Consider the following 57,671-nt stretch of genomic DNA (forward strand, 5'->3'; position numbering starts at 1 on the left):
CCTCAAACAAGGAAAAAGAAAAAGGAGAGGAAGCGAACCCCCTTTCCTCCCCCGCCCCTGCTCATCCGGCCCTACCTGTCGGGCCCGACTCATCCGGTCCTTCCTGCGGCAGGTACCGCCGGATCGCATGGCTCGCCTGCGCGAGGGCGACCAGTTTCAGGATGAGCCGGTGATGCATGTGCATGCCGATGGCTGCCGTCAGGATCATGCCCTCCAGGTCGTCCTGCGCCGCGGTGAACGACAGCTGGGCACCGGCGATGCCATCCGCCGCGCGCCCGTACGCTGCCAGCACGTCGACGTCGGGGCCGAGACCCACGGCATCCATGGCGGCGACCTGCTCGTCGACGGCGAGACGGGCGTCGCTCTGTTCGTGCGGCCAGCCCATCGCGCGCACGAGGGCGTCGACCTTCGGTGATCGCTCGCCCCGCCGGCCGCCGAGGCCCAGGACCACCGACTGCACTGTTGAGAGCAGCGCCAGGCGCTGCGTGTCCGAGGCGCCCGCCCCGGCTGCGGCGCCCAGGATCCGCCGGATGTCCTCGAGCCCCAACCCGACCGTGGAGCGCAGCCCCTGGATCAGCTGCAGCCGGCGGACGTGCCTCTCCCCGTAGTCGGCCCGCGTGGGGTTGATGGCCTCTCCTGCCTCGAGGAGCCCCGACCGGAGGTAGAACTTGATGGTGGCGGGCATCAGCAGCTTCGGGATCGTGTCCGACGGGCACTTCAGCTGGCTGCACGGACTCTCCGCCTTCACCGCGGTAACGGTCAGCCTGGGCATCGCCGCGGCGGTGAGGGGCAACATCCTGGGGCACCTGCTGAACATGGTGGGCAGCTACTTCGACCTGCTCGTCGCGTTCGTCTTCGCGGCCACTGTCCCGTCCCGGGCGATCCCCCGCCTGCTGGTCGGCGATCCGTCGACCGCGTGGCTGGTCGCCGCGTTCGTGGCCGGCAGCGTGGCGGCCCTGTACCTCGCCGTGAGGCCGCGACGGCGTCGCCCCGCGCTCCGTGTCGGGCGCGTCCGTGTCCCGTCCTAGAACAGGCCGACGGCGTTCCCCTCGCCGTCCACGTCCATCCGCAGCGCGGCCGGCTCCCTCGGCAGCCCGGGCATGGTCATGACGGACCCCGTCAGGGCGACGATGAAGCCGGCTCCCGTCTTGGGGATGAGATCCCGGACATGCACGGTGAAGCCCTTCGGTGCTCCGAGGAGGCTCACGTCGTCGGAAAACGAGTACTGGGTCTTCGCCATACACACCGGCAGACCGGACCAGCCGTTGGCCTCGATCTCCTTGAGGCGCCGTAGCGCCGGGACCGAGAAATCGACGCCGTCGCCCCCGTAGATCTCCTGCACGATCGTGCGGATCTTGTCCTCGACGGAGAGTTCGAGGGGGTACAGGTGCGAGAAGCTCACGGGACGTCGGAGCGCATCGAGGACCTTGGCCGCGAGCTCGTCGCCGCCGGGCCCGCCGCCGCCCTGCCCCCACACGTCCGCGACGGCGGCCTCGATGCCCTCGCCCGCACACCATGCCAGCAGCCAGTCGAGCTCCTCCTGGGCGTCGGTGGCGAACCTGTTGACCGCCACGACGGGCGGGATGCCGAACTTCTCGATGTTGCGGACGTGCCGGAGGAGATTCGCGCTGCCCGCCTGGAGGGCATCCACGTCCGGCTCCCCGAGGTCCTCCTTCGCGACCCCGCCGTGCATCTTGAGCGCGCGGATCGTCGCGACGAGCACGACGGCGTCGGGGGCCAGGTCGGCCGCACGCGCCTTGATGTCCAGGAACTTCTCGGCGCCGAGATCGGCGCCGAAGCCGGCCTCCGTCACGACAATGTCCGCCAGGCGCCGGGCCGTCCGCGTGGCGATGACGGAATTGCAGCCGTGGGCTATGTTCGCGAACGGACCGCCGTGGACGAATGCGGGCGTTCCCGCGATGGTCTGGACGAGGTTCGGCTTGATGGCGTCCTTCAGCAGCAGCGCCAGCGCGCCCTCCACCTGCAGCTCGCGGACGGTCAGCGGCGTACGGTCGTAGGTGTAGCCGAAGGTGATGTTGCCGAGTCTCTCCTTCAGGTCCTCGAGGTCCCGGGCCAGGCAGAAGACGGCCATGATCTCCGAGGCCACCGTGATGTCGAAGCCGTCCTGACGCGGCGTGCCCTGGGCGGGCCCGCCGAGGCCGATGACCACCTCCCGGAGCGCCCTGTCGTTGACGTCCAGGACGCGCTTGAAGGTGATGCGCCGGGGATCGATGCCGAGTTCGTTGCCCTGGTGGATGTGGTTGTCGATCAGCGCGGCGAGCGCGTTGTTCGCCGAGGTGATCGCGTGGAAGTCGCCGGTGAAGTGCAGGTTGATCTCGTCCATCGGCAGCACCTGGGAGTACCCGCCTCCCGTGGCTCCGCCCTTCATGCCGAGCACCGGACCGAGGGACGGCTCCCGCAGGGCGATCATCACGCGCTGCCCGGCGCGGGCGAGGGAGTCCGCGAGGCCCACGGTACAGGTGGATTTGCCCTCGCCGGCAGGCGTGGGGCTCATGGCACTGACCAGGACCACCCTGCCGGGTGTACGACCGTCGTCCGGCAGCAGGCGCGGATCGATCTTGGCCTTGTAGCGGCCGTGGAATTCGAGCGCCTCCCGCGGGATCCCGGCGGCATCCGCGATGTCCTCGATGGGCCGGATCGAGGCAGCCCGGGCGATCTCAAGATCGGTCATGGGGAAAACCTATCAGCGGTTGCGGATCAGGCCCGGGGCAACCCGGCACGTTCCAGGACGTAGACGATGAGTGGTTCGTACAGCCCGGGCCATACGTTGTCGTCGAGCGGGACGGCGACCTCCACCTGGCCCTGGGCTTCCGAGACGAAGAGCCCGGGGTCGTTGCAGTCGGCGAATCCGATGGTCGGCAGCCCCGCACTGGCGGCGTGTCCCGCCCACCCGTGATCGGCCACCACGAGGTCCGGCGGCTCGAGCCCCTCCGTGGCGAGCGTATCGAGGCTCAGCCGCATGGGTTCCGGGAAGTGCGTGTGCATGAGTCCGCCGTGCTGATGCCAGACGAGGACGCCGAAGACCTGGCGGATGTCCCCGGCTCCGAAGCGTCGCCCCTCCGGTACGCGGACCACCGTGGCACCGGCCGCCGCGGCGGAACGGGCGAAGGCCGCGTGGACGGGCAGCAGTCCTGCGGGGTGGCCGGTGGCGAAGAGGATCCGTTCGCCGCGGTGCGCGGAGGAACCGAGGCGGTCCGCGAACCGGTCGAGCGCCGCGACGCATCTGGCGGCATCGATGGTGTCCTGGCCTTCGGTGTGGGCTGGATCCCCGCTCGTGCCGACGCGCTCGTGCATGAGGTCGAAGACCTCGTCGAACGACCAGGGCCGCGTGCGGGTGACGCCGAACTCGAGGTGCTCGTTCCCCTCGAGGAAGAGGCGCATGTGCTTCAGGTTGTCCTGCCGCGGAGTGGCCACCTTGCCGGTGATACGAACGGAATCGAGGTATTCGGCGAGTTCGGTGGGGTTCACCCGTCCATCCTAGGCGCCGCGGGAGGCGTGCTTCAGCGCGCGGTGGCCGCGGGGAAACGCTCGACGGCGGTGCGGTAGCTCTGTGCCGTCAGCAACGCCGTGCGCTGCCAGCCGAAGGCGAGGGCGTGCATGGCGGCTCCGCGTCCGAGCGTCGCGCGCAGCTCCGCGTCGTCGTGCAGGCGTTCCAGGGCGGCCGCCCACGCGGTCGCGGAGTGCCCGTCGACGAGGAGGCCGCTCCGGCCGTCGCTGACGGCCTGGGGCAGGCCGCCGACATTGGCGGCGACCACCGGGGTGCCGCACGCCTGGGCCTCGAGCGCCACGAGTCCGAAGGACTCGCTGAAGGACGGCATCACCACGGCATCCGCGGACCGGAACCACTGGGCGAGGTGGGCTGCCGTCACGGGCGGGTAGAGGCGGATGTCATCGGTGAGGCCGGCGCCGTCGATGAGGGGCTGGAGCTTGAGGGCTTCGGAGCCGCTGCCCGAGCCGAGGATGCTCACCGCCAGGGGGATGTCCGGCCGCCGACGGCGGAGTTCGGCGGCTGCCGCCACCAGGACCTGGGGTCCCTTGAGTTTCTGGATCCGCCCTGCGAAGACCACGTGGAACTGATCCGGCGGGAAGGCGAGGGCCGTGCGCGCAGCGTCCCGGTCGCCAGGGTGGAAGGTCGACAGGTCGACGCCGGGGGCGACGACGTCGACCCGGTCGCGGGTCGCGCCGTACAGGGAGACCAGTTCGGCGGCCTCGGTCCTCGTGTTGGCGATGAGCCGGGCGGCGCCGGTGACGATGTCCTGTTCCCCGGCGATCCGCTCGGCCGGCTCCGGTGAGCTGATCGCCTTCATGTGCAGGTTCTTGACCTTGGCCATGGTGTGCATGCTGTGCACGAGCGGCAGGTTCATCTCCCTGCTGAGCGTGAGTCCCACGGTTCCGGAGACCCAGTAGTGGGAGTGCAGGACGTCGAAGTGGCCGTCGGCGAGCAGCCCGGCGACATCCGTGATCGCATCGGCGAACGTGGTCTTCAGCCCTGGCAGTGCCTCCTTGGGGATGCGGTGGCGTGGACCGGCATCGAGGTGGTGCACCACCACGCCGTCTCCGAGGATCTCGCGGCGCGGCCGCCCCTCACCGGCTTCCCGCGTGAAGATCTCGACCTCGATGCCTACCCTGGCGAGTTCGAGCGCCGTGCTGCGGACATAGACGTTCATGCCGCCCGCGTCGCCCGCGCCGGGTTGCTCGAGCGGGGAGGTGTGCAGGGACAGCATGGCCACGCGCCGGACGCCGGACACACCCTCTCCTTTCCGACCGGCTGTGGGGAAGGACCGGTCGAGTGACCCTCACGACCCTATAACGCCCTGTCAGCGCGCCCCATTCCGCTCGCGCCGCCCTCCGGCACACTGCGGATACGGGATGGAGGAGGCGGAAGCCCACGCCGGACAGTGCGGGCTTCCGCCTCCGCTCGGGAGAGACACTCCGAAGGTCCTGTCTCCTCGGGACGGCAGGGTTCGGACGGCAGGGTTCGGACGGCAGGGTTCGGACGGCCGAGCACTGGCAGCACGCCGGGATCGCTGTGGTGACCGCCGGCAGGGCATCGCTTCCGACCGGCTGTCCACCGCCGGTCACTTGATGTACATGGTGTGCTGGGGCAGCGTGAGGCGGTGGGAGGAGTCCCAGGCTCCGCCCGACCGGTCCGGCCAGATCCGTCCCCAGAGCGAGGTCCTGTTCCGCCATCTCCTCAGCATGCGTCGCACCTCCTTCCTCCGCTGGAAGCCGGGCACGGGATCGGCAGTCGTACCCGGCAGCTCCGGACCGGCCAGCGGCGTCAGTGATCCGCTCAGAATGAATTCGCCCCGGCCGGGACGAATTGTTGCTCCGGGTCCGGGTATTGCGTTCGTATCGGGTGAATGGGCAGGGGGTAGCGGTGAATTGGGCATGACGGACCTTCGATAGGTGAAAGGGGCAGGGAATTGCCGATAAAGGGCGCTGCCGGGAAAGGAGACACGAGGAAGCCGCGCACGGGTGCGGGGATGATGCTGGACCAGCCGGCTACTGCAGGTGCGCCGACTTCCTAGTGCGTACGGCGAACGAAGGCGGGATTGGCGCTGCGGGCAAAGGCTCCGCTGAGCATGGTGTTCACAATCTCCACCTCCATTTCATCCAGTGCATTGACGGTCGCGTGGCCCGGGCGTCCCTCGTCGATCGAGTCGGGAAGGCCCAATGACACGTGAGTAAAGTTACCCCATGAAATGCACTGCGGCATAGACCTTTTCGTGAATTGATCGGACAATTCACGAAAAGGTGGGAGAAGGGGGCGTTCCGATGGCGTCCGCGGGTCGCTGGGGGCTAGAGATTCCAGTGCACGATCGCGGGTGTGCGCTTGTCCCAGCCGAGCGCACAGACCGCGGCGGTCCCCAGGACGAAGTGCCGTCCCTCGATACCGCCGAACTGCAGCCATCGGGCCGCGACGATCCGCAGGAAGTGACCGTGTGCCACGAGCAGCGCGTTCTCGACGGGCTTCGCCGCGGGCTCCCTGTCCGCCGGGGTCCCGCAGCCTGCCTGGACCCTGGCGATGACGCTGTCGGCCCGCTCGGACACCTGGTCGAGCGTCTCCCCGTTGGGGACGCCGTCGTTCCAGATCAGGTAGCCGGGGTTCTCCTCGCGGACCACCGCACTGTTCCGCCCCTCGTTGTCGCCGTAGTCCCACTCGTGGGCGAAGGGCAGGACTTCCGCGTCCGGGAAGCCGGCCAGCTCCGCCGTCCGGACGGCCCGTTGCAGGGGTGACGTCACCACGAGATCGAAGTCGATGCCCTGTAGGTGTTCGCGCGCGGCGAGCGCCTGTTCCTCGCCGTGCGGCGTCAGCGGGAGGTCGGTCAGGCCCGTGTACCGGCCGTCCCTGGACCACTCCGTCTCGCCGTGCCGCAGCAGCCACAACCTGGGGAGGGGGGTTCCCGCCGGAGTCAGGTCCGGTGCTGCCGCGCCTGTCATGGGCTTCATGCTTCGCTCTCCTGGGATTCGGGCTGCTCGCTCCACCACTGGCGGAGCTTGGCTTCGGCTGCTGCCGGGTCGTGGGGTCCGTGCTCCATGCGCTCCTCGAGGAGGAACCGGTAGGCGCGGCCCACGACGGGCCCCGGGCGGATACCCAGGAGTGTCATGATCTGTTCGCCGTCGAGGTCCGGCCTGATCGACGCCAGTTCCTCCTGCTCGGCGAGCGCGGCGATCCTGGTCTCGAGATCGTCGTAGGCGAACGCGAGCCGCTCGGCCTTGCGACGGTTCCGCGTGGTGACGTCGGAGCGGGTCAGGCGGTGCAACCGCTCGAGGAGGGGGCCGGCATCGCTCACGTACCGCCGTACAGCGGAGTCGCTCCAGCCCGCTTCCCCGTAGCCGTAGAAGCGCATGTGCAGCTCCACCAGGCGGGCGACGGCCTTGATCGTGTCATTGTCGAACCTCAGTGCTCTGAGCCTCTTGGAGGCGAGCTTCGCGCCGACGGCGTCGTGATGACGGAAACTCACCGCCCCTCCGGGTTCGAACTTCCGCGTCGCGGGCTTCCCGATGTCGTGGAGGAGCGCGGCGAAGCGCAGCACGACGTCCGGTGCCGGCACGGGCCCGTCGTCGCCCGTCTCGAGGGCGCAGGCCTGCCGCAGCACCGTCAGCGAGTGCTGGTAGACGTCCTTGTGGCGGTGGTGTTCGTCCGTCTCGAGGCGGAGCGCGGAGACCTCCGGCAGCACGTGGTCGGCAAGCCCCGAGTCCACCATCAGGTCGATCCCGGCGTCCGGCGTCTTGCCCTGCATGAGCTTGACCAGTTCATCGCGCACGCGCTCGGCGGAGATGATCGAGATCCGTTCGGCCATGGACCCCATCGCCTCGGACACCTCGGGGGCCACGCTGACGCCCAGCTGGGAGACGAAGCGCGCGGCGCGCATCATGCGCAGGGGATCGTCCGAGAACGACGACGACGGCGTGCCGGGAGTGCGCAGCAGGCCCGCGTGCAGGTCCCGGACGCCGCCGAACGGATCGACGAGCTCGAGGGACGGCAGCCTCAGGGCCATGGCATTGATCGTGAAGTCGCGGCGCAGCAGGTCGTCCTCGAGGCTCGTCCCGAAGGCCACCGACGGGTTCCGGGACGAGGGGTCGTAGGCCTCCGCGCGGTACGTGGTGATCTCGATCTGGTAGCCGCCCCTGCGCAGTCCGATCGTGCCGAAGCCGCGGCCGATCTCCCAGTAGGCGTCGGCCCACCGCTTGATCACGGCGAGGGTCTGGTCGGGGTCGGCGCTCGTGGTGAAGTCGAGGTCGGGCGACGCCCTCCCGAGGAACAGGTCCCGCACCGGGCCGCCGACCAGTGAGAGTTCATGGCCCGCGGCCTCGAAGAGTTCGCCGACCTCGAGGACCACGGGAGGGAGGGGTGCGGTGAGGGTCGAGGTGTCCAGCAGGTGCGCCATAGTCCCTTAAGGGTGCCAGATCAGCCCCCGTTTCCCACACCTCGCACCGACCCGTACCGATGCTGTACGGGCGGGCGCGCAACGCGTCGCGCCGTCATCGAGGCTCCTTAAAGATCGTTAGAGTGGTCTGCATGGACCGACCCGTTCCAAGTGCTCCCAAGCGCACCCCGCTGACTGTGTCAATGGGAACCACGGGTATGCCTGCCGTGCAGCACCAGCTGCCGACGGTGGAGGAGGTGTCCGCCGGCGGGATCGTCGTCGACACCACGAAGGAATCGCTCGACGTCGCCATCATCGCCCGGCTGAACCGCGGAGGCCGGCTCGAGTGGTGCCTCCCGAAGGGCCACCCGGAGGGCCTGGAGAACAGTGAAGAGGCCGCCGTGCGGGAGATCGCGGAGGAGACCGGCATCGAGGGCAGGATCGTCTCCGCCCTCGGGAGCATCGACTACTGGTTCACGGTCAGCGGGCACCGCGTGCACAAGACGGTCCACCACTTCCTGCTGATCGCCACGGGCGGCTACCTGACCATCGAGAACGACCCCGACCACGAGGCCGTCGACGTCGCGTGGGTCCCCCTGCAGGAGCTCGGCCGTCGCCTCTCCTTCCCGAACGAGCGGCGCATCGCCGACCTCGCCCGCGAGGTACTCCCCGAGCACCTCTGAGCGTCCGCTCTCCGCTGCGGCGCGCGCCGTCGTCCTCCCATCGGTGAGACGATGGGGAACGATGTCTGAAACGAACACAGCCTCGATCCCCCTGCAGGACGCCGGGCAGCCCGCCCGCGACGACCCCTCGGCCCCCCGGAGCGGCTCCATGGCCCGCTCGAGCGCGATCATGGCTGCCGGGACCCTCGTCTCGCGGATCCTCGGCCTCGTCCGCGTTGCGCTTCTCGCCACGGCGATCGGCGCGTCCGGCCAGGTGTCGGACCTCTTCACCTCGGCCAACAACCTGCCGAACTTCATCTACCTGATGCTCGCCGGCGGCGTGTTCAATGCCGTCCTGGTGCCGCAGATCATCCGTGCCAGCAGGCAGCCGGATCGGGGCGCGGACTACGTCAGCCGGCTGCTCACCCTCGCCGCGGCAGCGCTGCTCGTGCTCACGGTGCTCGTCACGCTCGCGGCACCGGTCATCGTCGGTCTGACGACGAGCGTCACGGGCGCCAATCTCGCCCTCACCACGGCCTTCGCCTACTGGTGCCTGCCGCAGATCTTCTTCTACGGCATGTACGCGGTGACCGGGCAGATCCTCAACGCCAACGGGTCCTTCGGTCCCTACATGTGGGCGCCCGTCGTCAACAATGTGGTCTCCATCGCCTTCCTCGCGGTCTTCATCGTGCTGATGGGGAGCGAGCAGTCGGAACGGCACAGCCCCGACACGTGGACCTCGACGCAGACGCTGCTGCTCGCCGGTGGGACGACGCTCGGCATCGTCATCCAGGCCCTCGTGCTCTTCCTGCCCCTGAAACGCCTTCGGCTCGGCCTGCGCCCGAAGTTCGGCATCCGCGGAACGGGTCTCGGCCGGACGGGCAGGCTCGCGTCGGTCACCATCATCACGATGCTCGTGGGGAACGGGCTCTACCTCGTGAACCAGCGCGTCGCGACCATCGCCTCCGAAGCACGCCCGCGGCTCCTCGCACAGGATCCACCCGTGCAGATCGCGGGCCTGACGAACCTCGAGTTCGGCGCGATGGTGTACCAGCTGCCGCACTCCGTCATCGCGCTGTCCCTGGCGACGGTCATGTTCAACCAGCTGTCCTCGGCGCATGCCGACAACAACCTGGCCGCCGTCCGCGCCACCCTGTCCCAGGGGCTGCGCATCATCGGCGTCGCGACCGTCTTCGGTGCCGCAGCACTGCTCGCGTTCGCAGGACCCCTCGGGATGCTGTTCAGCGAGTCGGCGGAGAGCGCCGCCACCAACGGCGTCATCATCGCGCTCCTCGCCGTGGGGGCCCCGTTCCTCAGCGCCAACTTCTTCCTCAACCGGGTGTTCTACGCGAGCGAGGACGTTCGGACGCCGCTCAAGATCCAGCTGATCCTGTCCGTCGTCGGCGTCGTGCTCGCCCTGGGGGCGGGCATGTTCGATCCCCGCCTCATCGTGCCCATGCTCGCCGTCGCCTACTCGCTCGGCAACGCGATCGCCGTCGTGGTCAGTCATGTCTTCCTGACCCGGGCGATCGGACCGTACGGCGCCGGACACGTCTTCGATGTGCACGTGCGCCTCGTGATCGCCGGGATCGCCGCCGCGCTGGCGGGCACGGCCGTGTCCTGGGCGTTCGGCGGGTACGACGCCGGCGGATTCGTCTGGCAGTCGAAACTGAACGCCGTCGTCGTGCTCGCGATGGGTGGGATCGTCCTGTCCGTGGTCTATCTGGCCATGCTCAGGCTGCTCCGGATCACCGAACTCAGCCAGATCCTGGGGCCGCTGCTGGCGCGGTTCCGCCGGAGCGGCGCCTGACGCGGCAGCCCGGGAATGGCCTGGCAGACCGGTAGCATGGTGAGAAATCAGCCAGGGTCTTGCCGGGAGGAACACGTGCCAGAAGCAGTCGACGTCGGTTCAGTGCTGGGCGGCCGCTACAAGGTGACGGCCTACGTGCTGGCATCCGCCGAGAAGGACCTCGTGCTCGACGGCGTCGACCAGGTGCTCAACCGACCGGTCAGCATCCTCGTCGCGTCGGCCGGCAACGCGTCCCAGGTCGCCACGAGTGCCCGTGAGCTGGCGTCCGGCGACAGGAACGACAACATCCAGGTGCTCGACCTCGGCATCACCGAGTCCGGCACCTACCTGGTGACGAACCGCGCCTCGGCGCCCGACATGCTGGACCTGATCGTGCAGCAGGACGCTCCCGCGCAGGAAGCACCCTACGTCGAGCCGTTCTTCACCGACACGCTCGGTTCGGAGATCTTCGGCGGGCCGCGGTCCAGCGAGCCGGAGACCGACGACGACGACGACCACTACGAGGACTACGACGACGTCCGGCAGCAACGGAAGTCGCGCCTCTCGGGGCTGACCCGGCGCTTCGGGCGGCAGGGCGCCGATGATGCGTTGTACGACGACGCATCGGACCAGCCTTCCGACGCCGCCGAACCTGCTCCTGAGCGGCAGGCCACCTCCCACCTCGTCCCTCCGCCGCCCACCCAGCGTCCTACGGGTGCGTCGGCAGCGACCTCCGGGGTCCGGGACGAGCCGCGCGATGATCGCGACGACACCGGCCCGCAGCGGGCGGGGGCTGCAGCCGGTGCCGCGGCCGGTGCCATAGGGGTCGGTGCAGCGGGGGCGGCCGCCGCTGCGGCGTCCCCGCAGTCCGGGCGGGCCGCGTCGCGCTTCCCGTTGTCCGCCTTCGACGACGACGACATCGACGGCCCCGAGGGGACCGACGGCGACGGAACCGATGACGACGACGACGGGGGCGGACGCAGGTTCACCCGCGTCCTCGTCGGGGTGGTCCTCGCGGTCGTCCTGGTGGTCGCTGTCGTCCTCGCGGTCACCCAGCTCGGATCGATCTCCGGCGGGACCGACGTCGCGGACGATCCGACCGACCAGGCGACGAGCGTCCCCGCCTCCGACGATCCCGTGGAGACGCCCACTGCCACCGCCGAACCCACGCAGGAGGCCGTCGCGCCCGTCATCACCGGCATCACCCGTGTGGTCCCGGACAACCAGGCACTCGATGCGGCGAACGACGCCACCCTGCCGTTGATCATCGACGATAATCCTGCGACCTTCTGGGGCAATCAGGTGTACGCGAGTGACACCTTCGGTGGCCTCGCCACGAGCCTCGCGCTGGTGGTGCAGCTCGAGCAGGAATCGACCATCTCCGAGGTGTCCATCGCACAGCTCAACGGAGCGGGTGGCAGTTTCTCCGTGCTCGTGAACGACCGGCCGACGCTGGATGGTGCCGAGCAGATCGCCCAGGGCAGCTTCACCGCGCCGACCGTGACCCTTCCGATCCCGGACGGTGCGGACGGACCACGGACGGCGAGCTACGCGATCATCAACTTCACCCGGCTGCCGAGGCTCTCCAACATCCAGGCGCAGTACCCCTTCGGACTGCGGATCGCGGAGATCAGCGTCCGCTGACTCGGGCCGGACCCGAATGCCCGGAGGGCGCTGTCGGCGGTGCCACACCGTGCTCCCGCGGTGGAATAATCGTCCGGAGGGTTCCGTTGAGGGAAGTGTCCGCAGATGAGGCCGGTCCGGCCGGATCAGCGCACGAGAAGACAGAAAGGTCTTTCGAGAACGTGACAATGCAAACCGATGTCCAGCTGGACACGCCCACCGCAGACAGCTCAGGCAGTGAGCCGAAGATCCACGACGTCATCATCGTCGGATCGGGTCCTTCGGGCTACACCGCAGCGGTCTACACCGCACGCGCCAACCTGAAGCCGGTCATGATCGCGAGTTCGGTCAAGGCCGGTGGTGAGCTGATGAACACCACCGACGTCGAGAACTTCCCGGGCTTCCCGGAGGGCGTCATGGGGCCGGAGCTGATGGAACAGTTCGAGAAGCAGGCACGCCGGTTCGGCACCGAGATCCTCTTCGAGGACGTCGTGTCCGCAGACCTCTCAGGTGACATCAAGAAGCTGACCATCGCGACGGGTGAGGAATTCCTCGCGCGTGCCGTCATCATCTCGACCGGTTCCGAATACCGCGAGATCGGGCTGGACGACGAGAAGCGCCTGTCCGGGCACGGCGTCAGCTGGTGTGCGACCTGCGACGGGTTCTTCTTCCGCGACCAGGACATCGCGGTCGTCGGCGGCGGCGACTCCGCCATGGAGGAGGCTCTCTTCCTCACGAAGTTCGCCCGGTCCGTCACCGTGATCCACCGCCGTGACACGTTGCGCGCGTCCAAGATCATGCAGGACCGCGCTTTCGCGCACGAGAAGATCGATTTTCTCTGGAACTCCGAGGTCGTCGGCATCCACGGTGCCGACAAGGTGACCGGCGTCAAGGTGGCCAGCACGCTCGACGGCACCACGAGCGATCTTGCTGTGACCGGCATCTTCGTCGCGATCGGTAACGATCCACGGGTGGACCTCGTGAAGGATCAGCTCGAACTGACCAGCGAGGGCACCATCGCCGTGCAGGGCCGGACGTCGAAGACCTCGCTCCCGGGCGTCTTCGCTGCGGGTGACGTCATCGACCCCACCTACCGCCAGGCCATCACGGCATCCGGCAGCGGCTGTGTTGCTGCCCTCGACGTCGAGCACTACCTGGCGGATACCGTCAGCATGGCGCAGACTGCCGCCCGGGTACCCACCCCGCCGGCAGAAGCAGTCTCCGAATCAGCTTCACTCTGATCGATCAATCACTAGGAGTATCGCAATGAGCAACGCAAAGGATGTGACCGACGCGTCATTCGACGCCGACGTCCTGCAGGCCAGCAAGCCGGTCATCGTCGATTTCTGGGCTGAATGGTGCGGCCCCTGCCGCATGCTCTCGCCCATCCTCGACGACATCGCTGCCGAGCATGCCGAGAAGGTCGACGTGGTGAAGGTGAACGTGGACGACAACCCGGCCATCGCCGCAAAGTACGGCATCACATCGATTCCCGCCGTGTACGTGTTCCAAGGCGGGGAGGTGGCCGCGACGTCGATCGGCGCGAAGCCGAAGCAGGTACTTGAGCAGGAATTCGCAGCCTTCATCAACTGATCGCGTTTTAGAAGAGGGCCCGTCGCATCTGCGCCGGGCCTTTTTCATTGGTACCTACCGTGTAGTCCACGTCCGACAAGGGAGGTACGGGGAACAGGTCCTCGATCAGAGGCTTGGATGTCTCGCAGGACCTGACTGTCCTTCCTCGGCCTCGATACTGAGCCGTCCGCCTCTCTCCGTCCGAGAACGCGTTTCACGTGAAACAGGGACAGGGCGAGCTGCAGCGGGTTCTCCTCGCAACAGAACACCGACACACCCACGCTGCGACCTGGCAGTCGGCCGGCGGCAGCTAGCTGGTACTTGTCCTCCGCCGACGTTTCGCATGCCACCATGCCCAGGCTCAGGATGATCCCTCGTACAGCATCCCGCTCCGAGCGGTCTCCACAGCGCGCCGCGTGGTCGAGGCCAGTGGGGAGGCAATGAGCCCCCGTCCGACAGTGCCGGAAGCGGCAGGAGAATGGGGGGCGGACGGAAACGGCTGCGAGCGGTTCGATCACCACCGCTGGTCCACATGTAGTGCGTCTGCTCCATCTCTTCCCACTGCTGCTGAACAACCGGAGCGTGAAGGTGCTTGGCGCGCTCATGGCCGATTCAGAAGCCATAGGTGCCCTATCGACAACTGCAATCGAACGCGACGGGAGAGATCGCAGGCCTATTCACGCATTCATCATCAGCCGCGGTTGTGACGCGAGGCCGAGATCCGGCATTGCTGCCTCCGGTCAGGGCGGCGGGATACCTGTTTGTTTCCCTCATTTCAGACCCTTTTCAGGACGCCCCGCACGAGCGCCCAGCACCACGCCACAGATGCCGTCGCCGGATGGAGATCGGCGGGCCGGCGACCATCGCTGAAGATGACCCCGCGTCCGAGCATCCACTGCCGTAAGCCGCCGAGGGCTGCTGCAGCTACTGGTCGACTCGCCAGAGTATTCGGAGACCGGGGTAGCCCTGGGCATCGGAGCTGGCAATGGTGTGCATTGAAGTGACACCCGCAGCAAAGGATGTCCTGTCGCGCCTGCGATGCCACCGCCAACCGGAAGAACCGGAACCCTCTGTTCTGCTGCTGGTCTCTGGGGGACATGCCGGTCAACGGCTTCTTCCGATCGTGGACCGTGCAGTGTCGCGAGCATCGTGCTGCCTACACAGGTGAGAGACACCTATGAGGGCGAGCAGGCAGCAGAAGCATCGCGATGTTCCACGTGAAACGAGGACAGGAAAGTGAGCCTCCCTCCTTCAATCGAGGTGCTGCAGTGTCCGCCGCAGCCGCGATCCGCGGCGAGGAACATTTGTTTGAGTGTAGAGACGACGAATTCCCAGTGTCCTCCACCGATATGAACTCACCGACCACAGAACCTGGGTACGACTGCGAGGTGAGGTCTGCTCGCACGGCGCATTTGTCCCGTCGAGCCGCTGATCGCGTCAATGCCGCAGACCTGCCGACCTCGGAGGATGCACTGGTGATCCCGGATCATCACAAAGCCATCGTGCTAGCAGAACGATGGATGGATGCGCGACGTTGCTAGGTCGTTTCAGTTGCCGTGCGCAGCGGGCACTCATCTGCTGAGAACAACTGGACCGCAACCAAACGGGGGTGCCAGCGGGAGCCGGTGTCTCACGTTTCACGTGAAACCAGATCGTCCCAAGCAGCCGCGCCCGCTCGTAACGCTTGCAAGCAGGGGATGCTCAGTCTCCCTTCAGGAGGCGCTGCGGCACTGGCGGAAGGCCGTTCGGGGTCAGCGCGCGCTCCACTCCGCGCTACTACCCTCGCGGAGCATCTTCGCCTCTGTGCGGCCCTGCGGTAGCGACGATGATGTGACACCACCTGAGCTCTCCCTGAGGTGGAGATCCGCACCCTCCCTCGCGCTGCCTTTTGCTGACCCGGCTTCCACACCCGACTAATGCACCCACCCGGTCGCTTCGCCGTTCACCGTCGCGGCACTCGTGACGCCACCTCGGATCCGCGTGCATGTGCTGATACAGCAGCCCACTAAGGACCCAGGGGCCCGGGCGCGTGATCTTCCGGGACATGTCACGCCGCTCCATGGAGGAGGGCCTTGGGTCGTCGTCGACCTCGGCGAATCGATCATGGCGTACATGAATGAGCTCTCCGCCGTCCCTGACCAGGGATACAGGACGCCTTGGACGGAAAAGTGCTGAGCGAGGGGTGCCCGGATCCATGCAGTCGATCGATATGCGCAATGTTCCACGTGAAACCCCTCATCGCAATCCACCCACGGAGCGAGCCGACCACCGTGTTCTGGCTCGCACTTGCAGGGCAGGTGAAGCCGGGCCGCCACCAGCGACGGCACGCAGGGTCCTTGCGTTCGCCTACGCACCGTTGAGCGTCTCGTAGTACGACTGCGCTTGCCTGGTAACGCCGCTCGAGCCCTTGCCGGTACACGCACACCGCTCGGGAGACCGGGCAGCCGACTCCATATCCTGCCCGGTACATCCACTGTGACCGATGTTTCACGTGAAACACGCTGGGCCGACACGCGTGCGATCTCCTTGTGAGCGTCCTCGAATCCTCACACTCGCGTACTGAGGAGCAGGCGCGAGCATGGGTTTTCTCCCCACCCGCCATCCTCACAGCGGACCGAACGCGGATCGGCCGTAACCGCTCTACCGAACGGCTACTTGGAACTGGAGCCAACTGACACGCGCTGTCGCGGGCTAGAACGTTCCCCGAAAGACAGACGACCCCTGTTTCACGTGAAACAGGGGTCGTCATGTCGAACGTCTTGTGATCCTACTCGGCCGGAGGCGAGAGCACACCGATAATCCGATTGAGATCGTCGACGCTCGCGAACTCGATGCTGACCCGCCCCTTCTTCGCTCCGAGCGTGATCTTCACATTCGTGTCCAGCCGATCGGACAGGGACGTCGCAAGGTAATCGAGACGCTCATGCCTGGCTCCGTCCCGGGGAGTGGAGGGTTTGGTCGCCCTGCGGAGGCCCCCACTGAGCGCGACGATCTCCTCGGTGGACCGGACCGAAAGGCCTTCCGCCACGATGCGCTGGGCGAGCTTCTCCATGTCGGCTGGATCTCCCAGGCCGAGGAGTGCCCGAGCATGCCCGGCCGACAGCACCCCCGCAGCTACTCGCCGCTGTACAAGCGGTGGCAGCTTCATCAGGCGCAGGGTGTTGGAGATCTGCGGTCGCGACCGACCCAAGCGCCCGGCCAGTTCATCGTGGGAACAACCGAAGTCATCCAGCAACTGCTGGTATGCAGCAGCTTCCTCCAGCGGGTTCAGCGCACTACGATGCAGATTCTCGAGCAGCGCATCCCTGAGCAGATCGTCATCCAACGTGGATCGAATGATCGCCGGAATGCTCTCCATGCCGGCTTCACGGGATGCGCGCCAACGACGCTCTCCCATGACCAGCTCGTACGAGGTGGTGCCGCCTTCCTGCGAAGGACGAACGACGACCGGCTGAAGGACCCCGATCTCGCGGATCGAGTGCACGAGTTCGGCCAGCTCGTCCTCATTGAACTCTACGCGGGGCTGCTTCCTGTTCGGATGGATGCTGTCGAGCGGGAGCTCGGCGAAGGTGGCACCGGGTACAGCAATCAGGGACGCGTCCGAATCGCCCTGGTCAGGTCGCACCATCGTCACGGTGGAAGAACTGGAACCGGTTTCACGTGGAACGGAACCTGGTGAGGCAGCTGATCTCGTCGGGGAGGCCGGCTCGAGATCTGGGGTCTCCATGTTCTGTGCGGCTCCCGCCGCGCCGTCAGCGGTTGAAGCGTCAGTCCGTGCTGACACGGTAGTGGGCTCTCCCGGTGGGCGCGCATCCTCCGCGCGAACATCAGTACCAGCACCGTTGTCTGCCGCGCCCGCAGAGCGCCTTGGTGACCGACCGGGCGCCTGTTCCTGTCCATCCGCGCTGACCGGACTCGGGACGTGTGCAGTGTCCTCATCAGACACCGCAGCCTGCGTCGACGCGGACGGCGACGGCTTCGCCGTGCCAGCGCCCCTTCCGGCCGCGCTCTTGCGCCCCGACGGTGACTTCGCAACGCGCTTCGATTGAGCCTCGAGCATGTTCTTGTTGATGCTACTTCGGAGGGCGGAAGAGTAGGACCGTGGCTGCTCCGCCACGTCCTCCTCGGTCACGCGCTCGAAGAAAAGATCCACGGGTCTGCCCGTTGCTTTGCGCGACCCTTCCGAGGCTGCAGTGTGCACTTCCCGCTCGACCGGAGCATCATGCTCAGGCTGTGCCGGCTCGGTGTCATCCTCGACCGGACCGCTGGGTATGAGCGCCCCGAGCCCTCGGCCCAGGCCACGCCGCTTTTCCGCCATGTCGTTCCTTCCGGACGATGGAGCCCTGCTTCACCGTCACATCGTCGTGGTCCAGTCGGACCGGTACTGCGAACTGCTAGGACCGAGAGGCTATCTCGGCCGCTGCTTCCTGGTAGGAGAGTGCACCACTTGATGAAGGGTCATACGTCATGACCGTCTGCTGATAGCTCGGTGCCTCGGAGATCCGTACCGAACGGGGTACCACGGCCTTGAGGACCTGCTGGGGGAAGTGTTCGCGCACCTCGGCCGCAACCTGCGCAGCGAGGTTCGTGCGTCCGTCGTACATCGTGAGCAGGATCGTCGAGACGGAGAGATCGGCGTTGAGATGCTTCTGGATCATCTCGATGTTCTTGAGCAGCTGGCTCAGACCCTCGAGCGCGTAGTACTCGCACTGGATCGGGATCAGCACCTCCTTCGCTGCGACGAAGGCGTTGACCGTGAGGAGACCGAGACTCGGAGGGCAATCGATGAAGACGAAGTCGAGGCGAGGCTCGCCCCTGCGTTCGCGCTCCTTCGCGTAGACATCGATCGCACGCCGGAGGCGCTGCTCCCGAGCCACGAGGGACACGAGTTCGATCTCGGCACCGGCAAGGTGGATCGTGGCAGGCGCACAGATCAGGTTCGGCACATCCGGGCAGGGCGCGACGACATCGGCGAGCGGGACATCGTCGATCAGGACGTCGTAAATGGAGTCCACATCAGCGTGATGGTCGATATTGAGGGCGGTCGAAGCATTGCCCTGCGGATCGATGTCGATCACGAGGACCTGCAGACCAGCGGTAGCAAGCGCCGCCGCGATATTGACTGTCGTCGTCGTCTTGCCCACACCGCCCTTCTGGTTGCTGATGGTCATGATGCGCGTGCTCTGCGGCTTGGGGAGCGTCTTGCCCAGCAGCTTCTCGCGACGCTTCGCCTCGCTGGCCAGCTCACGACCCAGGGGCGAGGAATCGTCCATCGACTCCAGGACGCTCTTACCCTTACCGGGCTTCTTCGTTTGCGTCGCATCGGACAACACGGCCGTGGTTTCACGTGGAACAACACCGGTGTTCGCGGGGACCGCAAACACTTCGGGTTGTATTTCACGTAGCCCACCAGCGAGTGCGAACCCGGACGGCAGGAGGGTTTCGGACTTCTTCGCGGGGGCGTCCTTGATGGTCACTCAGTAACTCACTTCCACATGCCAGACGTCGTTATCTACAAGGGTAGCCGGAAGCACGCGGCCCGACGCGACATCAGCACCGGGGCAGGCCTTCAGGGGATGCGGACGGGAATACGGACCACGGTCGTGGGCTCTGCGAGTACTTCGGCCCCTGCCACGAGTACCTCGGCCGGACCCCCGCCGAGCTTCCGGATGATCTTCCGGGCCTTCTCGATCTCCTCGCCGGCACTTCGGCCCTTGATCGCGAGGACTTCCCCTCCCGGCCTGGCCAGGGGGATGGTCCAGCCCGCGAGGGTGCTGAGGGCCGAGACCGCTCGTGCCGTCACATAGTCCCCCGACACCCGGCCCACCACCTGTTCCGCGCGAGCCCGATGGACGGTGACGTTCGGCAGGGAGAGATCCCCGACGACCTCGTTCAACCAGGTCACCCGGCGTTCCAGCGGCTCGACCAGGTGGAGCTCGAGGTCGGGCCGGGCGATGGCGATCGCGAGGCCTGGAAGACCGGCACCGCTACCGACGTCGACCACGGTGGCACCGGTATCCATCAGATCCGCGACCACCGCACAGTTGAGCACGTGCCGCCCCCAGAGTCGGGGAACCTCCCTGGGACCCAGCAGGCCACGTTCGATGCCCGAGGTGGAGAGGTGCCTGACGAACCCGCGGGCGAGACCGAGTTGCGCACCGAACACGATCGTCGCAGCCGCGAGTTCGTCGACGGACGGATCCGGGGCCCCGGCGACCGGAGTGGGGGAAGGATCAGTCATCACTGGGCGAAACGACGATGTGCCGGGCCTGACCCTCACCCTCGGATTCACTCACGAGACCGAGGTCGGCCACGACGTCGTGGACGATCTTCCGCTCGTAGGCCGACATGGGAGGCAGAGCGACGTCGTCGCCCGTCTCCTTGACCTTGTCCACCGCGTCCTGAGCGATGCGGGCCAGTTCGCCGCCGCGCTGGTTCCGGTAGCCGTCGACGTCCAGAACGAGCCGTGACCGCGAGTCCGTCGCCGTGAGGACACTCAGTCGGGTGAGTTCCTGCAGTGCCTCGAGCACTTCACCGTCACGACCGACGAGGCTGCTCAGCCCGGCGTCGGACTTGTCCTCCGACACGATCGAGATGTAGGTGCGGCCGTTCCGCACCTCGATGTCGATGTCGCCGTCGATGTCCGCGATATCGAGGAGTTCCTCGAGGTAGTCGGCCGCGACGTCGCCCTCTTCGTCCAGCCTGGACGCCTTCGTCCCGCCCGCTGCCTCGACGTCGTCGGCGGATGCCTCGACGTCATCACCCGACTCCGGGCCGCTCAGCTCGGGTGTCTGCTCTTCGTTGTCTACCGTCATCGCTTCTTCCTCTTCTTGCGCTGGGGCTGGACACGCTGCACCCGGGCCTCTGGCACCGCTTCGACTACTTCCTCGGTCTTCCGCTCACCGAGGAGGGGAACCATGGGCAGACCCTTCTTCGCCCGGCGGTCGGCAAGTGCCTTCGCCGCCGGCGATCCGGGGGTCGGCATCCTGCGGATGACGTAGAACTGCTGCGCCATGGTCCACACGTTCGTCGTGGTCCAGTAGACGAGGACGCCGAGCGGGAAGTTGATGCCGCCGACTCCGAACACCAGCGGGAGGATGTACAGCATGATCTTCTGCTGACGCATGAACGGGCTCTGCATGGCCTCTTCGGACATGTTCTTCGCCATGATCTGCTTCTGCGTGATGAACTGCGATGCCGTCATCGCGATGATCATGAGGAGCGACAGGATGATGACGCTGATGTTCCCGTCGGCGCCGAAACTGCCGAGGAACGTCGAGGAGAGGGGAGCACCGAAAATCGTCGCGTTGTCGAACTGGCGGACCGATTCGGGTGACAGGGCACCGATGGTCGTACCCTCGGCGCTTGCCCGGGAGATGCCGTTGAGCACCGTGAAGAGTGCGAAGAAGAAGGGCATCTGGATGAGGATCGGCAGGCACGCCGCGAACGGATTGGTCCCGTGCTTCTTGTACAGGGCCATCTGCTCCTGCGTCATCGCCTGACGCGAGAGCTGATCCGTCTTGCCCTTGTACTTCTGCTGCAGCTTCCGCAGGTCCGGCTGCAGGGCCTGCATGCCGCGCTGGGCCTTGATCTGCTTGACGAAGACGGGGATGAGCGCGGCGCGGATGACGACGACGAGGCCGACGATCGACAGGACCCAGGTCCAGCCGGAAGCAGGGTCCATCCCGAGGAACGTGAAGCCCTCGTGGAACATGAACATGATCCACGACACGAGCCACCTGAACGGCGCCAGGATCGTCTCAAAAAAACCCATAATCAGTTAGCTCCTCAAGCCGCGGAACGGCTTTCGTCATCGGCCGGGATCACCGGATGGTTCAACACAACAATCGAGGGGACCTTCCCTGGCGGGAAGGTCCTGGAACCTGCAGGGACGTGGTCGACCCCGCCGTCGTTCCAGGGGTGGCAATGCATCAGCCGTCGACCGGCGAGCCATGTACCGCGCATGAACCCGTGCACGGTCACGGCCTCCAGCGCATAGGCGGAGCAACTGGGATAGAACCGGCACACGGGGCCGTACAGCGGAGACACGACCTTCCGGTACGCGATCAGGAACCCGATCGCTGCCAGGCGCGGCATCCCGACGAGGAAGGCCAGCACGCGGACAGCGACCCTGATCACGATACTCTGCCTTCCTTCTCCGGTACCTCGGTGCGGTCGAGCCTGCGGACGACGGCTGCGAGGCAGCTCGTGAAGTCCTTCTGCAGGGTCGGCCAGTCACTCCCGGCTGCCGGCGGCAGCGCCCTGACGACGACGTCGTACCCGGCAGGGTGCGCTTCGACCCACTCCGCCGAAGCATGGCGCAGCCTCCGTTTAACGAGATTGCGTGTGACGGCGTTCCCTACGTTCTTGCCGACGATGAAACCGACCCTGGAAGGAGCGGAGCTCGACGTCCTCGACCCGTATAGCACGACGTTCCGGCGCCCAGACCGGGCACCGGAACGTACGGTACGTGCAAAATCCGCGGCCGTCCGCACCCTGTGGATCATCGGTAGCACTGGGGGTCCCTGTTTCCTGGGGAAGCGAGGAACACCGTGCCGGCGCGATCACCCGAAGGCTGCATGGCGTAGGAGGAACCGCTTATGCCGAGAGTTCGGTACGGCCCTTGCCGCGGCGCGCCGACAGGATGGCACGACCAGCACGGGTGCGCATGCGAAGACGGAAACCGTGCTTCTTGGCACGACGGCGGTTATTCGGCTGAAAAGTCCGCTTGCTCACTGTAGTTACTCCAGAACGATCTTGAGATGCGTCCGGCCCATTGCAACAAGGGGGAAGAACAGACTGACGCGATGAAGGTGTACATCCGACATTCGCGGAGGAGCTGTCACATCCCGAGGCCTCTTAGTACCCGGAAACATCTGTGATGGCATGCGAAATGCAGACATGTTGGACTACATAACGTTAGGGGACGCAGCTCACGGGCGTCAAACCAGCCGTCGCCGCCCTGTGGGCTACTTTTCCACGGACCTGTGGACAACCGCTGCTCGAGCCACACTACACGCATCCCGACGGCGCCCTGTGAGGGCCTTCACAGCCCCCGTCAGGACGCTCCAGTCCGCTATCTTCTGCACTTTTCATCCTCTAGTCTTGGCTCTGGTCCGTTTATCCACGACATGTGCACAACTCTGTGGAGAACGGACCTTTTCGAGCGGTTGTGCAGCCAAGAGGGGTTTTCGTGGGTACAGATGAGGTAAACGACGTCGGGAGTTCCTGGCGTAAAGTCATCCGGACCCTCGAGCAGGACGATCGCGTCACCCCTCGCCAGCGCGGCTTCATGGTGCTCGCCCAGGCCCAGGGGCTCATCGGCACCACCATGCTCATCGCCGTTCCGAACGAACTGACCCGTGAGGTCCTGCAGACCCAGCTCAAGGCCGCCCTCGACGAGGCGCTCCGCGACGTCTTCCGGGAAGACATCCAGTGCGCTTTCGTCATCGATCCCGAGCTGACCCCGGTCGCGGAGGAAGCGCCCGAGCAGGAACCCGAGGAAGTCTCGCCGGAACCCAAGGGTGAGGCCAAGCCCTCGCCGACCCCGCCCAGCAACTCCCACGAGTTCGGCAGGCTCAACCCCAAGTACATCTTCGACACGTTCGTCATCGGTTCCTCGAACCGGTTCGCCCACGCCGCTGCGGTCGCGGTGGCCGAGGCACCCGCGAAGGCGTACAACCCCCTCTTCATCTACGGGGACTCGGGGCTCGGCAAGACCCACCTGCTGCACGCCATCGGCCACTACGCCCGGCACCTCTACACGGGTATCCGGGTGCGCTACGTGAATTCCGAGGAGTTCACCAACGACTTCATCAACTCGATCCGCGACGACGAGGGCTCTAGCTTCAAACAGACGTACCGCAACGTGGACATCCTGCTGATCGACGACATCCAGTTCCTCTCCGGCAAGGACCGGACCATGGAGGAGTTCTTCCACACCTTCAATGCCCTGCACAACCACAACAAGCAGGTGGTCATCACCTCCGACATGCCACCCAAGCAGCTGATCGGGTTCGAGGAGCGCATGCGGTCCCGGTTCGAGTGGGGCCTCCTGACGGATATCCAGCCGCCCGAACTGGAGACCCGCATCGCGATCCTCCGCAAGAAGGCGATCAGCGACAGCCTGAGCGCGCCGGACGACGTCCTCGAGTACATCGCGTCGAAGATCGCGACCAACATCCGGGAACTGGAGGGGGCTCTGATCAGGGTCACTGCCTTCGCCAGCCTCAATCGCCAGACGGTCGACGTGAACCTGGCGGAGATCGTCCTGAAGGATTTGATCTCCGACGACGGAGCGCAGGAGATCACGTCGACCGTGATCATGGCGCAGACGGCGGACTACTTCCAGATCAGCATGGAGGAGCTGTGCAGCAAGTCCCGCACGAGGACCCTCGTCACCGCCCGCCAGATCGCCATGTACCTCTGCCGTGAGCTGACGGACATGTCGCTGCCGAAGATCGGACAGGAGCTCGGCGGGCGCGACCACACGACGGTCATCCACGCCGACCGCAAGATCCGCGAACTCATGGCCGAACGCCGTGCGATCTTCAACCAGGTCACCGAACTGACCAACCGGATCAAGCACAAGCAACGCGAGGCCTGACGCCGCCAAGGGAACGCCGTGGCGCACCCCGGTAATTAACAGGTGTGGACATACCTGTGGATAACCGGGGGAACATCGGCACCGAGCCTGAGGAAAAACCCCCTACCGCCTGTGGATCCGCGAAATGACAAGGATTCTGCCCACAAGCCCCTGCTGCGGCCCTTCCCCTGAACGCACACCTTGTCCACAGGGCAGATCCGCGCCGATGCCCGGTCCAGCGGACTTATCCACAGAATCCACAGCAGTTATTAACACTACGAACCTTAAACTTCAAAAGTTCGTCAAATAACATTCCACGTTCCGCACGCCCCGTCCCAGCCCTCCTGGGCCCTGCTGAGCACCGCCGCTCTGCGGCTAAGCTGTTCCCCAGTAGGGTTGTAGTTCCCCGTGCCCGGACACCTCCGGAACCGGAACCCACCCACCATCCGCCGGCGATTGACCGGTGGCTGTTTTTTGATCTGGCGAAAGGCGGCACTGCTCCGTGAAATTCAGAGTCGAGCGGGATGTACTTGCGGAGGCTGTGTCCTGGACCGCCCGTTCCCTGTCGCCACGCCCTCCGGTCCCCGTCCTCGCCGGACTCCTGATCAAGGCCGAAGGTGGCTCACTGAGCCTCGCCAGCTTCGACTACGAGATCTCGGCACGGCTCGAGATCGCCGCCGACGTCCTCGAGGAAGGCACGATCCTCGTGTCCGGCCGGCTGCTCGCCGACATCTGCCGCAGCCTGCCCTCGGCGCCCGTCGAGGTGGCCACCGATGGGTCGAAGGTGACCCTCACATGCCGCAACAGCCGGTTCAACCTCGCCACCATGCCGGAGGGCGAGTACCCGGAACTCCCCAAACTGCCGGACGTGAGCGGAGTGGTCGACGGTGAGGCCTTCGCCCAGGCCGTCTCCCAGGTGATCATCGCCGCGAGCCGCGACGACACACTGCCGATCCTCACAGGTGTCCGCATGGAGATCGAGGACGACCTCATCACCCTCCTCGCGACGGACCGATACCGGCTCGCCCTCCGGGAAGTGTCCTGGAAGCCGACGACTCCCGGGATCTCCACCAGTGCACTCGTGAAGGCGAAGACCCTCAACGAGGTCGCCAAGACCCTCGGCGGAGCCGGTGACCTGAACATCGCCTTCTCCGAAGACTCCGAGCTGATCGGTTTCGAGTCCGGCGGACGCCGGACGACATCCCTGCTCGTGGACGGCGACTACCCGAAGATCCGTTCGCTGTTCCCCGAGAACACGCCGATCCACGCCACCGTGCAGACCAGCACCCTGGTGGAAGCCGTCCGTCGCGTCTCGCTCGTGGCAGAGCGCAACACCCCCGTCCGCCTCGCTTTCACCGAGGGCCAGGTGACCCTCGACGCCGGTACCGGCGAGGACGCACAGGCCTCGGAGGCCATCGAGGCCACCCTCGACGGCGACGACATCACCGTCGCGTTCAACCCGCACTACCTGAGCGAGGGCCTCGGCGCGTTCAGCAGCCCGTACGTCCGGTTCTCCTTTACCTCACCACCCAAGCCTGCGGTGATCTCCGCGCAGGATGACGCCTCCGGTGAGGACAGGGAAGACTACAGGTACCTGCTGATGCCCGTGCGGTTGCCCAACCAGTAACCGCTCCGCAGGGACAGCGGCCGGGTGGAACGCCGGCCGGACACATCGTCAGAAAGAGAAGCTCATGCACATCGGCCTCATTGGACTCGGCAAAATGGGATTCAACATGAGGGAGCGGCTCCGCGAGAAGGGCATCGAGGTCACCGGCTTCGACCGCAATCCCGACCTCACCGATGTGTCGACCCTCGACGAGCTCGTCGAGGCGCTTCCCGCACCACGCATCGTCTGGGTGATGGTCCCCGCAGGCCAGATCACCGACGGTGTCGTCAAGGACCTCTCCGAGGTCCTGTCCGAGGGTGACCTCGTCATCGACGGCGGGAACTCGAAGTTCACCGACGATCAGATCCACGCCACGCTCCTCGCGCAGAAGGGCATCCGGTTCCTCGACTGCGGTGTCTCCGGCGGGGTGTGGGGGCTGGCGAACGGGTACGGCCTGATGGCCGGTGGCAGCCAGGCCGACGTGGAACTCGCCATGCCGGTCTTCGATGCCCTCCGCCCGGAGGGCGATCGCGCCGAGAGCTTCGTGCACGTGGGTGACGTCGGTGCGGGGCACTACGCCAAGATGGTCCACAACGGCATCGAGTACGGGCTCATGCAGTCCTACGCCGAAGGGTACGAACTCCTCGAGGCGAAGGACATCGTCAAGGACGTCCACGGGACCTTCGCCGCGTGGCAGAAGGGCACCGTCGTCCGCTCCTGGCTGCTGGACCTGCTCGTGAAGGCCCTCCAGGAGGACCCGGGGCTGTCGAAGATCGCCGGCTACGTCGAGGACTCCGGTGAGGGCCGCTGGACCGTCGAGGAAGCCATCGCGAATTCGGTCCCGGCCCCCGCCATCACAGCGGCTCTCTTCGCCCGTTTCACCTCGCGGCAGGACGACTCCCCGTCGATGAAGATGGTCGCAGCGCTCCGCAGCCAGTTCGGCGGCCATGCGGTGAAGCCGGCCCAGTCGAACCCCGAGTAGGTGCTCCCCGGTGTACGTTGAGCACCTCTCGCTCACCGGATTCCGGAGCTACAGGCAACTCGACACCGCCATAGAGCCCGGCATCACGGTCTTCGTCGGGCCGAACGGTGTCGGGAAGACGAACATCGTCGAGGCCATCGGGTATCTCGCGACACTCTCGTCGCACCGCGTGAGCACCGACAAACCGCTCATCGCCTTCGGCGAGGAACGCGCGATCATCCGTGGCCGATTCGTCCGCGGGACGCAACGCACCGGCGTCGAGGTGGAGATCAACGCCGTCGCCGCGAACCGGGCCCGGATCAACAGGTCCAATCCGGTGCGGGCCAGGGACGCCGCGGGAATCCTCAAGACCGTCCTCTTCGCTCCCGAGGACCTGGCACTGGTGAAGGGGGATCCCTCGGGAAGGCGCCGGTACCTGGACGAGGTCCTGGTCTCGCTCCTTCCCCATCAGTCGGCGCTGCGTGCCGAGTACGAGCGTGTCCTCAAGCAGCGCAACGCCCTCCTCAAGTCGGCACGTGCCGCCGGCAGGTTCTCCACGGCCCATGAGTCGACCCTCGACGTCTGGGACCAGCACCTCGCCGAAGCGGGGGCGAGACTGCTGTCCGCGCGGCTGCTCCTCGTGGACAAGCTGCGCCCGCACGTACAGCGCGCCTACAAGGAACTGACCGACGGTTCGAAAGGCGCCGACATCACCTACGTCTCCAGCGTCTCGTCGTCGTCGGACCTCGCGGGGGACTCCGACGGCGCGGGCACCGGAGGTGACGCGCCTCCGGAGGCGCTGCGGGATCTGGCACTGCCAGAACTGACCGCTCTGTTCGTGGGGAGCCTCCTCCGGCACCGCAGGAAGGAACTCGAGCGGGGCATCTCACTCGTGGGACCGCACCGGGACGAGCTCGACCTGCTCCTCGGCCAGGTCCCGGCCAAGGGCTATGCCTCGCACGGTGAGACCTGGTCGATGGCCCTCGCCCTGCGGCTGGCGTCGTACTACCTGCTGCTCGAGGAGGACCATACGCCCGGGGGCGATCCGGTGCTGATCCTCGACGACGTCTTCGCCGAACTCGACGCCCAACGGCGGACCCGCCTGGCGGCGATCGTCGCGCCGGCCGAGCAGGTGCTGGTGACGGCGGCCGTCGGGGACGACATACCGCAGGCCCTCCTGGGACGCCAGATCCGCGTCGTCCCGGGTGGGATCGAGGAGCCCGACGGTTCCACCGAGCAGCCGACCGATACCGGTGCGACCGCACGGGTGGAAACCGGGGAAACCGATGAGTGACGGACACCCGCCGGATGACGCCCCGTCCGACGGGGCGGATCCCGACATGCCGACGAGCCGGCACCGGGGCGGACGGGACGACGGCGCTGCGGGTGGGGACGGGACGGGGCAGCCCGGGCCGTTCCCCGAGCAGGATGCTCCCCAGGCGCTGCTCAACCGGCTGCGCAACGCTTCCCAGTCGCGGGGCACGCCCCGGGAGGCCGCAGCCTCACCCACCGCCAAGAAGACCCGCCGCCGGTACTCACCCGAACCCGTCTACGGCGGCAGGGACCCGGAGGGGGTCGGCAACGTCTTCTCGAGGATGCTGGCCGAACGAGGCTGGAAGTCGCCGGTGGCGATCGGATCGGTGCTGACCCGCTGGGACGAGATCGTCGGTGCCGACATCGCGGCGCACTGCGTACCCGAGAGCTTCGACGCCGACACGGTGCTCGTGCGGTGCGATTCCACGGCATGGGCGACACAGCTCCGCCTCATCACCCCGCAGGTGCTGCAGCGATTCGAGGCCGAACTCGGTGCCGGGGTGGTGACGCGCCTCGCCGTCGTCGGGCCGGCGGCGCCGAGCTGGCGCAAGGGCGGGCGCTCCGTCAAGGGGCGGGGGCCCCGCGACACGTACGGCTGAACCGAGCCGGTCCGCGCACCCGCTGGACGGCCTGTACGTCGATCGGGGGTCCGCCCGGCGTATACGTCCTCATGGAAGGACCCGCGATCGGCTCTGGTGGCTGTTTATTGGACAGTGAGGGCCTACTCGTGCGGGATTGTAGCCCTCCACAGGGTAGAATGGAGCGAGATTGTTTTGCCTATCCAGCTGAGGAGCCGTCTACGCCTGTGGCACACGAGAACGAGTTGAATGCAAGTGATGTGTTGATCGGCGAAGGCGAGTCCCCGATTCTGGAGGCGGCGACGGAACACGCATACGGTGCCAGCGAGATCACCGTCCTCGAGGGTCTGGAAGCGGTCCGGAAGCGCCCCGGAATGTACATCGGGTCCACCGGCCCCCGCGGTCTCCACCACCTCGTCTACGAAGTCGTGGACAACTCCGTCGACGAGGCGCTGGCCGGGTACTGCGACCACATCGAGATCACGCTCCAGACCGACGGCGGTGTCAAGGTCGTCGACAACGGACGCGGCATCCCCGTCGACATGCACCCCACCGAGGGACGTCCCACCGTGGAGGTCGTGATGACCATCCTCCATGCCGGCGGCAAGTTCGGCGGCGGAGGATACGCGGTATCGGGTGGCCTGCACGGCGTCGGTATCTCCGTCGTCAATGCCCTGTCCAAGCGCGTCGAGACCGAGGTCCGCCGCCAAGGACACGTCTGGCGCCAGTCCTTCAGGGACGGTGGCAAGCCGTTCGGTGAACTGAGGAAGGGTGAGGAGACCTCGGAGACCGGGACCACCCAGACGTTCTACCCCGACGAAGCGATCTTCGAGAGCACCGAGTTCGACTTCGAGACACTCCGCGCGCGCTTCCAGCAGATGGCGTTCCTCAACAAGGGGCTGCGCATCACACTGACCGACGAACGGGTCGACGCCGTGCAGACCGACGAGGTCACCGAGGTCGAGAACGCGCAGGAGTCCGACGGCGAGCCGAAGCACCGGGCCGTGGTGTATTTCTACGAGAACGGGTTGCTGGACTACGTCCGCCACCTCAACTCGTCCAAGCGCGTGGACGTCGTCCACCCCGACGTGATCGCCTTCGAGACCGAGGACACCGACCGGACCATGTCCGTCGAGATCGCGTTGCAGTGGACGTCGGCGTACTCCGAGAGCGTGCACACCTACGCGAACACGATCAACACGCACGAGGGTGGCACCCACGAAGAGGGCTTCCGTGCGGCCATGACCACGTTGATCAACAAGTACGCACGCGAGAAGAACATCATCAAGGAGAAGGACGACAACCTCACGGGTGACGACATCCGCGAGGGACTGACCGCCGTCATCTCCGTCAAGCTGTCGGAGCCGCAGTTCGAGGGCCAGACGAAGACGAAGCTCGGCAACTCCGAGGTCAAGGGCTTCGTCCAGCGTGTCGTCACCGATCAGCTGGGCGACTGGCTCGAGCGCAACCCCGGCCCGGCTCGCGATGTCATCCGCAAGTCGATCCAGGCGTCGCAGGCCCGCCTCGCGGCGCGCAAGGCGCGCGAGTCCACGCGGCGCAAGGGGCTGCTGGAGTCCGGTGGCATGCCGGGCAAGCTCAAGGACTGCCAGTCCAAGGACCCCGCCCGGTCCGAGATCTACATCGTGGAGGGCGACTCGGCCGGCGGTTCGGCCGTCCGAGGACGCAACCCCGAGACCCAGGCCATCCTCCCCCTCCGCGGGAAGATCCTGAACGTCGAACGCGCCCGCCTCGACCGCGCCCTCGGCAACAGCGAGGTCCAGGCCATGATCACCGCGTTCGGCGCGGGCATCGGCGAGGACTTCAACGTGGACAAGGCCCGCTACCACAAGATCGTGCTCATGGCCGACGCGGACGTGGACGGCCAGCACATCACCACGCTGCTGCTCACGCTGCTGTTCCGCTACATGCGTCCCCTGATCGAGAACGGCTTCGTCTACCTGGCCCAGCCGCCGCTGTACCGGATCAAGTGGTCCAACGCGAAGCACGACTACGTGTTCAGCGACCGCGAGCGTGACGAGGTGATCCGGATCGGGCTCGCCAACAACCAGCGGCTGCCCAAGGACAACGGCATCCAGCGCTACAAGGGCCTCGGCGAGATGGACTACACGGAACTGTGGGAGACCACCATGGATCCGGACCACCGCACGCTGCTCCAGGTGACCATGGACGACGCCGCCGCGGCGGACCAGGTGTTCTCGGTGCTGATGGGCGAGGACGTCGAGTCCCGCCGCAACTTCATCCAGCAGAACGCCAAGGACGTGCGTTTCCTCGATATCTGAGCCGACACCCGGCATCTTGCCGGCGCAAAGAAATCTGCTCGTTCCTCGCAGATATTAAAGCGCCTACACAAGATGTCGGGCATCGGCCGGCGACCGCGTCTCCTTTGTGGTCGAGAACCTTTCACGAACGGAACTGATTCATGAGTGACGACATCACCGGCAACGGACCGGACGAGCCCATCGAGGGTGAGGTCCTGACCGACCGCGTCGAGCAGGTCGACCTGCAGACCGAGATGCAGCGGTCCTACCTGGACTACGCGATGGCGGTTATCGTCGGCCGGGCCCTGCCCGACGTCCGCGACGGCCTCAAGCCCGTGCACCGCCGCGTGCTGTACGCCATGTTCGACGGCGGCTACCGGCCCGACCGCTCGTTCAACAAGTGTGCCCGCGTGGTCGGCGAGGTCATGGGCCAGTACCACCCGCACGGTGACTCCGCGATCTACGACGCCCTGGTCCGCCTGATCCAGGACTGGACCATGCGCTACCCGCTCGCGCTGGGCCAGGGGAACTTCGGCTCGCCCGGTAACGACGGCGCCGCGGCTCCGCGATACACCGAGACGAAGATGGCCCCGCTCGCCATGGAGATGGTGCGCGACATCGACGAGGAGACCGTCGACTTCCAGGACAACTACGACGGCAAGAACCAGGAGCCGACGATCCTGCCGTCGCGCTTCCCGAACCTGCTCGTCAACGGATCCTCGGGCATCGCGGTCGGCATGGCCACGAACATCCCGCCGCACAACCTGCGCGAGGTGGCCGACGGTGTCCAGTGGTACCTGGAGAACCCGGAGGCCTCGAAGGAAGAACTGCTCGAGGCGCTGATCGCCCGGATCAAGGGCCCCGACTTCCCGACCGGTGCCCAGATCCTGGGGCACAAGGGCATCGAGGACGCCTACCGCACCGGGCGCGGCTCGATCACCATGCGCGCCGTCGTCAATGTCGAGGAGATCCAGAACCGGACCTGCCTCGTCGTCACGGAGCTCCCGTACCAGGCCAACCCGGACAACCTCGCGATCAAGATCGCCGAACTGGTCAAGGACGGCAAGATCAGCGGCATCGCCGATCTGCGTGACGAGACGTCCGGACGGACCGGGCAGCGCCTGGTGATCGTGCTCAAGCGCGACGCCGTCGCCAAGGTGGTCCTCAACAACCTGTACAAGCACACGCAGCTCCAGGACAACTTCAGCGCGAACATGCTGGCGATCGTCGACGACGTGCCCCGCACGCTCAGCCTCGACGCCTTCATCCGGCACTGGGTGAACCACCAGCTCGAAGTCATCGTGCGGCGCACCCGCTACCGGCTGCGCAAGGCGGAAGAGGAGGCCCACATCCTCCGCGGCCTCCTGAAGGCGCTCGACGCGCTCGACGAGGTCATCGCGCTGATCCGCGCCTCCTCCACCACCGAGGAGGCCCGTGACGGGCTCATGGGGCTGCTCGCCATCGACGAGCTGCAGGCCACCGCCATCCTCAACATGCAGCTGCGCCGGCTCGCGGCGCTCGAGCGACAGAAGATCCAGGACCGGCACGCCGAACTCGAATCGATGATCACCGAGTTCAACCGCATCCTCGCCTCGGAGGACGTCCAGCGCGGCATCGTCAGCACGGAACTCGCGGAGATCGTGGCGAAGTTCGGCGACGACCGCCGCACCGACATCCTCATGGGTTACGACGGCGACATGAGCATGGAGGACCTCATCCCCGAGGAGGAGATGGTCGTCACCATCACCCGCGGGGGATACGTCAAGCGCACGCGCAGCGACAACTACCGGCAGCAGGCGCGCGGCGGCAAGGGCATCAAGGGGGCACAGCTGCGCGGCGACGACGTCGTTGAGCACTTCTTCGTCACCACCACGCACCACTGGCTCCTGTTCTTCACCAACCTGGGCCGGGTGTACCGGGCGAAGGCCTACGAGCTCGTCGAGGCCGCGCGTGATGCAAAGGGCCAGCACGTCGCGAATCTCCTGGCCTTCCAGCCGGACGAGACGATCGCCCAGGTGCTGGACCTGCGCGACTACCAGCAGTCCCCCTACCTGGTCCTGGCCACCAAGCGGGGGCTCGTCAAGAAGACCCGCCTCGAGGACTACGACACCAACCGGACGGCGGGTGTCATCGCGATCAACCTGCGCGACAACGACGAGCTCGTCTCCGCGCAGCTCGTCTCCGGCGAGGACGACATCATGCTCGTCTCGCGGAAGGGACAGTCGCTGCGCTTCACGGCCGACGACGACGCCCTGCGACCGATGGGACGCGCGACGTCGGGTGTGACCGGCATGAAGTTCCGCGACGACGACGAGCTGCTGGCCGCCAAGGTGGTCACCGACGACTCCTACGTCTTCATCGTCACCGAGGGCGGTTTCGCGAAGAGGACCAGGGTCGACGACTACCGTGTCCAGGGCCGTGGCGGCCTGGGTATCAAGGTCGCGAAGCTGGCCGAGGAGCGCGGGGACCTGGTGGGCGCCCTGGTGGTGCAGGAGGAGGACGAGGTGCTGGTCGTCATGGGCGGCGGCAAGGTCGTCCGGTCCGCCGTCGCCGGTGTCCCTGCCAAGGGCCGCGACACGATGGGCGTCATCTTCGCGAAGCCCGACAAGACCGACCGGATCATCGCCGTGGCCCGGAACAGCGAGCGTAGCGTCGCCGTGGAGGAGGGCCTCATCGAGGATCCCTCCGAGGGCAGCCCGGATGTCGACGTGATCGATACGGTCTCTCCGCAGGAGGATCCTGCGGAGTTCACAGCCGATGAAGTACGGTTGTCGACAGAGGAAACGGCTGAGCCTGACGCTGAGTCGCCGGAACACGGAGGTAGCGAGTGAGCTCGGCCAACACCAACCCGCGGTCGTCCAGCGGACAAGTGCGGACGCCCGGGGCTCCTCCGCGCGTGAACGCGCCTGCCCGCCCTGCCCAGCGTCCGGCATCCGCGGGTGCGCAGGCCGGCCGTCCGGGGCAGCGACCCAATCTCGTCAAGCCGGCACCGAAGGCGAAGGCCCGCAAGGCCCGCCTGCTCGTCAGCAAGGTCGATCCGTGGTCGGTCCTGAAGATGTCGTTCCTGCTGTCGGTCGCGCTGGGGATCGTCACGGTCGTCGCGTCCTTCGTCATCTGGACCGTCCTCGACCTGACCGGCATCTTCGACGGGGTCAACGAGCTCCTGCGGGAGATCGCCGGCTCCGAGAACGGTGGATTCGACCTCCGCCAGTTCGCGTCATTGCCGCAGGTGCTCTCGTTCGCCACGATCATCGCCGTGGTGAACGTGGTGCTCCTGACAGCCCTGGCCATGCTCTCGGCCGTGCTCTACAACATCTCGTCCACCCTGGTCGGCGGCATCGGCGTCACGCTGACGGACGACTAGGACACCTGCCCCTTCGGCGCCCGCGGGCGATTTGAGAAATGCCGAGACACTACTGTAAAGTCGTATCTCGGCCCGAAGAGGTATCGGGGCGTATAGCTCAGGCGGTTAGAGCGCTTCGCTGATAACGAAGAGGTCCCAGGTTCAAGTCCTGGTACGCCCACGGATCTGCCACCGGCAGGTAGTTGCAAGGAGACTGATGTGAAGAAGTTGCTCATCGCGGCAGCGGCTGCAGCCAGTGTCCTGATGTACAAGCGGTGGCAGGATTCCGAGAAGAGCAAGAACGTCTGGAGCAACGCCACGGACGATCTCGCATAGCACAGAGCATCATCCGGTGCATCTACACTGGACGAGTTCTGTTTCGGGGGCATGGCGCAATTGGTAGCGCACCTGCTTTGCAAGCAGGGGGTTCGGGGTTCGAGTCCCCGTGCCTCCACCGAAGGGAAGTCCCGGTCATCGACCGGGACTTCCCGCGTTAAGCGTCGTCCCGGGAGCACCGATGGAGTGCAATAGGGTTGCCGGGTGATTATCTTCCTCTCGATCCTGGGCGTGATCGGTGTGTCCGCATCCGGCCCGATCATGGCAGCGACGGCGGCGCCCGTCCTCGCCATAGCGTTCTGGCGGAACCTCCTGGGTGCGGTGCTCATGGGGGGGCCCGCCGCCGTCTCCAAGCGGGCCGAGTTCGCCGCCCTGCGCGGCGCGGACTACCGGCGGCTCGCCGTGGCGGCCGTGGCGCTGGCGCTGCACTTCGCATGCTTCATCACCGCGCTGAAGCTCACGTCCGTGGCAGCGGCCACCGCACTGGTCTGTCTCCAGGTGGCATGGATCGCACTGTTCAATGCGCTCCTGGGATCCCGGCCGCACGGTGCCGTGGTGGCGGGGCTCGCCGTCGCATTCGTGGGTGTGGTCATCATCACCGGGTTCGACCTCTCGCTCTCGGGCGAAGCGCTCCTCGGAGATCTGCTCGCGCTGGCCGGTGGGGCCCTGGCGGGTGTCTACCAGATGGCGGGAGCGGCGGCACGGCGGACGATGTCCACCGGCACCTACACGACCCTCTGCTACGGAGCCTGCGCCGGGATCCTGCTGGTCCTGTGCGCGATCACGGGGCAGCCGGTCATCGGCTTCTCCCCCGCGGCGTGGGCGGGGATCCTCGCGGTCACCCTGCTGGCGCAGATCATGGGCCACTCGGTGTTCAACCACCTGCTCGCGGTGATGAGTCCGCTCGTCGTGTCGATGATCATCCTGCTGGAGATCCCCGGCGCTGCACTCCTCGCGGCCGTGTTCCTCGGGGAGAAGCTTCCTGCCGGGACCTACGGGGGCCTGATCCTGATCCTTGTCGGCCTGGCTGTCGTCATCCGGGGCCAGCAGCGCAGGGACCGCCGGCGGATGCTGGAGCAGGCGACGGCCGGCCCCCCGCCCGCGCTCGGTGGGGACTGAAGCAGCGGGCGTAAACATTCCGAGAAAAGCATGCTTTTCCAGGAATAGAAAACCCCCGGCACCATGGTGCCGGGGGTCTCCTCCAGGAGTGGCGTCGTCAGGCCTTGGGCTCCTGCGGCTTGGCGGCGTGCTTCGCCGCTTCCGTCGCGTCCTTCGTCGACTCCGCGACCTTGGCGGCCGCATCCGCGGCTGTGGTCTTCACATCGCCGGCGGGCTCGGCCGACTCCTTCGTCGCTCGTTCGGCCGCTTCCTTGACGGAGGCGACGACGTCCTTCGCTTCCTGCGACGTGCCGCCGGAGGTGGAGGCAGGGGCGGACTTGATCGGAGCGGGGCTCTTCCAGGGATCCTCGACCGGCTTCGAGGCCCGCCATGCAGCGAGGCCGGCAATGATCGCGGACGCGATGATCCCGACGACGAGCCATCCCTTGCCCGACTTGCGTGCCTTGCTCTTCTTGAGATCCTTGGAGGCCTGCATGGTCGCGGCGACCAGGCGCTTCTGGGCGTTCTTCACGGCCTTCTTGTCGCCGGTCATCTTGATGACCGCCTTCTCGACGACCGGCGGCACGGTGGCCTCCGCGAGGGAGCGGGACGCCGTGTCGGCCGATTCCCCGAGCCGGGTGGACAGTGCCGGCAGGTACTCGTCCACGACCTTGCCCTTGGCGGAGGTCAGCGCGGGAGTGACCTTGTCGATCCGGTCCTGGATGAGGGGGGTGACGACGGCGATACCGCCGGATACCCCTTCCGTGGCCTTCCGGACGGTGTCCTGCAGTGCGGGGCCCGCGGTCTCGATGCCCTTCTCCAGCCGGGGCTTGGCCCAGCCGTAGGCGGCATCGACGTGCGGTGATGCCCAGGCCCGCGCTGCTGCGACTCCGGCAGCGAAAGCTGCTCCGATGGCGACGCTCTCCTCGAGATCGTGGGGGGCGCGTACGTTGTTCTTCACAAAAACCTCCAGGGGGTGGTTGCTCGTTGTGATCAGCCTACGTTGCATGGGCAGGGGGTTGCTATCCGTGGCCCTGCGGAAGACCGTGCGAACCGGTTGTTCCACTGTGGGCGGAATGGCACTACTCCAGCTTATTGTCAGGGGCCGCGTGAAAGAATGGCCGAATGACTGCTATCCCAACCGCAAAAGCGACCATCCACACCAACCAGGGCGATATCGAGGTGAACCTCTTCGGCAACCATGCGCCGAAGACCGTGAAGAACTTCGTGGGCCTCGCGACGGGCGAGATCGCCTGGACGCACCCCCAGACCGGGGAGGAGAGCAACGCTCCCCTCTACAACGGCACCATCTTCCACCGCATCATCAGGGACTTCATGATCCAGGGCGGCGATCCCCTGGGGCAGGGCATCGGGGGCCCCGGCTACAAGTTCGACGACGAGATCAACCCCGACCTGACGTTCACCGAGCCGTACAAGCTCGCCATGGCCAATGCCGGGCTGCAGGGAGGACGAGGGACCAACGGATCGCAGTTCTTCATCACGTCCGTCCCGACGACGTGGCTCCAGGGCAAGCACACCATCTTCGGAGACGTCACCGACGAGGAATCACGCAAGGTGGTCGACAAGCTGAACTCGATCGCAACGGACATGAGGGACAAGCCCCTCGACGACGTCGTCATCGAGAGCATCACCGTGGAACAGCTCTAACCGAATGTCCTACGGTGTCCCCGCGCCCGACGCCGGCAGCCAGGAGGCACCCGTCTGCCCGCGGCACCTCGATCGCGTCAGCTATGTGAGGTGCCAGCGGTGCGGCCGCCCGGCCTGCGCCGAATGCCAGCGGCCCGCCGCGGTCGGCTTCCAGTGCGTCGACTGCGTGCGTGAGCAGGCGGCGGGCGCGCCGGTCCGCAGGAACGCCTTCGGCGGCGTCGCGCGCGGGGGCACCCCCGTCGTCACCACCACGCTGATCGCCATCTGCGTGGGAGTGTTCCTGCTCCAGCTCGTGGTGCCGGGACTGACCCGGGCGTTCTCCTACGCACCGGTCTTCACCGCCGGCGCCGGCGGTGTCATACCGGCCGAGCCCTGGCGCATGCTCACCGCGGCCTTCCTCCACTCGCAGGGTTCCTTCCTGCACATCGCCTTCAACATGTATGCGCTGTACATCCTGGGAAAGGTCCTCGAGCCGTCGATGGGCCGGGCGCGGTTCCTGGCGCTGTACCTCGTCTCGGCGGTCGGCGGTTCCCTGGGCGTCCTCCTGCTGAGCGGGCCCCTGCAGTACGTGGTGGGCGCCTCGGGCGCCGTGTTCGGCCTTTTCGGGGCCCTGTTCATCATCCAGCGCAGGCGCGGTGGGGACGTACGCCAGATCGTCGTCCTGATCGCCATCAATGCCGTGATCGGGTTCGTGGTGCCGGGCATCGCGTGGCAGGCGCACCTCGGAGGACTCCTCGCCGGTGCTGCCTGCGCAGCCGTGATCGCCTACGCGCCGAAGGGAGCCCGCCAGTCGCGTCTGCAGTGGCTGGGGATCGGCGGCATCGTCGTGATCCTCGGTGGACTGACGTTCCTGGGCGTGACACTCCTCCCGATCTAGGAATCACACCGATGAAGGGCCGGCGCTCCTGCACCGGCCCTTCATCACGTTTTCCACACCCCTTATCCACACGGGGGATAACTTACACACATGTAATTCCACACCTGTGGATAAGCGGGGCCCGAGATTCCGGGCCGTTCCGTGAATCATCAACAATAATGTGCACACCTGTGGATAACTTTCTGCACACCGTGTGCACAGTGGGGACAAGGCCCGGCCGCGCTTCCCCCTCCCGGCCCCGAACCCCGCGCGGCACCTGCACCAGCGGTCCCTGCTCCCGCATCGGACCCCGAGGCGGGACCCGGTGGGGCCTCATCGAGCGCCGCCCGCCGGCACAGGGTACTTGGAGCGCGCAGTGCATCCGCGCCCTTCGGTAGAGGTCCCGCCGGCCGAGAGGCCCTTTGGGCAGCTCCACCCGCTCCGCCCCACCACACCGACGAAACCGCTCGTCCTCGACGGCCATGCCCTCCGGACCCGGGGGGCCGATCGGGCCTGCCTGTCGCGGAAGACGCGGTAGTTGCGGGGGTCGCGGGAGACGTGGGAGGTCGGTGATGTCGACGGCGAGCAGGGCAGCATCCTGGACGGGCCGCCGGAGGGTGCGACGCTGCGCCACCTGGTGCGGGACCATCCCGGGGAGGGTCCGGGGCGCGCCGATGGAATCGTCCTTCCGGCTGTGACCGGGGATCCGGCCATGGGCGGACCAGCGGACGTCCTCATCGGGTACCTGCCCGACGTCGACCGTGGCATCCGTGCACCGCTCACCGCGGCGGGCTACGGACCGGACGTGAACTCGACCCTCGGTGGATGTGGAACGGGTCCTACAGCTCCAGCGGTCAGCGCCAGCGCGTGGTCATCAGGAAACCGACGATGGCGATCCCGAAGCCCACCAGGATGTTCCATGACCCCCAGGCCGCGACCGGGAGGGTGGACATCGAGATGTAGAACGTGATGATCCACAGTAGGCCGATGATCATGAGCCCGAACATCACGGGCTTGTACCAGACCGGGTTCGGCTTGGGCTGCGAGGAATTCACGGTGGCCGCAGCGGAGCTGGCTCTCTTGCGGGGCTTGGACTCGGGCACGGATCCTCCTCGACAGGGCGCACCTGCGGATCAGGTACGCCGATGGTCTCGCCGGCCGCTCCGGCGCGTCGCGGTCCGCAGGCAACCCTGAGGGAACGACGACGTCCGGCGGCCCGGTTCTCCGAACGATTCTAGCCAAGAACCGCCGGCTACCGGTGCATCGAAGCGGCAGGGAGGGTTTCACCCGCGGGCCGCGCCGTCCGGACGGCATTACGGCGGGCTGCCATCGGCGGTTCCCAGCCCGGGAGCGTATCATTGCCTAGCCGGTGAGTGCTGGCATCCCCTGGATGCGCATCGTCCTCCCGGGGGTCCTCGCAGCCGCAGCACCGAGTGTCTGCGCGTTCCCCCTGGGTCTCCCGGTCCGACCCGCCTCCAGCTTCAACGATTGGTCCCCCTGAGCTCATGGCTGACACCACCCGTATCCTCGTCGTCGACAACTACGACAGCTTCGTCTACACGCTCGTCGGGTACCTGCAGGAACTCGGTGCCGAGACGACCGTGGTCCGGAACGACGACGTCACGCTCGCCGAGGCCGAGGAGATGGCCGCGTCCCGCGACGGCGTGCTGATCTCCCCCGGGCCCGGCACACCTGCCGAGGCCGGTGTCTGCGTCGATCTCATCCGGTGGTGCGGCGACCACGCGAAGCCGATGCTCGGAGTGTGCCTCGGGCACCAGGCACTGGCCGAAGCCTACGGCGGGACGGTCACGCATGCGCCCGAACTCATGCACGGCAAGACGTCACTCGTGGAACACGATTCTACGAGTGTCTTCGCCGGGCTCCCGTCGCCGGTCACCGCTACGCGCTACCACTCGCTCGCAGCGGTGAGTGACGACGTCCCGGCAGCCCTCACCGTCACCGCGCGGACGGCCAGCGGCATCATCATGGGACTCGAACACAGGACGGCTCCGCTGTGCGGCGTCCAGTTCCACCCCGAGTCGGTCCTGACCGAGGGCGGCTACCAGATGCTGGGGAACTGGCTCGAATCGCTGGGCCTCGAGGGCGCCGCGGCCACGGCGGCCGGACTCAGCCCCCTCATCGCGCGCTAGCTATCCGTCCTCGTCGGTGGGTTCCGACGAGGGCTCGTCGTCGGGACCCTCGGTCGGTCGTCCGTTCGATGTCTCGGACGGTTCGGGCGTGGGTGCCGGCGTCGGTTCGGGCGCCGGCTCGGCGGGTGCCGTCGCGACGGTGAGCACGATCTCCGTCCCCTGCTCCACCTCGGAGCGGGCAGGCGCCGACTGCGCCGTGACGATCCCCGGCGCGACGACGCTGTTCTCGACTTCTCGGACGGAGAACGGCAACCGGACCGCCGGATCCGCCAGCAGCGCCTCCGCCTGTGCGACGGTCAGGTCGGTGAGCAGCGGCACTGTCACCTTGCCGTTCGAGAGCACCAGGTCCACGGAACTCCCCACGGGGACGGACTGGCCGGCCTGGGGATTCGTGGTGATGACCCTGCCTTCGGGGACCTCGGCACTGGGTTCCTCCGTGATCCCACCGCCACGCAGGCCGAGCACCTCGAGCTGATCGCGCGCCGACGATTCCGTGAGCCCGGCGAGGGAGTCGGGCAGCACGACGTTGGCCGGCCCGAGGGAGACCGTCATGTTCACGCGTGACTCACGCTCCACCGATGCCCCCGGGGACGGATCGGATCCGATGACCTTCCCTGCCTCGACCGACGCGTTGTACTCCTCGTCGGTGGAGGGGACCAGACCGGCATCCACGATCACGTCCGTGGCGTCGGCCTCGGTCATCCCCGCGAGGTCGGGGACGACGACGGTCGCCACCTCCTGTGCCGGGGGGTCGCCCGCGACATTGGTGAGAAAGACATAGCCTCCGGCGAGGACGAGCAGGACCGCCACGAAGAACACCGTGATCCAGGCGGCGCGCGAGGATCTCCGCCGTCGGTCCTGCCGGTCCGCGGGCTCGTCGGCGCCCTGCAGGACGTCGAGACGGCCGTCGTCGGAACCGTCACCGTGCACGTCGGGGCGAGGGGGTCCGGCTGCCACGCGGTCCATGGCACGGGTCCGCGGATCCACCGAGGCTGCCGTCGCGCCGAACGCCGCAGCCCCGATCGTCTCCGCGCGCGTCCGTGTCCGGGGTGCCAGGACGTCCATCGCCTCGGTGGCCAGGCTCGGGGTGTCGGCCAGGACGATACCGCGGCGGGCGTCGAGCAGGGCACGCCGGAAGGAGGCCGCGTCCTGGAACCGGTGGTCACGGTCCTTCTGCAGGGCCCGGGCGAGGACGGAATCGAGCGCGGGCGTCACCGCCGGGTCGAGACTGCTGGCGAGGGGCGGTTCCTCCCGTACATGCTGGTAGGCGACCGACACGGGACTGTCACCGACGAACGGTGGACGCCCGGTGAGGAGTTCGAACAGCAGGCAGCCGGCCGAGTACAGGTCGCTGCGCGCGTCCACGGTCTCCCCACGCGCCTGTTCGGGTGAGAGGTACTGGGCCGTCCCGAGGACGGCCTGGGTCTGCGTCATGGTGGCCTGGGAGTCCGCCATGGCCCGCGCGATGCCGAAGTCCATGACCTTCACCGCGCCGTCCGGGGTGATCATGACGTTGGCCGGCTTGATGTCCCGGTGGACGATACCTGCTTTGTGACTGTATTCCAGGGCGTCCAGGACACCCTGGAGGTAGGTGACGCTGTCCTCGGGCGTGAGGTCGCCGGCCTTGACGTGGTCGCGGAGCGTGCGGCCCTCGACGTATTCCATGACGATGAAGGGGACACGGACCTCGTGCTGCGGCCGGTCCGGGATCTCCTCCTCGCCCGTGTCGTAGACGGCGACGATCGTCGGATTGTTGAGGCCGGCGACAGCCTGCGCCTCGCGCCTGAACCGCGACTGGAAGAGCGGGTCCCGGGCGAGGTCCTGTCGCAGCACCTTGATCGCGACGGAACGGCCGAGCCGGAGGTCACGACCGAGGTGCACGTCCGCCATACCGCCGCGGCCGATCAGTTCCCTGACCTCGTACCGCCCGTTCAGGACGCGCTCGGCGGTCATCACTCCGTGCCCTTCCGGCATCGGTCCCGACGCATCACCCGACGCATCATGGGCCGGAGGTCGCGGTCGCCGTCGCCGTCGGCGTGGAGGTCGGTGTCGACGGGGGCGTGGGTTCCTCGGTGACCGGCGGTCCCGTGGACACGACGTAGTTCACCTGGGTCCCCGGAGCCAGGACGGCGCCCGGTCCGGGATCGACGCGAAGCACGATCCCCGCGGGCTGATCCGACTCCTCGGATCCCACGTTCAGGGGCCGCAGGCCGAGGTCGACGAGGATCCTCTCCACCTCGGCGGCATCCTGCCCCTGCAAGCCGGCGGGTACGGTGACCTGCTCCGGGCCGGTCGACACGGTCAGCGTGATGGTCGTGCCGGGTGGCTGGGCTCCGCTGGGATTGATGTCGATGACCGTTCCCGCTGCTTCCTCGGAGGCCTGCTCCACGACGTTGACGCCGAAATCGAGCGCGATCAGGCTTGCCCTCACGTCCTCCACGGGCCGGCCGAGATACTCGGCGGGCGAGATGATGGTGCCTTCGTCGGCCTGCGTGGTGCTCGGGTCCGGACTCGGCGACGGCGGCGTGGAGGACGGCGACGGACTCGGGGTCCGTGAGCGGGAGGGGGTGGCGTCGGCGGAGGTGCTGGTCGATGCGACCGGGACGTTCTCCGGATCGTCGCCGGCCAGCACCGGCTGGAAGATCAAAAAGGCGATGGCCGCCAGGGCCAGCAGCAGCAGGACGATGAGCGGGATCAGCCAGGGGCTCCTGCGGTTCTCCTCCTCGCGGCGGATCGGCTGCGACGGCGTGGTCGCATCGATGTCCTCCTGGGACCAGTCCCGGGAGGCAGCGATGCCGGCGGCGGCACCGGCGGCGGCGGGCGCAGCAACCGTGGGCAGCGCCGACGTCGTGGGTGCCGGGACCGCGGTCGTCGCCTGCGTGTCCTGGCGCGGGACGGCGGCCGTGGCGGTGTCCCCGCCCGCCGCGAAGGCGAGCAGGCCCGGGACCGCTGCCTCCGCACCGCGGATGTCACCGGAGCGGATGGCGTCGACGGCCCGGGAGAGGCTCTCCGCATCGCGCGGCCGGTCCGCGGGATCCTTGGCGAGCATCGAGCCGATCAGCGCGCGCACGGGGCGCGGGATGGACTCGGGCAGGGGCGGCGGCGCATCATTGACCTGTGCAAGGGCGATGGCGATCTGGGACTCGCCCGAGAAGGGGCGGCGCCCTGCGAGGAGCTCGTAGCCGATCACGCCCAGTGCGTAGATGTCGGAGGACCCCGTGGCCGGCTGGCCCGTCGCCTGCTCCGGGGCGAGGTACTGCGCAGTGCCCATGACCTGGCCCGTCGCGGTCAACGGCACCTGGTCCGCGAGCCGTGCGATGCCGAAGTCGGTGATCTTGACCCGGCCGTCGGGCATCACGAGGATGTTGCCCGGCTTGACGTCGCGGTGGACCAGGCCCTGCCGGTGTGCGACGGCGAGTGCGGTGGCCGTCTGGCCGATGATGGAGAGTGTGCGATCGGGGGAGAGCACCTGCTCCTTCTCGATCACGGCGGACAGCGGCTGACCGGGCACGAGTTCCATCACGAGGTAGGCCGAACCACCCTCCTCGCCGTAGTCGAACACGTTGGCGATGCCCTCGTGGTTGAGGAGCGCGGTGTGGCGCGCCTCGGCGCGGAAGCGGTTGAGGAACGCGGGGTCGCCCGAGTACTCCTCCTTGAGGATCTTGATCGCGACCACGCGGCCGAGGATCTGGTCCCGGGCCTTCCACACCTCGCCCATACCGCCGATGGCGATGCGCTCGGTCAGTTCGAACCTGCCGCCCAGGGTGATTCCTGACGTGGGCCTCATCTGTTCAACACCGCCTCTATGAGTCTCTTGGCACTGGGTGAGGTCAATTGCTGACCAGTGGGGATGTCCACGTTCTCCATTACGATCGATACGGCTACCTGCGGGTCCTCCGCGGGCGCGAAACCGGTGAACCACGCGTTGTCACCGGTCACGCTGACCTCCGCGGTTCCTGTCTTTCCTGCCACCCGGACCCCGGGGACCTGGGCCGCGGTGGCCGTCCCGTTGTCCACCACGTTGACCATCCAGTCCGTGAGCTGGTCGGCCGTCTCCCGGCTGACCGACTGGCGGAGCACTTCGGGCTGCGGTGACTCGATCAGCTCGAGGTCCGCCGCGCGGATCGACTTGATGAGCTGGGGTTTCATCTGCTGCCCGTCGTTGGCGATCGCCGAAGCCACCATGGCCATCTGGAGCGGGGTCACCAGGGTGTCGAACTGGCCGACGGCGGACTGCGCGAGTTCGGGCCCCGTCAGGTCCGAGGGGAAGGAGCTCGCGATGACCCGCGTGGGGATGGCCAGCTCCTCGCCGAAGCCGAACTTCGCGGCCTGCTCCTGGATGGCTTCCTCCCCGAGGTCCAGCGCGATCTGCGCGAAGGGGGTGTTGCAGGACTGTTCGAGCGCGAACTCCAGGTCCGCCGTCGTCCTGCTCGCGCAACCACCGGTGACGAAGTTCGGCAGGGCGTACTCGATGCCGGGGAACTCCAGGGCGGGCGGATTCGGGATCTGCGACTCCGCGTCGTATTGGCCCGACTCCAGGGCCGCCGCGGCGTCGACGAGCTTGAACACGGAACCCGGCGACACGAGGGATTCCGTGGCGGGGTTCGTGTAGATCGACAGTCCGGGTTGCTCGGAGAGCGCGGCCGCGTTCTCGGCGATCACGCTGGTGTCGTGCCCCGAGAGGAGGTTCGGGTCGTACGTCGGCTTCGAGACCATGGCGAGGATGTTCCCGGTGCCGGGCTCCAGCACGACGATCGAGCCACGCTGGCCGTCCGGGATCAGGTCGTACGCCAGCTGCTGGATCTCAGGGTCGATGGTGAGCTCCACCGACGCACCCTCGGAGTCGACGCCCGAGAACAACCGCACGACGCGGTCGTAGAACAGGGAGCTGCTGGTGCCGGAGAGGATCTCGGATTCCTCGGCCTCGAGCTGGGAGGAGGACAGGGACAGCGAGTAGTAGCCCGTGAGGTGGGCGTACAGCTCGGGTTCGTTGTACACGCGCTGGAACTTGAACTGGTCGTCCGAGGGCACGGACTCGGCGATGGCTCGGCCGTCCACGAGGATGGCTCCTCGCTGCCGGCCGAAGTCCTGGTACAGCTGGCGGCTGTTCCAGTCGTTGTCGTTCAGTTCCTGTGCCTGGAAGAACTGCACATAGGTGAGGGATCCGAGGACCAGGGCGAACATGCCCATGGCCACGGCCCATGCGCTGCGGATGGCCTGGTTCATCGGGTCCCCTCCTTCGTGGTCCTCTTCACGGGTCTCCCGTTCACTCCGACGGCTTCGGGGAACGAGTCCTTCATCGGCGCCGAGGGGGCCGGCCGACGCGCTGTCTCCGAGATGAGCAGGATCAGCGCGACGATGAGCCAGTTTGCCAGCAGCGAGGACCCACCCGCGGACATGAACGGCGTGGTCAGTCCGGTGAGCGGGATCAGGCGCGTGATCCCGCCGATCACCACGAAGCACTGGAGGGCGATGGTGAAGGACAGCCCGCAGGCGAGCAGCTTGCCGAAGCCGTCCTTCGTCCCCAGGGCGGCCCGGATGCCGCGGGAGACGAGGATGACGTAGAGCATCACGATGGCGACGACGCCGATCAGCCCGAGCTCCTCGCCGAGCGCCGCGATGATCATGTCGCTGTTGGCATAGGTCACGAGGTCAGGGCGCCCTTCCCCGAGTCCGGTCCCGATCAGGCCGCCGTTGGCCAGGCCGAACAGCCCCTGCACCACCTGGGCACTGCCACCCGGAGCCCGGTCGTAGACCTCGGGCGCGAAGGCGTTGATCCAGGAGTCGAACCGGAGGGCCACATGGCTGAACAGTTCCAGGGCCACGAAGACCCCGACACCGATCATCGCGAGCCCGATCAGGACCCAGCTGACGCGGCTCGTGGCGACGTAGATCATGACCATGAAGAGACCGAAGAACAGGATGGACGAGCCGAGGTCCCGCTGGAAGATCAGCACTCCGATGCTCACCAGCCAGGCGGCGGCCATCGGCGCCAGGTCCCGGAAGCGCGGAAGCTGCAGCGGACCGATCTTCTTCCCCGCGAGCAGGATCAGGTCCCGGTTCGTCGACAGGTAGCCGGCGAAGAAGATGGCGAGGGTGATCTTCGCGATCTCACCCGGCTGGAAGGTACCGAAACCGACGGAGATCCAGATGCGGGCCCCGTTGATCTCGAGTCCCAGCGGTGTCAGGGGCAGCAGCAGCAGCACGGCGCTGACGATCAGGGAGATGTAGGTGAAGCGGCGGAGGATGCGGTGGTCGCGCAGGACGATCAGGAGGATCGCGGCCGCTCCGATGGCGACCGCCGTCCAGAGGACCTGCTGGGGGGCGACGGGTGAGAAGTCCGGATTCACCGTGGCGGCCGACAGGTCGAGGCGATGGATCATGGCCAGGCCGATGCCGTTGAGCGCGACCACGATCGGAAGTATCACAGGATCCGCATACTTCGCCCGGAAGCGCAGGATGAGGTGGATGAAGAGACCCATCACCCCCAGGGTCAGGGCCTGGGACCAGAAATAGTCGCCGAAGGCATCCTCGCGGCCGATACCCGCGAGGTAGTTCGCGCCGATCGCCACGGCCAGGGCGAGCAGCAGCAGCACGAACTCGATGGTCCGCCGCGATCGGGGGACTGTCAGGACATCACTCATCAGCGGCGCTCCCGCAGTCGATGGCCGGCGCCGAGGGGTCGGCGCCGGGGGTGGCACGCGGAGACCCGCCCGTCGGACCGGACGGACCGGTCGACGGGGACGGAGCGGCCGAGGCGGAGGGGCCGGGAGTTCCGGGAGGCGCGGTCGCCGAGGTCGTCGGCTGCGCTGTGGGGGATGCTGTCGCCCGAGCCGAAGGCGGGGACGTCGGCGCAGGACCGGCGGTGCCGCTCGCGGACGGTGCCGGTGAGGCCGACGGGGTCCCGGGCGCCGCGGGATCGCAGTTCACCGCCCGCAGTTCGCTCCGGAGATCCCCGACGATGCGCTCGGCCTCCTCCAGGCTGGCGGCCGGCAGGGTGCCCCTCACCTGGGAGCGCTGGTATTCGGGCAGATTCGACACGGGGATGTCGGTGGTCTCGTAGAGCTCACTGAGGTGCACCGGCCCGATCCTCTGGGGGACACCCGTGTAGATCGCGACGCGGTTGTCCGCCTCCGCCACGTAATAGCGTGTCTGCGTCCAGGTGTACCCGAGGCCCAGCACGGCGACGAGGATCAGGGTCATCAGGGAGAGGAACGCGGGGACCAGCCAGCGTCTCTTCCGGGGCGGTGCCTCGTCCTCGGCGTCCTCCACGCCCTCCGACTCGGCCTTGTGCGTGAGCATCATGGCGGCACGGCGCTCCGTGGACCGCTGCGTCACGATGGGGATCTGGCCCGTCTCGGTGGCCAGTGCCGCGGATCCCACCAGGACGTGGGGCCGCGTCAGCAGGTCCTGCCGGATCACATCGGCGCGGATGGCGGTCCCCGGGAGGCCGTCGCCGTCGATCCCGTGGGACGTCGCATCCGCCGAGGGCCTGTCGCGCTCTCCCGCCGCCTGCCGGGCCGGAGGCATGACGGCCGGCGGTGCGGCGTCGTCGTCCTCCGCCTCGATGACCTCGACGACGGCGATGGTGATGTTGTCCGGGGAGCCGCCCGCGAGGGTCAGGTCGACCAGTGTGTCGACGCAGTTCCGGATGTCCTTCGACTCACGCATCACCTGCTCGACCACGCGGTCCTTCAGGACGGCGTTGAGGCCGTCGGAGCAGAGCAGCCACCGCTCGCCGGGTTCGGCGTCGAATTCCCGGAGATCCAGTTCAGGGCTTGCGTCGACGTCACCGAGGACGCGCATCAGGACGTTCTTGTGAGGGTGGACCTCCGCTTCCTCGGGCCTGAGCCTGCCCTCCTCGATGAGGCGCTGTACGAAGGTGTGGTCGGTGGTGATTTGCTCGAACACACCGTCCTTCAAGCGGTAGGCGCGCGAGTCCCCGATGTGCGCGAGCTGCAGCGTCCGGTCCTCGAGCAGGATCGCGGTCACGGTGGTCCCCATGCCTGCCAGCTGCGGGTTGGTCGCGACGAGTTCGGAGAGCAGCGAGTTCGCGGTCTGGATCTCGTCGGCGAGGTGTGTCCCGGCGCTCCCGCCGTGCCCGTTGTGATCCAGGTGGACGAGATCGAGGACGGTGGAGGCCGAGGCGACATTCCCGCCGGCGTGCCCACCCATGCCGTCGGCGACGACGGCGAGGAACCGTCCCACGTAGGCGGAGTCGTCGTTCTTCGCGCGGACCATGCCCACGTCGGAGCGGGCGGCGAACCTGAGAGCAAGCGGCACGCCTACGGCCTCAATTCGATGACCGTCTTACCGATCCGGATGGGGACGCCCGGGTCGACGGGCAGTGCGCGCGTGAGCTGGGCGCCGGCCAGGTAGGTGCCGTTCGTGGATCCGAGGTCCTCGATGAACCAGCGGCTGCCCTGCGGGAAGAGGCGGGCGTGCCGGCCGGACGCGTAGTCGTCCTCGAGCACCAGGGTCGCCTCCTGGGCGCGGCCGAGGAGGATCGGGCTTGCTGCGAGCTCGAGCGTGGTCCCGGTGAGGGGACCCTCGGTCACGACCAGCCGGCGGGCGGGGGTGCGCAGGGGGGCCGGTTCCTCGCCGAGGTTCGGGTTCCTGCGGATCTCCCGTGCCGTGGGGGCGCCGACCCTGTTGCGACGGCCCACGGCGAGGTCCCGGCGCAGGGCTCCCACCGTGCTGAGGACCAGGACCCACAGCAGGATCAGGAACCCGAAGCGCAGCAGCGTGACGGTCAGTTCTCCGGCCTCGCTCATCGCGGGACGCCCCCGCCCTGGGTCGGAACGAGGCGGAACGTCATGCGCGACCGCCCCATCGTGATGGTGGAACCGTCCGTGAGTTCGGCCTGGCCGTGGACCCGCTGCCCGTTGACGTAGCTGCCGTTGGTCGAGCCGAGATCGACGGCGTAGATGCGGCCGTCGCGTGCGCGGATCTCGAGGTGGCGCCTGGAGACACCGGTGTCGTCGACGAGGATGTCCGCCTCGGAGGAGCGGCCGAGGACGATCGACCCGGAGTTGATCGAATAGCGCTGGCCGTCGATCTCGAGGATCGGCTGGTAGCGCGTGGGCTGGCGCCGCGGTGCTGCAGGGGCGGCGGGGCCCGCGGGACGGCGTGCGGCGTCCTGCTTCTCGATCGACGAGTCGATCTCGAAGATGCCGGCCTTCAGTTCGGGGTCGTGCTCGAAGGAGACCCGGACGGGTCCCTGCAGGCTGTACTGCTGGCTGTTGACATGGGCGATCACGACGTCGCACAGTTCCTCGGCCAGAGCCGATCCCCACTGCTGGGCGAGATCGAAGTCGGAGTCGGAGAGGCGTGCCGTGAAGACGTTGGGAGCGAGGGTGCGGCCCTGCGAGAGGACGAGTGAGCGGTTGTCGAGTTCCTTGCGCAGGGCGCTCGCGATCTCGAGGGGCTGCACCTGGGCACGGGATCCCGTCGTGAAGGCGCCTCGGACCAGTTTTTCGAGTCCGCGCTCCACGTTGTCAAGAATGCCCATCTCCCGCCTCCTTCCCCTGTCGCATCGGAATGTCGGGCCCCGTCGGCAAGGCGCCGCAGGGCCGGCCCGGTCGTCGGGACGGCAGCGTCCACCCGGGCATGTTCCCTCCGATACTACTGGGAGGCTCTGGGAATGGGCTCCAAGCCATCGTTCCGAGGATTACTTTGTCCTAACGATCCATGGATCGTCCGGACGGGCGGAACGGTGTCGCCGAGGCCCGGCCGGTTCCTGTTTAGGTAATTGCGCCCGCGCTCGGCTATGCTTGTTTCTGCTGTTCACAACGCCTGCGCCTGGCGCACGGAGTTGGATCTCGAAATGCGCGAGTGGCGGAACGGCAGACGCGCTGGCTTCAGGTGCCAGTATCCGAAAGGGTGTGGGGGTTCAAATCCCCCCTCGCGCACGGTATGACACGAAGGGCCCCCGCTCAGCGGGGGCCCTTCGTCGTACCGTGGTCCTTCGGGAAGGCCCGGTGCCGGTCAGCGGAAGTCCCGCGACCTGGTGGTGGCCTTCAGCTGCAGGACCTCGATGCGGTCCGCCACGACGTTGACGATGCCCTCGGCGGACCGCTCGAGGAGACCCCGCACGATCACACTGCCGGCCTCCCTCGCCACGCGGCGGTAGCGCTGCCAGACCCCCACGGAGCAGATGACGTTCACGAGCCCCGTCTCGTCCTCGAGGTTCAGGAACGTGATGCCGCTCGCGGTCGCCGGCCTCTGCCGGTGCGTCACGATTCCCGCCACCTCGATCCGCCGTCCGGACTCGGCCGTCTTCAGCTCCACGGCCGTCAGGGCACCCCGTCGCTCGAGTCTGTTCCTGGCATAGCGCACCGGATGATCGTCCGGGGTGATGCCGGTGGACCACAGGTCGGATCCGACCTTGTCGATGTCCGAGAGCTCGGGCATCAGCGGAGGCTGGATGTAGACGGCCGTGCCCTTGATCTGGCCCTCGCGTTCGGTGGACGCGGGCCCGGCGTTCCACAGTGCTTCACGGCGGCTCAGCCCCATCGAGTCGAAGGCGCCCGATGCCGCCAGGGCCTCGAGCTGCCCGGCGTTGACGCCCGTCCGCCGGGCCAGGTCCGGCATGTCCTCGTAGGGCCCGTTCCGTTCCCGCTCGGTGACGATCTTCTCCGCAAGTCCGGCCCCGATCGATTCCACGCTGGCGAGGCCGAGCCGCACCGCGTAGTTGCCGTCACGGCGGTGCGGCGTGGAATCGAAGGGCGTGTCCTGGTCGAAGTAGCCCACCGGGGGCTGCTCGTCCTCGGTGCAGCCGTCCGTGCCGGTGGTCCGGTCCCGGGGATCGACGGGCGGGTCGTAGCCCTCGAGCGGCTCGAGGTCGGCGTGCACGCCCGAGTGCAGGATGTCGGGCCGCAGCACGACGGCGCCGTGTCGGCGGGCGTCCGCCACGAGCGTCTGGGGTGAATAAAACCCCATGGGCTGGGCGCGCAGCAGGGACGCGAGGAATGCTCCGGGATAGTGCAGCCTCAGCCATGCGCTGACATAGACCAGCAGGGCGAAGCTGATCGAGTGGCTTTCCGCGAACCCGAAGTTCGCGAAGGCGTGGATCTTGTCGTAGATCGTGTCGGCCACGTCGCCGGTGATGCCGTTGGACTCCATGCCCGCGTACAGCTTGGCCTTGAGCGAATCGATCCGTTCCTCGCCACGTTTGGAACCCATGGCCCGGCGCAGGAGGTCGGCGTCGGCCCCGGTGCAGCCCCCCACCACCATGGCCATCTGCATGAGCTGCTCCTGGAAGAGCGGGACGCCGAGGGTCCGTTCGAGCACCGGTTCGAGGTCGGGGTGGATGTACCGGACCTCCTCCTCGCCCATCTTCCGTTTGATGTAGGGGTGCACGGCCCCGCCCTGGATGGGCCCCGGTCGTACGAGGGCCACCTCGATCACGAGGTCGTAGAACTGGCGGGGTTGGAGCCGCGGGAGCATGCCCATCTGGGCGCGGCTCTCCACCTGGAAGACGCCCACCGAGTCGGCGAAGCACAGCATGTCGTACACGCCCTGCTCCTCCTTCGGGATGGTGTGCAGTTCCCACGTCTCCCCGAAGTGCCGTTCCACGAGGTCGAAGTTGTACTGGATGGCCGCGAGGATGCCGAGGCCCAGCAGGTCGAACTTCACCAGCCCCATCCAGGCGCAGTCGTCCTTGTCCCACTGCAGGACCGTCCGGCCCTCCATGCGTCCATGCTCAATAGGGCATACTTCTCCGACGGGCCGGTCCGTCAGGACCATGCCGCCCGAGTGGATACCCAGATGGCGCGGGAACGCGAGGACCTCCTGCGCCAGGCCGACCACGGCGTCCGGGATGTCGTGGTCGGTGCTGGAGACGAGTCCGCCCCACCGTTCGATCTGCCGGGACCAGGCGTCCTGCTGGCCAGGGCTGTGGCCGAGGGCCTTGGCCATGTCCCGGACGGCGAACTTGGGGCGGTAGGTGATGACGTTGGCGACCTGGGCGGCGTTGAAGCGCCCGTACTTCCGGTAGACGTACTGGATGACCTCCTCACGTCGGTCGGAGTCGAAGTCGACGTCGATATCCGGCTCCTCGTCCCGCATGCTCGAGAGGAACCGCTCGAAGGGGAGCTGGTACTTGATCGAGTCCACCGCGGTGATCTCGAGCAGGTAGCAGACAGCCGAGTTGGCGGCCGAACCCCGTCCCTGGCACAGGATGCCGTTCCGGCGCGCGTAGTGCACCAGGTCGTGGACGATCAGGAAGTACCCCGGGAAGTTCTTGTCCTCGATGACCTCCAGTTCGCGTTCGATGCGCTCGCGGACGTCGGTCCGGTTCCCGTAGAGCTTGTCGGCCCCCCGCCAGACGAGTTCGCGCAGATAGCTCATCTGCGTGTGGCCCTCCGGTAGCTCGATATTCGGCAGGCCCGGTCGGACACTGCGGAGGGTGAAGGAGAGATCGGTGGCGATCTCGACGGTGCGCTCCACCGCCCCCGGATAGTCCCGGAACCGCCTCGCCATCTCCGCGCCGCTGCGCAGGTGCGCGGATCCGGCGGCGGGAAGCCAGCCATCCATCTGGTCCAGGCTCCGGCGGGCCCGGACCGCGGCCAGGGCGGAGGCGAGCCGGTGCTGTTTCGGGGTGGCGTAGTGCACGTTGTTGGTGGCGACCGTGGGCAGCTTCAGGCGGGCGGCGACGGTGGCCAGGGCGTCGTTGTGCGCGGCGTCCAGGGGATTGCCCTGGTTGGTGAGTTCGACGGCGACGCCGTCCCGGCCGAACAGTTCGACGAGTTCCCGGAGTTCCGCCTCGGCGGCTGCCTCTCCACCGGCGACGAGCGCCGAGCGCACGGCGCCCTTCCTGCAGCCCGTGAGGATCATCCACTGACCACCGGCATGGCCGGCGAGGTTCTCGAGCTCGTAGCGGGGCTTCCCCTTCTCGGCGTCGGCGTCCAGTTGGGCTTCGGTGATGGCCGTGGAGAGCCGGTGGTAGCCGGCCGACCCCCGGGCCAGGACCAGCAGGTGGCGCCCCTCCGGGTCCGCCTCCCCGTTCTGCGGCCGGGACAGTCCGAGGGACAGTTCCGTGCCGTACATCGTCGAGAGTCCGGGGTACTTCTCGGCTGCTTCAGCGAAGTGCACCGCACCGTACAGGCCGTCGTGGTCGGTCAGGGCCATGCCGGTGAGGCCCAGCCGCCGGGCTTCCTCCGCGAGGTGCTCCGGGCTCGATGCGCCGTCGAGGAAGCTGAAGTTGGAGTGCACGTGCAGTTCCGCATAGGGGACCACGGGACCCTCCGGCACCGGGGCCCCGGCCGGAGCGGTATAGGGCCGGCGCTTCCGGGACCAGGCCGGGCTGTCCCCGCCGTCGGCACCGGCGGGCGGGATCCCGGGCCGGGTGTCGGAGAGGCTCCGTTCGAAGTCCGACCAGGGAATCGGTGGATTGTTCCAGCCCATGGCGTCCCTCCCTGTCCTGGATGTCGTGCTGTCTGTGGTTGTCCCGGGATCCGCTCCGCGCGGTCAGTCGTAGCCGGCTTCCACCCACCAGGCATGGTCCTCGAGGAGCAGCAGCCAGGCAGAGCCGGACTGGTCGACCAGCTGGAAACGGTTGAGGATGCGTCCCTTCGGGTCCCACCACCGTTCGTCGATCGGCCAGGGGCCGGCCCAGGAGTGCACGGGCCGCCGGCCGTCGTCGGGCCCGGCGCTGAAGAAGGCGGGGTCGGCGCTCAGGAGGCCGCGCGGATCCACGTCGACGGGGTTGCCGCGGGAATCGACGACGGCGGCGGGCACGGGATCGGCGAACACCGTGGCCGGCACCGGGCCGGGCAGGCGGCCGGGCCAGGGCTGGTTGCGGTCCTTGACCGGCACCCTGGTGGGCGAGGACGGGGCGTCCCCCCACGGGATGAAGACCCGGCGGTCGGCCAGGAGCCGCCCGCCGGCGATGATCGCGGTGAGGACGGCGCCGTGGCCCAGCATGCTCTGCACGCGGGCCAGGCCATGGTGGATGCCCTCGTCCGGCCCCGTCCCCCAGAGACCGTCCGCGTGGTCGCCGAGGTCCTCGACGATGTCGGGTACCACCTGGACCCGGGTGATGCCGGAGGTCAGGCCGTGGTCGGACGCAGAGGTGCCCTGGAGCTGCCAGCGCACGCGGTCGACGACGTCGTCGGCGTCGAACCAGCGCGGGTGCTGCCACCGGCGCTCCGACACCTCGCCCGATTCCGTGTGCAGCGAGACGTGCAGGGCCGTGCACACCAGTCCTGCCCCGCGCAGGGTGTCGACGAATTCACCGGCCCGCGTGCGGAAGGCGAATGCGAGCTGGTCGATACGGGCGAGGGGCGGCTCGAAGTCGGCGACGGTGTCGAGGTGGGGTGGCGGCTTACGGGCGACGACGTCCCGATGGTCGAGTCCGCTCGCCTGGCGGTGCGCGAGGGCGCCCTCGACGCCGAAGCGGTTGCGGACGTCCGCTGCGCCGAGCGCCGCGAAATCACCGAGGGACCGGATGCCGAGGCGCTTGAGCAGCACGGTGAGCTTGGGCTGCTCGAGGACTTCGAGGGGGTAGCTGCTCAGGAACCAGGCCGAGCGGCCCGGCGGGATGACGACCAGCTGGTCCGCGTCGGGGTCCTCCAGCTGATCCGTGGCCCTGGCTGCGTGCTCGGCCGCGAAGGAGCCGTCGGCGATTCCGATGCGCACGTCGGTGAGACCGATGGCTGCGAGGGTCCGGAAGACCATGTCCGCGGCCCTGCCCTCGCTGCCGTAGTAGCGCGAGGGCCCCTTGACCTTGACGGCGCACAGTCCCGGGCGGAGGACCTGGACGCCGGGCATGATGGTCTCCACGGCCGCGGTCACGGGCTCGAAGGTGCGTTCGTCGAGCGAGGGGTCGTAGGCGAGGGTGACGAGCCCCGCGCTGCGGGCCTGGGCCTCCCGGATACGGAGGCCTCTCTTCACGCCGTCCTGCCGTGCTGCCGGGGAGCAGGCGAAGACCTCCCCGCGGTCGACGAGGACGAGCGCGGTGTCCGCGGGAAGTGCGTGGTCGCGCAGTGCCGCGGTGATGGGCCAGTCCGGGCACCAGAGCATCATGGTCCGCGTGGCCGAGGTGCCGGGAGCTGCCGGGGGGAGGGCGGATGTCACGAGGACTTCATCAGCCGGGGTTCGAACAGGGCGCCGGAAGCAGTGCCGAAGGCGGCGTCAGGGCGGCCGTCGGACCGGGGATCCGGCTGCAGGACGTCCTGGACCGCGGTCCCGCCCGGAGCGGCACCCTGGAGGTCCGTCAGTTCCACATAGGCGTGGCGGAGCCGGCCGGAGGGCTGGGTCGCGGTGATCTTCATGCGGCGCGCCCTCAGGTGGCCGGTCCCGGAGCCGAGGCCCTCCCAGGCGCTCTCGGCGACACCGAGTGTGGAGTCGCTCTGCTGCCAGGTGCCCAGGGTGATCAGTGCCGCGCCGCGCTGGCGCAGCCGTGCCTTGAGCCGTGCCCCTTCGGTGGGCGCGAGGTGTTCCGGGGCCCGGGTCAGGACGATCGAGACGACGTCCACGAGGGCTGCCGTGACCATGAGCCACTGGGTCCCGGGATCCGGGACCAGGATGAGGCGGTCGAGGTTGATCCCGAAGCCCTGCGCCGCTTCCACGCTGAAGTCCGGTACACCGATGACGCTGCACCACGCCCCTGTCGCGGAGGGGCCCGCGAGCAGGGCCATGGCGATCGTCGTCGAGTTCCGGACGGCGTAGGAGCCCCCGGACTGGAGGCCTCCACCGGGCAGGATCCGGGCGAGGGCGGGTACGGTGGGCATCCGTCGTGAGTCCAGCTTCCCGGCCTGCATGCTGTTGATGCGGGCCTGGAGGCCGAGGGCGACATCGGCCGTGGAGCTGCCGTGGAGGGCTGTGTGCGGGGTGCCGGTACCCGGGCGTGACGTGCCCTGGGGGGTGGAGGAAGGCTCATCCCGGTCGAGGGCGGAGCCGGCAGGTGGAGGCGTCACTCGTCAATATTCGAATACGTGTTCGATTAAGTCAATCGGCGCGCCTCCGCTGAAAAAGGGCATGCCTGTGGTAGGGGTGACCTTCATCAGGGTGGTCGCAGGCACGTCCACGACGCCCTGCCGGGAGGCCGGACAGTGCCGCCCGAGGGCCGGCTACGGACCGGCCGGGTGCGGGTCAGGCAGGCGGGATGCGCAGGTCAGGCGTCGGATGCCTTGCGGGCGGCGTCGCGTTCCTTGACGCGTGCGGCCTCGGCCCGGACGGCTGCCTGCGTGGACCGCTCCGCGACCAGCCATGCGGGCGGATCCTGCAGCAGGGCGGTGATCTGCTCGCTCGTCAGCGGATCCGTGATGCCTCCGCGGGCCAGCCCGCCGATGGAGATCCCGAGCTTCTGCGCGACGACGGGGCGGGGGTGGGGGCCGGTGCGGCGCAATCCGGCGAGCCACTCCGGCGGCGTCTGCTGCAGTTCGTCGAACTCGGCGCGTGTCAGCTCGGTCTCCTGGAAGTCCTGGGGAGCGGCGGGCAGGTAGATTCCCAGTTTCTTGGCCGCGGTGGCGGGCTTCAGGGTCTGGGGGTTTTTCGCGGGAGTCATGGTCCAAGCTTAACGGTCGCGGGCAGGCGCTACTGTGATCAGGTGCCCGCCGACCAGCCCCGAACCCTGTCCGTCGGCTTCGTGCCCGGCGTGACGCCGGGAAAGTGGGTGGCCAGGTGGCGCGAGCGGCACCCGGAGGTCCCCCTCGAACTCCACCAGCACGACGACGACGCCCTGGCGGCGTTGCGCGAAGGCTCCGACGACGTCGTCTTCGTCCGGCTTCCGGTGGACCGTGCGGGGATCCACCTGATCCCCCTGTACGAGGAGCAGCCCGTCGCCGTGATGTCGCGGGAGAACGAGCTGTCGCTCTACGACGACGTCCCGGCCGAGGAACTCGAGGGCGGGATCCTGCTCGACGTCCTCGAGTGCGGCGGTCCGAAGTCGGCCGTGGAGGTCGCTGCGTCCGGCGCGGGTGTCGTCGTCCTGCCGATGTCCCTCGCCCGCCTGTACGCGCGGAAGGATGCCGTGCACCGCCCGGTCCCCGGCCTGGTCCCGACGACCATCGGCATCGCCTGGCGGACGGAGGACGAGTCCGACGACGTCGAGGAGTTCATCGGCATCGTCCGCGGCCGCACGGCCCGGAGTTCCCGGCAGCCCTCGCAGCGCGAGGCGCCGAAGAAGAGCGCATCGCAGAAGACGGCCGCGAAGAAGGCCGCGGCCGGGGGGCGGAAGGCCGGGGACCAGAAGGGCGGGAAGCAGTCGGGGAAGGCCGGGGACCAGAAGGGCGGGAAGCAGTCGGGGAAGCCCGGTCGCCCGTCCGGCCCGCGGGGCAAACGGCGCTGACCTCCCTCCCCTGCCGGCGGTCGGGCGTTCTGGTCCTTCGGCGGGATCGTCCTCGAGGGGACC

Annotated in this window: 48 protein-coding genes, 3 tRNA genes and 1 pseudogene; 23 read left to right on the forward strand and 29 right to left on the reverse strand. The window is 67.6% G+C overall.

Annotation, left to right across the window (positions count from 1 at the left end; translation table 11 throughout):
* Positions 1-61 precede the first annotated feature (61 nt).
* Positions 62-685, reverse strand: a complete 624-nt coding sequence (locus tag ACX80L_RS17045) for a MerR family transcriptional regulator (RefSeq protein ID WP_459291229.1) — start codon at positions 683-685, stop codon at positions 62-64.
* Here ACX80L_RS17045 and ACX80L_RS17050 point away from each other — a divergent pair.
* Positions 675-1,028 (forward strand): DUF2306 domain-containing protein, encoded by a 354-nt coding sequence (locus tag ACX80L_RS17050; protein WP_459291231.1) that lies wholly within the window; start codon positions 675-677, stop codon positions 1,026-1,028. The genes ACX80L_RS17045 and ACX80L_RS17050 overlap by 11 nt on opposite strands.
* On the opposite strand, the gene ACX80L_RS17055 is transcribed toward ACX80L_RS17050, so the two are convergent.
* The 7 genes from ACX80L_RS17055 to ACX80L_RS17085 form a co-directional block, all read right to left on the reverse strand.
* Entirely contained in the window at positions 1,025-2,692 is a 1,668-nt protein-coding gene (locus ACX80L_RS17055; RefSeq protein WP_459291233.1) for a formate--tetrahydrofolate ligase, read from the reverse strand. The genes ACX80L_RS17050 and ACX80L_RS17055 overlap by 4 nt on opposite strands.
* A 26-nt stretch (positions 2,693-2,718) precedes the next feature.
* On the reverse strand, positions 2,719-3,489 hold the full coding sequence (locus ACX80L_RS17060; protein ID WP_459291235.1) for a phosphatase: 771 nt from the start codon (positions 3,487-3,489) through the stop codon (positions 2,719-2,721).
* Between the two features lie 32 nt (positions 3,490-3,521).
* The gene (mshA, locus tag ACX80L_RS17065; RefSeq protein WP_133080000.1) at positions 3,522-4,769 is read right to left on the reverse strand and encodes a D-inositol-3-phosphate glycosyltransferase; all 1,248 of its coding nucleotides are present in this window, start codon (positions 4,767-4,769) and stop codon (positions 3,522-3,524) included.
* A gap of 330 nt (positions 4,770-5,099) precedes the next feature.
* Complete coding sequence (locus ACX80L_RS17070; protein WP_279628568.1) at positions 5,100-5,222, reverse strand: hypothetical protein; 123 nt, start codon at positions 5,220-5,222, stop codon at positions 5,100-5,102.
* Positions 5,223-5,548: 326 nt separating this feature from the next.
* Positions 5,549-5,704, reverse strand: coding sequence for a hypothetical protein (locus ACX80L_RS17075; protein ID WP_459291237.1), 156 nt, complete (start codon positions 5,702-5,704; stop codon positions 5,549-5,551).
* Between the two features lie 119 nt (positions 5,705-5,823).
* A complete protein-coding gene (locus ACX80L_RS17080) occupies positions 5,824-6,474 on the reverse strand; it encodes a histidine phosphatase family protein (RefSeq protein ID WP_244185830.1) in 651 nt (216 codons plus the stop codon).
* Positions 6,471-7,916 carry a CCA tRNA nucleotidyltransferase gene (locus tag ACX80L_RS17085; protein ID WP_459291239.1) on the reverse strand — a complete coding sequence of 482 codons (1,446 nt, stop codon included), beginning with the start codon at positions 7,914-7,916 and terminating at the stop codon, positions 6,471-6,473. The genes ACX80L_RS17080 and ACX80L_RS17085 overlap by 4 nt, the downstream gene beginning before the upstream one ends.
* 182 nt (positions 7,917-8,098) lie before the next feature.
* On the opposite strand from ACX80L_RS17085, the gene ACX80L_RS17090 reads away from it, so the two are divergent.
* The 5 genes from ACX80L_RS17090 to trxA all read left to right on the forward strand — a co-directional run bounded on the left by ACX80L_RS17090 (position 8,099) and on the right by trxA (position 13,562).
* Positions 8,099-8,578: an NUDIX hydrolase gene (locus tag ACX80L_RS17090; protein WP_244186091.1), complete on the forward strand. Its 480-nt coding sequence runs from the start codon at positions 8,099-8,101 to the stop codon at positions 8,576-8,578.
* Between the two features lie 61 nt (positions 8,579-8,639).
* Positions 8,640-10,367, forward strand: coding sequence for a murein biosynthesis integral membrane protein MurJ (gene murJ / locus ACX80L_RS17095; protein ID WP_459291240.1), 1,728 nt, complete (start codon positions 8,640-8,642; stop codon positions 10,365-10,367).
* A gap of 75 nt (positions 10,368-10,442) precedes the next feature.
* Positions 10,443-11,990, forward strand: coding sequence for an ABC transporter substrate-binding protein (locus ACX80L_RS17100; RefSeq protein ID WP_459291242.1), 1,548 nt, complete (start codon positions 10,443-10,445; stop codon positions 11,988-11,990).
* 167 nt (positions 11,991-12,157) lie between these two features.
* Entirely contained in the window at positions 12,158-13,210 is a 1,053-nt protein-coding gene (gene trxB, locus ACX80L_RS17105) for a thioredoxin-disulfide reductase (protein ID WP_459291244.1), read from the forward strand.
* 25 nt (positions 13,211-13,235) lie between these two features.
* The gene (gene trxA / locus ACX80L_RS17110) at positions 13,236-13,562 is read left to right on the forward strand and encodes a thioredoxin (protein ID WP_133080005.1); all 327 of its coding nucleotides are present in this window, start codon (positions 13,236-13,238) and stop codon (positions 13,560-13,562) included.
* A 2,746-nt stretch (positions 13,563-16,308) separates the two neighbouring features.
* On the opposite strand, the gene ACX80L_RS17115 is transcribed toward trxA, so the two are convergent.
* From ACX80L_RS17115 to rpmH, 8 genes are all read right to left on the reverse strand, one after another.
* Entirely contained in the window at positions 16,309-17,601 is a 1,293-nt protein-coding gene (locus ACX80L_RS17115) for a ParB/RepB/Spo0J family partition protein (RefSeq protein WP_459291279.1), read from the reverse strand.
* Positions 17,602-17,935: 334 nt separating this feature from the next.
* On the reverse strand, positions 17,936-18,814 hold the full coding sequence (locus ACX80L_RS17120) for an AAA family ATPase (RefSeq protein WP_133080452.1): 879 nt from the start codon (positions 18,812-18,814) through the stop codon (positions 17,936-17,938).
* Between the two features lie 296 nt (positions 18,815-19,110).
* Entirely contained in the window at positions 19,111-19,782 is a 672-nt protein-coding gene (gene rsmG / locus ACX80L_RS17125) for a 16S rRNA (guanine(527)-N(7))-methyltransferase RsmG (RefSeq protein WP_459291246.1), read from the reverse strand.
* Positions 19,775-20,356, reverse strand: a complete 582-nt coding sequence (locus tag ACX80L_RS17130; RefSeq protein WP_208740260.1) for a Jag family protein — start codon at positions 20,354-20,356, stop codon at positions 19,775-19,777. Before ACX80L_RS17130 ends, rsmG begins: the two co-directional genes overlap by 8 nt.
* Positions 20,353-21,315: a membrane protein insertase YidC gene (yidC, locus tag ACX80L_RS17135; RefSeq protein ID WP_133080008.1), complete on the reverse strand. Its 963-nt coding sequence runs from the start codon at positions 21,313-21,315 to the stop codon at positions 20,353-20,355. The genes ACX80L_RS17130 and yidC overlap by 4 nt, the downstream gene beginning before the upstream one ends.
* 14 nt (positions 21,316-21,329) lie before the next feature.
* On the reverse strand, positions 21,330-21,638 hold the full coding sequence (gene yidD / locus ACX80L_RS17140; protein ID WP_459269424.1) for a membrane protein insertion efficiency factor YidD: 309 nt from the start codon (positions 21,636-21,638) through the stop codon (positions 21,330-21,332).
* A gap of 38 nt (positions 21,639-21,676) precedes the next feature.
* Entirely contained in the window at positions 21,677-22,048 is a 372-nt protein-coding gene (gene rnpA / locus ACX80L_RS17145) for a ribonuclease P protein component (RefSeq protein WP_347876217.1), read from the reverse strand.
* A 91-nt stretch (positions 22,049-22,139) separates the two neighbouring features.
* Positions 22,140-22,277, reverse strand: coding sequence for a 50S ribosomal protein L34 (rpmH, locus tag ACX80L_RS17150; RefSeq protein ID WP_022892375.1), 138 nt, complete (start codon positions 22,275-22,277; stop codon positions 22,140-22,142).
* A gap of 457 nt (positions 22,278-22,734) precedes the next feature.
* Here rpmH and dnaA point away from each other — a divergent pair, with 457 nt between their 5' ends.
* From dnaA to ACX80L_RS17210, 12 genes and pseudogenes are all read left to right on the forward strand, one after another.
* Positions 22,735-24,147: a chromosomal replication initiator protein DnaA gene (gene dnaA / locus ACX80L_RS17155; protein WP_133080010.1), complete on the forward strand. Its 1,413-nt coding sequence runs from the start codon at positions 22,735-22,737 to the stop codon at positions 24,145-24,147.
* A gap of 481 nt (positions 24,148-24,628) precedes the next feature.
* On the forward strand, positions 24,629-25,753 hold the full coding sequence (gene dnaN / locus ACX80L_RS17160; RefSeq protein WP_133080011.1) for a DNA polymerase III subunit beta: 1,125 nt from the start codon (positions 24,629-24,631) through the stop codon (positions 25,751-25,753).
* Positions 25,754-25,790: 37 nt separating this feature from the next.
* A pseudogene (gnd, locus tag ACX80L_RS17165) lies at positions 25,791-26,714 on the forward strand (phosphogluconate dehydrogenase (NAD(+)-dependent, decarboxylating)); the annotation flags it as partial.
* Positions 26,715-26,724: 10 nt separating this feature from the next.
* On the forward strand, positions 26,725-27,987 hold the full coding sequence (gene recF / locus ACX80L_RS17170) for a DNA replication/repair protein RecF (RefSeq protein WP_208740263.1): 1,263 nt from the start codon (positions 26,725-26,727) through the stop codon (positions 27,985-27,987).
* Positions 27,980-28,606 carry a DUF721 domain-containing protein gene (locus tag ACX80L_RS17175; RefSeq protein ID WP_459291249.1) on the forward strand — a complete coding sequence of 209 codons (627 nt, stop codon included), beginning with the start codon at positions 27,980-27,982 and terminating at the stop codon, positions 28,604-28,606. The genes recF and ACX80L_RS17175 overlap by 8 nt, the downstream gene beginning before the upstream one ends.
* Before the next feature lie 158 nt (positions 28,607-28,764).
* On the forward strand, positions 28,765-30,885 hold the full coding sequence (gene gyrB / locus ACX80L_RS17180; RefSeq protein ID WP_133080014.1) for a DNA topoisomerase (ATP-hydrolyzing) subunit B: 2,121 nt from the start codon (positions 28,765-28,767) through the stop codon (positions 30,883-30,885).
* Positions 30,886-31,025: 140 nt separating this feature from the next.
* Positions 31,026-33,695, forward strand: coding sequence for a DNA gyrase subunit A (gyrA, locus tag ACX80L_RS17185; protein ID WP_133080015.1), 2,670 nt, complete (start codon positions 31,026-31,028; stop codon positions 33,693-33,695).
* A complete protein-coding gene (locus ACX80L_RS17190; protein WP_133080016.1) occupies positions 33,692-34,228 on the forward strand; it encodes a DUF3566 domain-containing protein in 537 nt (178 codons plus the stop codon). The genes gyrA and ACX80L_RS17190 overlap by 4 nt, the downstream gene beginning before the upstream one ends.
* Positions 34,229-34,314: 86 nt before the next feature.
* Positions 34,315-34,388: transfer RNA gene (locus ACX80L_RS17195), tRNA-Ile, on the forward strand.
* A gap of 38 nt (positions 34,389-34,426) precedes the next feature.
* The gene (locus tag ACX80L_RS17200) at positions 34,427-34,543 is read left to right on the forward strand and encodes a DLW-39 family protein (RefSeq protein WP_459269412.1); all 117 of its coding nucleotides are present in this window, start codon (positions 34,427-34,429) and stop codon (positions 34,541-34,543) included.
* Between the two features lie 45 nt (positions 34,544-34,588).
* Positions 34,589-34,661 (forward strand) — tRNA-Ala (locus ACX80L_RS17205).
* An 86-nt stretch (positions 34,662-34,747) separates the two neighbouring features.
* Entirely contained in the window at positions 34,748-35,662 is a 915-nt protein-coding gene (locus ACX80L_RS17210) for an EamA family transporter (RefSeq protein ID WP_133080017.1), read from the forward strand.
* 97 nt (positions 35,663-35,759) lie between these two features.
* Here ACX80L_RS17210 and ACX80L_RS17215 read toward each other — a convergent pair whose 3' ends face one another.
* Positions 35,760-36,602, reverse strand: coding sequence for a hypothetical protein (locus tag ACX80L_RS17215; protein ID WP_459269411.1), 843 nt, complete (start codon positions 36,600-36,602; stop codon positions 35,760-35,762).
* A gap of 164 nt (positions 36,603-36,766) precedes the next feature.
* Between ACX80L_RS17215 and ACX80L_RS17220 the strand changes: the two genes are divergently transcribed.
* Both ACX80L_RS17220 and ACX80L_RS17225 read left to right on the forward strand, forming a co-directional pair.
* Positions 36,767-37,309, forward strand: a complete 543-nt coding sequence (locus ACX80L_RS17220; protein WP_133080019.1) for a peptidylprolyl isomerase — start codon at positions 36,767-36,769, stop codon at positions 37,307-37,309.
* Between the two features lie 4 nt (positions 37,310-37,313).
* Positions 37,314-38,186: a rhomboid family intramembrane serine protease gene (locus ACX80L_RS17225; protein ID WP_459291250.1), complete on the forward strand. Its 873-nt coding sequence runs from the start codon at positions 37,314-37,316 to the stop codon at positions 38,184-38,186.
* Positions 38,187-39,019: 833 nt separating this feature from the next.
* Here the strand turns inward: ACX80L_RS17225 and ACX80L_RS17230 are convergent.
* The gene (locus ACX80L_RS17230; protein WP_133080021.1) at positions 39,020-39,268 is read right to left on the reverse strand and encodes a cell division protein CrgA; all 249 of its coding nucleotides are present in this window, start codon (positions 39,266-39,268) and stop codon (positions 39,020-39,022) included.
* A 402-nt stretch (positions 39,269-39,670) separates the two neighbouring features.
* Between ACX80L_RS17230 and ACX80L_RS17235 the strand changes: the two genes are divergently transcribed.
* Positions 39,671-40,315 (forward strand): aminodeoxychorismate/anthranilate synthase component II, encoded by a 645-nt coding sequence (locus ACX80L_RS17235; RefSeq protein WP_133080022.1) that lies wholly within the window; start codon positions 39,671-39,673, stop codon positions 40,313-40,315.
* On the opposite strand, the gene pknB is transcribed toward ACX80L_RS17235, so the two are convergent.
* From pknB to ACX80L_RS17270, 7 genes are read right to left on the reverse strand one after another with little or no spacing between them, the layout of a single operon-like run.
* Entirely contained in the window at positions 40,316-42,268 is a 1,953-nt protein-coding gene (gene pknB, locus ACX80L_RS17240; protein WP_459291252.1) for a Stk1 family PASTA domain-containing Ser/Thr kinase, read from the reverse strand.
* Positions 42,269-42,314: 46 nt separating this feature from the next.
* Positions 42,315-44,102 carry a protein kinase domain-containing protein gene (locus tag ACX80L_RS17245; protein ID WP_459291254.1) on the reverse strand — a complete coding sequence of 596 codons (1,788 nt, stop codon included), beginning with the start codon at positions 44,100-44,102 and terminating at the stop codon, positions 42,315-42,317.
* Positions 44,099-45,541, reverse strand: coding sequence for a peptidoglycan D,D-transpeptidase FtsI family protein (locus ACX80L_RS17250; protein ID WP_459291256.1), 1,443 nt, complete (start codon positions 45,539-45,541; stop codon positions 44,099-44,101). The genes ACX80L_RS17245 and ACX80L_RS17250 overlap by 4 nt, the downstream gene beginning before the upstream one ends.
* Entirely contained in the window at positions 45,538-46,959 is a 1,422-nt protein-coding gene (locus tag ACX80L_RS17255) for an FtsW/RodA/SpoVE family cell cycle protein (RefSeq protein ID WP_133080026.1), read from the reverse strand. The genes ACX80L_RS17250 and ACX80L_RS17255 overlap by 4 nt, the downstream gene beginning before the upstream one ends.
* Positions 46,952-48,556: a PP2C family protein-serine/threonine phosphatase gene (locus tag ACX80L_RS17260; protein ID WP_459291281.1), complete on the reverse strand. Its 1,605-nt coding sequence runs from the start codon at positions 48,554-48,556 to the stop codon at positions 46,952-46,954. The genes ACX80L_RS17255 and ACX80L_RS17260 overlap by 8 nt, the downstream gene beginning before the upstream one ends.
* Before the next feature lie 44 nt (positions 48,557-48,600).
* On the reverse strand, positions 48,601-49,089 hold the full coding sequence (locus ACX80L_RS17265) for an FHA domain-containing protein FhaB/FipA (protein ID WP_459291258.1): 489 nt from the start codon (positions 49,087-49,089) through the stop codon (positions 48,601-48,603).
* Entirely contained in the window at positions 49,086-49,826 is a 741-nt protein-coding gene (locus ACX80L_RS17270) for an FhaA domain-containing protein (protein WP_133080028.1), read from the reverse strand. The genes ACX80L_RS17265 and ACX80L_RS17270 overlap by 4 nt, the downstream gene beginning before the upstream one ends.
* A 317-nt stretch (positions 49,827-50,143) precedes the next feature.
* Between ACX80L_RS17270 and ACX80L_RS17275 the strand changes: the two genes are divergently transcribed.
* Positions 50,144-50,226 (forward strand) — tRNA-Leu (locus ACX80L_RS17275).
* Between the two features lie 76 nt (positions 50,227-50,302).
* Here the strand turns inward: ACX80L_RS17275 and ACX80L_RS17280 are convergent.
* From ACX80L_RS17280 to ACX80L_RS17295, 4 genes are all read right to left on the reverse strand, one after another.
* Positions 50,303-53,722 (reverse strand): error-prone DNA polymerase, encoded by a 3,420-nt coding sequence (locus tag ACX80L_RS17280; protein WP_459291261.1) that lies wholly within the window; start codon positions 53,720-53,722, stop codon positions 50,303-50,305.
* A 63-nt stretch (positions 53,723-53,785) separates the two neighbouring features.
* Positions 53,786-55,393, reverse strand: coding sequence for a DNA polymerase Y family protein (locus tag ACX80L_RS17285; RefSeq protein ID WP_459291263.1), 1,608 nt, complete (start codon positions 55,391-55,393; stop codon positions 53,786-53,788).
* On the reverse strand, positions 55,390-56,235 hold the full coding sequence (locus ACX80L_RS17290) for a hypothetical protein (RefSeq protein WP_459291265.1): 846 nt from the start codon (positions 56,233-56,235) through the stop codon (positions 55,390-55,392). Before ACX80L_RS17290 ends, ACX80L_RS17285 begins: the two co-directional genes overlap by 4 nt.
* A gap of 197 nt (positions 56,236-56,432) precedes the next feature.
* Positions 56,433-56,825, reverse strand: a complete 393-nt coding sequence (locus ACX80L_RS17295) for a DUF5997 family protein (protein WP_133080031.1) — start codon at positions 56,823-56,825, stop codon at positions 56,433-56,435.
* 42 nt (positions 56,826-56,867) lie between these two features.
* Here ACX80L_RS17295 and ACX80L_RS17300 point away from each other — a divergent pair, with 42 nt between their 5' ends.
* On the forward strand, positions 56,868-57,608 hold the full coding sequence (locus tag ACX80L_RS17300) for a LysR family substrate-binding domain-containing protein (RefSeq protein WP_459291267.1): 741 nt from the start codon (positions 56,868-56,870) through the stop codon (positions 57,606-57,608).
* Positions 57,609-57,671 lie beyond the last annotated feature (63 nt).

It is taken from the genome of Arthrobacter sp. MDT1-48-3 (assembly GCF_054511015.1).

Coding starts and splice junctions, on each gene's coding strand:
- ACX80L_RS17045 (WP_459291229.1), bottom strand. CDS start 685: ATGCCCGCCACCATCAAGTTCTACCTCCGGTCGGGGCTCCTCGAGGCA.
- ACX80L_RS17055 (WP_459291233.1), bottom strand. CDS start 2,692: ATGACCGATCTTGAGATCGCCCGGGCTGCCTCGATCCGGCCCATCGAG.
- ACX80L_RS17070 (WP_279628568.1), bottom strand. CDS start 5,222: ATGCTGAGGAGATGGCGGAACAGGACCTCGCTCTGGGGACGGATCTGG.
- ACX80L_RS17080 (WP_244185830.1), bottom strand. CDS start 6,474: ATGAAGCCCATGACAGGCGCGGCAGCACCGGACCTGACTCCGGCGGGA.
- ACX80L_RS17085 (WP_459291239.1), bottom strand. CDS start 7,916: ATGGCGCACCTGCTGGACACCTCGACCCTCACCGCACCCCTCCCTCCC.
- ACX80L_RS17090 (WP_244186091.1), top strand. CDS start 8,099: ATGGGAACCACGGGTATGCCTGCCGTGCAGCACCAGCTGCCGACGGTG.
- murJ (WP_459291240.1), top strand. CDS start 8,640: ATGTCTGAAACGAACACAGCCTCGATCCCCCTGCAGGACGCCGGGCAG.
- trxB (WP_459291244.1), top strand. CDS start 12,158: ATGCAAACCGATGTCCAGCTGGACACGCCCACCGCAGACAGCTCAGGC.
- trxA (WP_133080005.1), top strand. CDS start 13,236: ATGAGCAACGCAAAGGATGTGACCGACGCGTCATTCGACGCCGACGTC.
- ACX80L_RS17115 (WP_459291279.1), bottom strand. CDS start 17,601: ATGCTCGAGGCTCAATCGAAGCGCGTTGCGAAGTCACCGTCGGGGCGC.
- ACX80L_RS17120 (WP_133080452.1), bottom strand. CDS start 18,814: ATGGACGATTCCTCGCCCCTGGGTCGTGAGCTGGCCAGCGAGGCGAAG.
- rsmG (WP_459291246.1), bottom strand. CDS start 19,782: ATGACTGATCCTTCCCCCACTCCGGTCGCCGGGGCCCCGGATCCGTCC.
- ACX80L_RS17130 (WP_208740260.1), bottom strand. CDS start 20,356: ATGACGGTAGACAACGAAGAGCAGACACCCGAGCTGAGCGGCCCGGAG.
- yidC (WP_133080008.1), bottom strand. CDS start 21,315: ATGGGTTTTTTTGAGACGATCCTGGCGCCGTTCAGGTGGCTCGTGTCG.
- yidD (WP_459269424.1), bottom strand. CDS start 21,638: ATGCCGCGCCTGGCAGCGATCGGGTTCCTGATCGCGTACCGGAAGGTC.
- rnpA (WP_347876217.1), bottom strand. CDS start 22,048: ATGATCCACAGGGTGCGGACGGCCGCGGATTTTGCACGTACCGTACGT.
- ACX80L_RS17175 (WP_459291249.1), top strand. CDS start 27,980: ATGAGTGACGGACACCCGCCGGATGACGCCCCGTCCGACGGGGCGGAT.
- gyrB (WP_133080014.1), top strand. CDS start 28,765: ATGGAGCGAGATTGTTTTGCCTATCCAGCTGAGGAGCCGTCTACGCCT.
- gyrA (WP_133080015.1), top strand. CDS start 31,026: ATGAGTGACGACATCACCGGCAACGGACCGGACGAGCCCATCGAGGGT.
- ACX80L_RS17220 (WP_133080019.1), top strand. CDS start 36,767: ATGACTGCTATCCCAACCGCAAAAGCGACCATCCACACCAACCAGGGC.
- ACX80L_RS17225 (WP_459291250.1), top strand. CDS start 37,314: ATGTCCTACGGTGTCCCCGCGCCCGACGCCGGCAGCCAGGAGGCACCC.
- ACX80L_RS17235 (WP_133080022.1), top strand. CDS start 39,671: ATGGCTGACACCACCCGTATCCTCGTCGTCGACAACTACGACAGCTTC.
- pknB (WP_459291252.1), bottom strand. CDS start 42,268: ATGACCGCCGAGCGCGTCCTGAACGGGCGGTACGAGGTCAGGGAACTG.
- ACX80L_RS17245 (WP_459291254.1), bottom strand. CDS start 44,102: ATGAGGCCCACGTCAGGAATCACCCTGGGCGGCAGGTTCGAACTGACC.
- ACX80L_RS17250 (WP_459291256.1), bottom strand. CDS start 45,541: ATGAACCAGGCCATCCGCAGCGCATGGGCCGTGGCCATGGGCATGTTC.
- ACX80L_RS17255 (WP_133080026.1), bottom strand. CDS start 46,959: ATGAGTGATGTCCTGACAGTCCCCCGATCGCGGCGGACCATCGAGTTC.
- ACX80L_RS17260 (WP_459291281.1), bottom strand. CDS start 48,556: ATGGTCCGCGCGAAGAACGACGACTCCGCCTACGTGGGACGGTTCCTC.
- ACX80L_RS17265 (WP_459291258.1), bottom strand. CDS start 49,089: ATGAGCGAGGCCGGAGAACTGACCGTCACGCTGCTGCGCTTCGGGTTC.
- ACX80L_RS17270 (WP_133080028.1), bottom strand. CDS start 49,826: ATGGGCATTCTTGACAACGTGGAGCGCGGACTCGAAAAACTGGTCCGA.
- ACX80L_RS17280 (WP_459291261.1), bottom strand. CDS start 53,722: ATGGGCTGGAACAATCCACCGATTCCCTGGTCGGACTTCGAACGGAGC.
- ACX80L_RS17295 (WP_133080031.1), bottom strand. CDS start 56,825: ATGACTCCCGCGAAAAACCCCCAGACCCTGAAGCCCGCCACCGCGGCC.